This window comes from Glycomyces salinus (assembly GCF_016428645.1).
In the GTDB taxonomy this organism is placed as follows: domain Bacteria; phylum Actinomycetota; class Actinomycetes; order Mycobacteriales; family Micromonosporaceae; genus Glycomyces; species Glycomyces salinus.
Genome location: NZ_JAELXW010000029.1, coordinates 1 through 48491, shown reverse-complemented (window position 1 = coordinate 48491; position 48491 = coordinate 1). Strand labels below are relative to the sequence as shown.

General features: G+C 69.9%; 46 protein-coding genes, 2 tRNA genes and 1 pseudogene. 25 read left to right on the top strand and 24 right to left on the bottom strand.

Translation table 11 applies throughout. The annotated features are described in order from the left end of the window. Positions 1-133: 133 nt before the first annotated feature. The 5 genes from JFB92_RS10705 to JFB92_RS10685 all read right to left on the bottom strand — a co-directional run bounded on the left by JFB92_RS10705 (position 134) and on the right by JFB92_RS10685 (position 4993). The gene (locus JFB92_RS10705; protein WP_199037926.1) at positions 134-337 is read right to left on the bottom strand and encodes a hypothetical protein; all 204 of its coding nucleotides are present in this window, start codon (positions 335-337) and stop codon (positions 134-136) included. A gap of 506 nt (positions 338-843) precedes the next feature. After that, a complete protein-coding gene (locus JFB92_RS10700) occupies positions 844-1227 on the bottom strand; it encodes a hypothetical protein (RefSeq protein ID WP_199037924.1) in 384 nt (127 codons plus the stop codon). 337 nt (positions 1228-1564) lie between these two features. Beyond that, entirely contained in the window at positions 1565-3529 is a 1965-nt protein-coding gene (locus tag JFB92_RS10695) for an FtsX-like permease family protein (RefSeq protein ID WP_199037922.1), read from the bottom strand. Then, complete coding sequence (locus JFB92_RS10690) at positions 3526-4215, bottom strand: ABC transporter ATP-binding protein (RefSeq protein ID WP_199037920.1); 690 nt, start codon at positions 4213-4215, stop codon at positions 3526-3528. The genes JFB92_RS10695 and JFB92_RS10690 overlap by 4 nt, the downstream gene beginning before the upstream one ends. A gap of 106 nt (positions 4216-4321) precedes the next feature. Beyond that, entirely contained in the window at positions 4322-4993 is a 672-nt protein-coding gene (locus JFB92_RS10685; RefSeq protein ID WP_199037918.1) for a DedA family protein, read from the bottom strand. A gap of 113 nt (positions 4994-5106) precedes the next feature. On the opposite strand from JFB92_RS10685, the gene JFB92_RS10680 reads away from it, so the two are divergent. Both JFB92_RS10680 and JFB92_RS10675 read left to right on the top strand, forming a co-directional pair. After that, on the top strand, positions 5107-6282 hold the full coding sequence (locus JFB92_RS10680) for a sensor histidine kinase (RefSeq protein ID WP_199037916.1): 1176 nt from the start codon (positions 5107-5109) through the stop codon (positions 6280-6282). 54 nt (positions 6283-6336) lie between these two features. Then, the gene (locus tag JFB92_RS10675) at positions 6337-6819 is read left to right on the top strand and encodes an anthrone oxygenase family protein (RefSeq protein ID WP_199037914.1); all 483 of its coding nucleotides are present in this window, start codon (positions 6337-6339) and stop codon (positions 6817-6819) included. Between the two features lie 50 nt (positions 6820-6869). Here JFB92_RS10675 and JFB92_RS10670 read toward each other — a convergent pair. Beyond that, a tRNA-Tyr gene (locus JFB92_RS10670) sits at positions 6870-6954 on the bottom strand. Between the two features lie 143 nt (positions 6955-7097). Here JFB92_RS10670 and JFB92_RS10665 point away from each other — a divergent pair. Further along, a complete protein-coding gene (locus JFB92_RS10665; protein WP_199037912.1) occupies positions 7098-7589 on the top strand; it encodes a YajQ family cyclic di-GMP-binding protein in 492 nt (163 codons plus the stop codon). A 5-nt stretch (positions 7590-7594) separates the two neighbouring features. Here the strand turns inward: JFB92_RS10665 and recD2 are convergent, their stop codons facing one another. Both recD2 and JFB92_RS10655 read right to left on the bottom strand, forming a co-directional pair. Further along, positions 7595-9802, bottom strand: a complete 2208-nt coding sequence (gene recD2 / locus JFB92_RS10660; RefSeq protein WP_199037910.1) for an SF1B family DNA helicase RecD2 — start codon at positions 9800-9802, stop codon at positions 7595-7597. Between the two features lie 9 nt (positions 9803-9811). Beyond that, positions 9812-11338, bottom strand: coding sequence for an alanine/glycine:cation symporter family protein (locus JFB92_RS10655; protein WP_372451619.1), 1527 nt, complete (start codon positions 11336-11338; stop codon positions 9812-9814). 135 nt (positions 11339-11473) lie between these two features. On the opposite strand from JFB92_RS10655, the gene JFB92_RS10650 reads away from it, so the two are divergent. Further along, positions 11474-12169 (top strand): exonuclease domain-containing protein, encoded by a 696-nt coding sequence (locus tag JFB92_RS10650; RefSeq protein ID WP_199037906.1) that lies wholly within the window; start codon positions 11474-11476, stop codon positions 12167-12169. 3 nt (positions 12170-12172) lie between these two features. On the opposite strand, the gene JFB92_RS10645 is transcribed toward JFB92_RS10650, so the two are convergent. After that, complete coding sequence (locus JFB92_RS10645) at positions 12173-12982, bottom strand: copper chaperone PCu(A)C domain-containing protein (RefSeq protein ID WP_199037904.1); 810 nt, start codon at positions 12980-12982, stop codon at positions 12173-12175. A gap of 294 nt (positions 12983-13276) precedes the next feature. Between JFB92_RS10645 and JFB92_RS10640 the strand changes: the two genes are divergently transcribed. From JFB92_RS10640 to JFB92_RS10625, 4 genes are read left to right on the top strand one after another with little or no spacing between them, the layout of a single operon-like run. After that, positions 13277-13774, top strand: a complete 498-nt coding sequence (locus JFB92_RS10640; protein WP_199037902.1) for a CarD family transcriptional regulator — start codon at positions 13277-13279, stop codon at positions 13772-13774. 29 nt (positions 13775-13803) lie between these two features. Then, positions 13804-14289 (top strand): 2-C-methyl-D-erythritol 2,4-cyclodiphosphate synthase, encoded by a 486-nt coding sequence (gene ispF, locus JFB92_RS10635; RefSeq protein ID WP_307789106.1) that lies wholly within the window; start codon positions 13804-13806, stop codon positions 14287-14289. Between the two features lie 25 nt (positions 14290-14314). After that, positions 14315-15139: a tetratricopeptide repeat protein gene (locus JFB92_RS10630; RefSeq protein ID WP_199037901.1), complete on the top strand. Its 825-nt coding sequence runs from the start codon at positions 14315-14317 to the stop codon at positions 15137-15139. 60 nt (positions 15140-15199) lie between these two features. Beyond that, positions 15200-16291 (top strand): fumarylacetoacetate hydrolase family protein, encoded by a 1092-nt coding sequence (locus JFB92_RS10625; protein ID WP_199037899.1) that lies wholly within the window; start codon positions 15200-15202, stop codon positions 16289-16291. Here the strand turns inward: JFB92_RS10625 and JFB92_RS10620 are convergent, their stop codons facing one another. Together JFB92_RS10620 and sp36 are read right to left on the bottom strand one after the other, a co-directional pair. Then, entirely contained in the window at positions 16292-16744 is a 453-nt protein-coding gene (locus JFB92_RS10620) for a RidA family protein (protein WP_199037934.1), read from the bottom strand. Positions 16745-16775: 31 nt separating this feature from the next. After that, positions 16776-16934, bottom strand: a complete 159-nt coding sequence (gene sp36, locus JFB92_RS10615; RefSeq protein ID WP_199037891.1) for a Sp36 family protein — start codon at positions 16932-16934, stop codon at positions 16776-16778. A 97-nt stretch (positions 16935-17031) separates the two neighbouring features. On the opposite strand from sp36, the gene JFB92_RS10610 reads away from it, so the two are divergent. After that, a complete protein-coding gene (locus JFB92_RS10610; RefSeq protein ID WP_199037889.1) occupies positions 17032-17529 on the top strand; it encodes an Rv0361 family membrane protein in 498 nt (165 codons plus the stop codon). A 131-nt stretch (positions 17530-17660) separates the two neighbouring features. Here JFB92_RS10610 and JFB92_RS10605 read toward each other — a convergent pair whose 3' ends face one another. Beyond that, on the bottom strand, positions 17661-18815 hold the full coding sequence (locus JFB92_RS10605) for an RNA-guided endonuclease InsQ/TnpB family protein (protein ID WP_199037887.1): 1155 nt from the start codon (positions 18813-18815) through the stop codon (positions 17661-17663). Between the two features lie 149 nt (positions 18816-18964). On the opposite strand from JFB92_RS10605, the gene JFB92_RS10600 reads away from it, so the two are divergent. Both JFB92_RS10600 and JFB92_RS10595 read left to right on the top strand, forming a co-directional pair. Further along, positions 18965-19936 carry an ArsA-related P-loop ATPase gene (locus JFB92_RS10600; RefSeq protein WP_199037885.1) on the top strand — a complete coding sequence of 324 codons (972 nt, stop codon included), beginning with the start codon at positions 18965-18967 and terminating at the stop codon, positions 19934-19936. Beyond that, complete coding sequence (locus tag JFB92_RS10595) at positions 19926-21044, top strand: ArsA family ATPase (protein WP_199037883.1); 1119 nt, start codon at positions 19926-19928, stop codon at positions 21042-21044. The genes JFB92_RS10600 and JFB92_RS10595 overlap by 11 nt, the downstream gene beginning before the upstream one ends. 79 nt (positions 21045-21123) lie before the next feature. Here JFB92_RS10595 and JFB92_RS26935 read toward each other — a convergent pair. Next, positions 21124-21429 (bottom strand): annotated as a pseudogene (locus JFB92_RS26935) (WhiB family transcriptional regulator); the annotation flags it as partial. Positions 21430-21734: 305 nt separating this feature from the next. Between JFB92_RS26935 and JFB92_RS10585 the strand changes: the two are divergent. Continuing rightward, positions 21735-24200, top strand: a complete 2466-nt coding sequence (locus JFB92_RS10585; protein ID WP_199037881.1) for a transglycosylase domain-containing protein — start codon at positions 21735-21737, stop codon at positions 24198-24200. Positions 24201-24231: 31 nt separating this feature from the next. On the opposite strand, the gene JFB92_RS10580 is transcribed toward JFB92_RS10585, so the two are convergent. The 3 genes from JFB92_RS10580 to JFB92_RS10570 form a co-directional block, all read right to left on the bottom strand. Next, complete coding sequence (locus JFB92_RS10580; RefSeq protein WP_199037932.1) at positions 24232-24882, bottom strand: ABC transporter ATP-binding protein; 651 nt, start codon at positions 24880-24882, stop codon at positions 24232-24234. 135 nt (positions 24883-25017) lie between these two features. After that, the gene (locus JFB92_RS10575) at positions 25018-25953 is read right to left on the bottom strand and encodes an endonuclease/exonuclease/phosphatase family protein (protein ID WP_199037879.1); all 936 of its coding nucleotides are present in this window, start codon (positions 25951-25953) and stop codon (positions 25018-25020) included. 109 nt (positions 25954-26062) lie between these two features. Beyond that, positions 26063-26152, bottom strand: a tRNA-Ser gene (locus tag JFB92_RS10570). Between the two features lie 109 nt (positions 26153-26261). On the opposite strand from JFB92_RS10570, the gene deoD reads away from it, so the two are divergent. Then, positions 26262-26969: a purine-nucleoside phosphorylase gene (deoD, locus tag JFB92_RS10565; RefSeq protein WP_199037876.1), complete on the top strand. Its 708-nt coding sequence runs from the start codon at positions 26262-26264 to the stop codon at positions 26967-26969. A gap of 61 nt (positions 26970-27030) precedes the next feature. On the opposite strand, the gene JFB92_RS10560 is transcribed toward deoD, so the two are convergent. Together JFB92_RS10560 and JFB92_RS10555 are read right to left on the bottom strand one after the other, a co-directional pair. Next, positions 27031-28461, bottom strand: coding sequence for an Hsp70 family protein (locus JFB92_RS10560; RefSeq protein ID WP_199037874.1), 1431 nt, complete (start codon positions 28459-28461; stop codon positions 27031-27033). 90 nt (positions 28462-28551) lie between these two features. Next, on the bottom strand, positions 28552-30621 hold the full coding sequence (locus tag JFB92_RS10555) for an acyltransferase family protein (RefSeq protein ID WP_199037872.1): 2070 nt from the start codon (positions 30619-30621) through the stop codon (positions 28552-28554). 125 nt (positions 30622-30746) lie between these two features. Here JFB92_RS10555 and JFB92_RS10550 point away from each other — a divergent pair, with 125 nt between their 5' ends. The 4 genes from JFB92_RS10550 (at position 30747) to JFB92_RS10535 (ending at position 34661) form a co-directional block, all read left to right on the top strand. Continuing rightward, a complete protein-coding gene (locus tag JFB92_RS10550) occupies positions 30747-32228 on the top strand; it encodes an acyl-CoA carboxylase subunit beta (protein WP_199037930.1) in 1482 nt (493 codons plus the stop codon). Between the two features lie 9 nt (positions 32229-32237). Next, positions 32238-33365 (top strand): acyl-CoA dehydrogenase family protein, encoded by a 1128-nt coding sequence (locus JFB92_RS10545; RefSeq protein ID WP_199037870.1) that lies wholly within the window; start codon positions 32238-32240, stop codon positions 33363-33365. An 82-nt stretch (positions 33366-33447) separates the two neighbouring features. Further along, positions 33448-33927: a Rieske (2Fe-2S) protein gene (locus JFB92_RS10540; protein ID WP_199037869.1), complete on the top strand. Its 480-nt coding sequence runs from the start codon at positions 33448-33450 to the stop codon at positions 33925-33927. Between the two features lie 128 nt (positions 33928-34055). Beyond that, positions 34056-34661, top strand: a complete 606-nt coding sequence (locus tag JFB92_RS10535) for a Uma2 family endonuclease (RefSeq protein WP_199037862.1) — start codon at positions 34056-34058, stop codon at positions 34659-34661. A gap of 58 nt (positions 34662-34719) precedes the next feature. Here the strand turns inward: JFB92_RS10535 and JFB92_RS10530 are convergent, their stop codons facing one another. The 4 genes from JFB92_RS10530 to JFB92_RS10515 all read right to left on the bottom strand — a co-directional run bounded on the left by JFB92_RS10530 (position 34720) and on the right by JFB92_RS10515 (position 38744). Then, positions 34720-35109, bottom strand: coding sequence for a DUF3151 domain-containing protein (locus JFB92_RS10530; RefSeq protein WP_199037928.1), 390 nt, complete (start codon positions 35107-35109; stop codon positions 34720-34722). Between the two features lie 86 nt (positions 35110-35195). Beyond that, complete coding sequence (gene nhaA / locus JFB92_RS10525) at positions 35196-36575, bottom strand: Na+/H+ antiporter NhaA (protein WP_199037860.1); 1380 nt, start codon at positions 36573-36575, stop codon at positions 35196-35198. Between the two features lie 87 nt (positions 36576-36662). Beyond that, the gene (locus JFB92_RS10520) at positions 36663-38120 is read right to left on the bottom strand and encodes an alanine/glycine:cation symporter family protein (RefSeq protein ID WP_199037858.1); all 1458 of its coding nucleotides are present in this window, start codon (positions 38118-38120) and stop codon (positions 36663-36665) included. A 192-nt stretch (positions 38121-38312) separates the two neighbouring features. Beyond that, on the bottom strand, positions 38313-38744 hold the full coding sequence (locus JFB92_RS10515; protein ID WP_199037856.1) for a Fur family transcriptional regulator: 432 nt from the start codon (positions 38742-38744) through the stop codon (positions 38313-38315). 182 nt (positions 38745-38926) lie between these two features. On the opposite strand from JFB92_RS10515, the gene JFB92_RS10510 reads away from it, so the two are divergent. Beyond that, a complete protein-coding gene (locus JFB92_RS10510) occupies positions 38927-40396 on the top strand; it encodes a catalase (RefSeq protein ID WP_199037854.1) in 1470 nt (489 codons plus the stop codon). Between the two features lie 169 nt (positions 40397-40565). On the opposite strand, the gene JFB92_RS10505 is transcribed toward JFB92_RS10510, so the two are convergent. Next, positions 40566-41147: a helix-turn-helix domain-containing protein gene (locus JFB92_RS10505; protein WP_199037852.1), complete on the bottom strand. Its 582-nt coding sequence runs from the start codon at positions 41145-41147 to the stop codon at positions 40566-40568. A gap of 107 nt (positions 41148-41254) precedes the next feature. Between JFB92_RS10505 and JFB92_RS10500 the strand changes: the two genes are divergently transcribed. From JFB92_RS10500 to JFB92_RS10485, 4 genes are read left to right on the top strand one after another with little or no spacing between them, the layout of a single operon-like run. Then, positions 41255-42046 (top strand): TSUP family transporter, encoded by a 792-nt coding sequence (locus tag JFB92_RS10500; protein WP_199037850.1) that lies wholly within the window; start codon positions 41255-41257, stop codon positions 42044-42046. A 9-nt stretch (positions 42047-42055) separates the two neighbouring features. Next, positions 42056-43042, top strand: a complete 987-nt coding sequence (locus tag JFB92_RS10495) for a GlxA family transcriptional regulator (protein ID WP_199037848.1) — start codon at positions 42056-42058, stop codon at positions 43040-43042. Positions 43043-43074: 32 nt separating this feature from the next. After that, positions 43075-43686, top strand: a complete 612-nt coding sequence (locus JFB92_RS10490) for an isochorismatase family protein (protein WP_199037846.1) — start codon at positions 43075-43077, stop codon at positions 43684-43686. Positions 43687-43709: 23 nt separating this feature from the next. Further along, the gene (locus JFB92_RS10485) at positions 43710-45089 is read left to right on the top strand and encodes an aldehyde dehydrogenase family protein (protein WP_199037844.1); all 1380 of its coding nucleotides are present in this window, start codon (positions 43710-43712) and stop codon (positions 45087-45089) included. On the opposite strand, the gene JFB92_RS10480 is transcribed toward JFB92_RS10485, so the two are convergent. Continuing rightward, positions 45090-45572 carry a MarR family winged helix-turn-helix transcriptional regulator gene (locus tag JFB92_RS10480; protein WP_199037842.1) on the bottom strand — a complete coding sequence of 161 codons (483 nt, stop codon included), beginning with the start codon at positions 45570-45572 and terminating at the stop codon, positions 45090-45092. A gap of 92 nt (positions 45573-45664) precedes the next feature. On the opposite strand from JFB92_RS10480, the gene JFB92_RS10475 reads away from it, so the two are divergent. From JFB92_RS10475 to JFB92_RS10465, 3 genes are all read left to right on the top strand, one after another. Continuing rightward, complete coding sequence (locus JFB92_RS10475; protein ID WP_199037840.1) at positions 45665-46486, top strand: nuclear transport factor 2 family protein; 822 nt, start codon at positions 45665-45667, stop codon at positions 46484-46486. A 22-nt stretch (positions 46487-46508) separates the two neighbouring features. After that, the gene (locus JFB92_RS10470) at positions 46509-47360 is read left to right on the top strand and encodes a haloalkane dehalogenase (RefSeq protein ID WP_199037838.1); all 852 of its coding nucleotides are present in this window, start codon (positions 46509-46511) and stop codon (positions 47358-47360) included. Between the two features lie 352 nt (positions 47361-47712). Next, the gene (locus JFB92_RS10465; protein ID WP_199037836.1) at positions 47713-48129 is read left to right on the top strand and encodes a hemerythrin domain-containing protein; all 417 of its coding nucleotides are present in this window, start codon (positions 47713-47715) and stop codon (positions 48127-48129) included. Positions 48130-48491 lie beyond the last annotated feature (362 nt).

Here is a 48491-nt window from a genome sequence, read left to right as displayed (position 1 = left end):
GCTGTGGATCGGGACACACCCGGGTTCAAGGAGAACGTCCCACTCGTATCCGCACGATCACTCGCACGCCCCGGGCCCAAGGAGGCCCCCGGCTGCGGGAAAGCGGCTCCGCCGCTTGGCACGCCAACGAACCTCACACGCTCCACGGCGCGCGAGACCGATTCACGCCCAGCTTCGCCTCCCGCTCCAGCCTGCGCCGCATCGCGATGAAGTCGATTCGCTTGGAGACGCGCTCCAGCCTCGCCGCCGAGGGCCGCCATCCGGACGACCGCAGCTCGTGCACCAACGTCCGCAGCATCTGTTCGGGGTCGGCGATGACACGACCGGAACCGAACACGACCAACCGCCATCGGGTCGCGCGGCCACGGGAACCGACGGTCCTCGGGCGCCGGCCAGTACGGCGGAAGATCACTCATCGTTCGATCATGAACCCGGCCGGTGACATTCAGAATGGTCGGCCGACTCGACGTCCGTCGGCGTGCCAAGCGGCGGAGCCGCTTTCCCGCAGCCGGGGGTCCCCTTTTGCCACGGGCGCCGTCAAAGCCCTCGCCGGCGAGCGCGGCCGAGGTTGCGCGGACGGCGCGTTCGGCGGTGTCGGATTCAGGCCTGCTGCCGGTTTCGGTTTCGACACCGGAGCCCCGTGCTTCACAATCAGGGGGCTCCGGCGTCCTCGATGCGGAGGGACCGACGGCCGATTCGCCAGTTCACACGGAAAGGCTCAATACTCGTCGGTCCGATCCCTGCGTTCCACCACAGCCGGCAAAAGCTACTCGGGTTCAGAATCCGTTGAGGCGCAACACATTCAACCGGAGGCCCTCGCATTGGCCGAGGCGACCTCGAACCCTATGCGGAAAGATTCCTGGTAGTACACTTTGTAGTGGGTCCGTTCCAACATAGCGACATCCAGTAGTCATGCTGACTCCCGCCATACAGCCTTGTGATTGTGTAGCTGCATCCCCCACCACTGCCATCGGAAACTGATGCAATGACGTCGGTGCCGTCATAGACTTTGCCCACCATTATGTACTTGTCATTATAAGTATCGCAAACCGTGATCCTGTCGTATATCCCTTCGTCTTGTTGAACCATGTATCCGAGGCGCGTGTGGTCGAGGTCGTACAGGTGGAGAGAGGTGCTGGCGGCTTGGGCCTGTCCGGAGGTTGCGATGACGAGCGCGGCCATGGCGGCGACAACGATCACCGCCCGTTTCACGAGCTTTGCGAACATATAATTCTCCCGTACGATTTTGGGCGTAAATGGACGGGCTCGATTGTTCACGACGGCCGCACGGATGTTGCATGGGTTCCGCACGGACGGGCCGCCGGCGGTCAGCGATCCACGGCGAGCCGCTCGGCCGGTCCGGCGTGCCCGAGCTGCGGTGATGATTCGGTTATGAACCGATGATGATCGTCCCGCATAGGGTCGTCGGGACGCTGTCGACAGACGCGATTTGATTCCGACCACAACTCAATAGGTCCTAGGAGGAGGCCGGTTCGGCGATGATGAACTCTCCCTCATCGTCGAACCGGCAATCCCTCGTTCCTCTTCGGGCCCAGCGGGGGTGTCAGTCGGGGCGGGGACTCACGTCCTCCATTGTGGCCTTGAGCAGCGGGCGGGACAGCGCCCCCGCTCCGATCACCGCCGCCGTCCCGATCGCCAGGGTCGCGGCCAGGATCGCCACCCCGGTCGCGTCGAGTCCCATCACCCCGATCAGCGGCGCGGTAAGCAGCATCCCGGTCAGCACCGAGCCGCCTCCCAGGATCGCCATGGGCAGGATCGTCTCCTGGCGGCGGGCGCGGTCGAGCACCTCCCGCGGCGTGCCGGACAGGTGCAGCAGCCGGTAGGTCTTGCGGCGGTCCAGCACCGAGCCGAGTCCGTTGACCGCCGCCGACATCGCCGCGGTCATGAAGACCACGCCGAGGACCACCGTCACCCCGACTCGGACGCTCGCGACGATGCCGTTGGACATGATCCCCTCGTCGACCTCCTCCCGTTCGGGCGAGGCGCCGTCGAGGGCGACCGTCAGGAGGGACCTGACCCGCTCCAGGTCGGCGCCGGTGGTGGCCGCGGAGACGACCGCGGTCCCCTCGGCGCCGAAGTCCGGGTCGGGCTCGGCCACTTCGATCTCGGCCAGGCCGTCGACGGCCTCGGCGGCGTTCGCGGCCAGCGCCTCGGCCTCGTCGGCCTCGACGGTGGCGGTCAGGGTCTCGCTCTCGCGCGCGTCGGTGTCGGTCTCGATCATCGGGATCAGCGCCACCGACCCGGCCACGAAGCCCGCCAACGCGACGCCCGCGACGGTTCGCCACGCGGCCTTCGGGTCGTCGACCAGACGGCGGGCCGCCAGCATCCTCGCGGGCGTCCGGGCGGTCCTGGCGAGGATCCTCCCGATCTTCTGGACCACCCACGGGCCCACCAGGTTCACCGCCGCGATCACTCCGGCGAACAGGCCCATGAGGACCGCGACGACCACCATGTCACCGCCGCCCACCATCTGGCTGGCGACCAGGAACGCGACCGAGACCGCCGCGAAGACCACCAAGCGGATCGCCCTGAGCCCTTTGGGCCGCACTCGCCGGGCGACGCCCAGCGGGCTGATCACCACGCTCCGCAGTCCGATCACCGCCGAGACGGCCACCAGCACCGGCACCGCGAGCACGACCGCCGCCATCCACGGCGCCCCCGCCCACAGGTCGCCCACGAACCACGGTCCGCCGTCGATCGGGATCCGCGCGACCAGCGGCGTCAGGACCATCCAAGCGCCAGTGCCCGCCACCGCCCCGGCGAGGGCGGCCAGGGTCGTCTCGATGAGCGTCAGGCGCACCACCTGCCCCGGGGTCGCGCCGACCAGCCGCAGCGCCGCGAGCCGCTCGTCGCGCCTGGCCACGGTCAGCCGCGCGGCGGCGGCCCCGAAGATCGCGACCGGGACGACCATCAGCACGGTCGCCAGGACCATCAGCACCCGGTAGAAGCCGTACAGGAACGACGCGTCGCCGCTGTCGAAGCCGTCGACGACGCGCGGGGAGATCATGTCCTGGTCGAACCGCTCGGCGGTCATCACCGGACTGCCGGCGTCGCGCCCGACGACGGCGACCAGCTCGTTCGGGTGCGCCAGCGCCTCCTCGCCCAGTTCGCCGGCCGCCTCGCCGCCGTAGCGGGCCAGGAAGTCCTCCTCGGGTACGCCTTCGAGCAGGTCGGCCAGCGCCGGGGACAGCCAGACCTGTCCGGGCTCGGGGAAGGAATCCATGCCGGGCGGGGCGGGCGCGGACCCGTCCAGTTCGGCCAGGTCGACCCGGGTGACCGCGTCGGCGCCGAAGAAGTCGGTCGCCGTGGCGATGACCGCCGCGCCGTCGTCGACTTCGTCGGGGGCCCGCCACTCGGTGCGGTCGGCGCGTTCGGCGAACGCGAAGTTCCCGGCCACGGCGAACTGGAGGAGCAGGGTCGCCACGGCCACGGCCAGGGCGGTCAGGCCGGTGCTCAGCAGCGCGCCGCGGCCGCCGAGGCGCGTCAGCCTCCAGGCCAGTGAGGTCATCGACGCGCTCCCGCCATGGGGTGGTCGAACAGCCGGCCGTCGCGGATCTCCACGGTGCGGTCGCAGCGCGCGGCGACCAGCGGGTCGTGGGTGACGACCACGAGCGCCGCGTTCAGTTCGGCGACGGTCTGGAGCAGGACGCCCATCACCTGGTCGCCGGTGGCGCGGTCGAGCGCGCCGGTCGGCTCGTCGGCGAAGACGACCGCGGGGCGGATCACGAGCGCGCGGGCCAGGGCCACGCGCTGGGCCTCGCCGCCGGAGAGCTCGCCGGGGCGGCGGTCCTCCTTGCCGGCCAGGCCGAGCCGGCCGAGCCATTCGCGGGCCGGTTCGAGCGCCTTGGGGCGGCTGTCGCCGCCGAGCATCAGCGGCAGCGCCACGTTCTCGTCGGCCGGCAGCTCGGGAAGGAGCTGCCCGAACTGGAACAGGAACGCGAAGCGGCTGCGCCGCAAGTGGCTGCGTTGGCGCTCGGACAGGGAGTCGACGCGCTCGTCGAACAGGCGCACCTCCCCGGCGTCGGGCTTGATGATCCCTGCCAGGCAGTGCAGGAGGGTCGACTTGCCCGAGCCGCTGGGCCCGGTGACGGCCACCGACTCGCCCGGCGCGGCCGAGAAGTCCACGCCGCCGAGGGCCACGGCGCTCCCGAAGCGCTTGTGCAGTCCGAGCCCGGTGATCATGGGCGGGGTCATCGGCGTTCCCTCCGCTGGTCGTCGATGAGGGGCAGGACCGCTCCGGTCAGGAGGAAGGTGATGGTGACGGCGAGAATGACGATCACGCCGACATCGAGGAATCCGTTCATGACTCCAGCTTCGCGGCCAGCGGCGGCGGCGACTTCGGTTCGATTGCCGGTTTCTCCGCCGGCGTCTCGGCCGTTCGGCCGAGAGCCCCCGGTCCCCCACTCGAGCCCTGGAACCACCAGCCGAGCACGGCCGAGGCCGCCGCCACAGAGGTGATCGTCGTGGCCGCCGAATACAGGCCCGGCCCCAGCAGCCAGCCGATGAACAGGCCCAGCCCGACCATGTACGAGGCCCACAGGACGCCCGCGAACGCCGCCATGCGCCCGTGCCGGTAGGCCGGGGCCGACACCGCCGCCCACGCCAGCGCGGTCCTCCCGGCGGGCAGGAACCTCGCGATCAGGGTCGTGCGGACCGGGTTCCGCTCCAGGGTCGCGAGGATGCGCCCTTCGACCCGGGCGGCCCGCCGCGAGGCGGCCAGCGGCCGCGCGAAGCGGGCCCGCGCGCCGCGCATGGCCCGGTGGCCCAGCACGTCGCCCAGCCAGGAGGCGGCGGCCGCGCAGGCGATCAGCCCGGCGACCAGCGCCGGCTCGTCGACCAGGAACCCCGAGAGCGTGGCGATCGTGGTGGCGCTCGGCAGCATCGGGACGAAGAAGTCGCCCACCACGAGGGCGGCCAGGAGCAGTGCGATCACCGGAAGTCCGAGACCCGGTTCGAGGTTGAGAACGTCCACTCTCCCAGACTCGCCTCGCGAAGGCGCTTCGCCTTCGGCCTGAGGGATGGTTTCGGGCACGGCGTCTCGGCCGTTCGGCGGAGGACGGCGAATACGCGGCTACCGTCGACGGCATGACTGCCCGCAGGAACTGGAGCGAACGCGCGAACCGGATCGGGATGCGGCTGCTCAAGATCGGCGTCGTCTCCACGCTGACGCTGATCCTGGCGGCCGAGTGCTTCTCCGCCATACCGGGGGAATCGCCGCCGTTCTTCCGCCTGCAGGGCTGGTTCCAAGCCGCGCTGGCGGTGTTCGCGATCCTGACGTACACGCTCTACCGGCCGGGCCGCAAGCGCTGGATCGGCTATGTGGCCGTCCTGTCGATCACGCTGTCGCTGCTGGAGATCCCGAGCGACGAGCGGGGGATCGGCGTCACGGAACTGTTCGCGATGGGCATCCTGATGCTGTATGCGGTACGGCAATGGGACGCGCCGCCGGGACGGTGGGTGGCGCCGGCACTGGGCACGGCGATCCTGCTGATCGGGTTCCGGCTGTTCAAGTACACCGATTCGGCGGTCGGCGGCACGATGATGATCCTCTTCGCCCTCGGCTCCGTGGTCGGCTTCGGCGCCTACCTGCGCGGTCTGGACAAGCTGCGGCGCGAGACCCAGGAGGAGGTGCGGCGCGCCGAGCGTCTGGAGCTGGCCCGGGAGATGCACGACTTCGTGGCCCACCACGTGACCGGGATGGTGGTGCTCGCCCAGGCCGCCCAGGTGACCGACTCGAACCCGCAGAAGTGGTTCGCCGACATCGAGGAGGCCGGTCTGGCCGCGCTGGCCTCGATGCGGCGGATGGTGAAGATGCTGCGCGCCGAGGACGCCGGGACCGGCGTCAACCCGCTGGGCGACCTGTCGCAGATCGACGACCTGGTGGAGCGGTTCAGCCGCGAGGGCACCGACGCGTCCTGCTTCATCTCCCCCGACCTGGTCGGGCGGATCGACCCCGAGATCGCCGCGACCGCCCACCGGGTGGTGCGGGAGGCGCTGACAAACATCCGCAAGCACGCCCGGGGCGCGGGGCAGGTCCGGGTCGTGGTGGCCCCGGCCGGGTCGCAGGGCCTGGAGGTCGCCGTCCGCGACGACGGCCGCGCCGCCCGCAAGAAGCTCGCCGACACCGGCGGCGGCATGGGCCTGGTCGGCCTGAACGAGCGCGTCCAGACCGTCGGCGGCAGTCTGCGGGCCGAGCCCCGCCCCGAGGGCGGCTGGGAGGTCACGGCCTGGCTGCCGGTGGCGGCGGCCGTGCCCGAATGACGGGCGCGTGATCTCCGGTTCCTCTAGAACGCTCGACCGGTGTATGAAGTAGGCATGGAACTCATCCGCTGGATCGCCCTGTTCGGGGCGACCGCCGCCGTCGGCCTGATGGCGGGCGTCTTCTTCGCCTACTCCATGTCGGTCATGCCCGGCCTCGCCCGCACCGACGACCGCACCTTCGTCGCCGCGTTCCAAGCGATCGACAGGGCCATCATCAACCCGGTGTTCCTGCTGACCTTCCTCGGCGCGCTGGTGTTCCCGGCGGCGGCCACCGTGCTGCTGATCGGCCAGGGGCCCGCGTTCTGGTGGGCGCTGGCGGCGTTCGCGCTCTATCTGGCGGTGGTGATGATCACTGGCCGCGTCCACGTGCCGCGCAACAACGCGCTCAAGGCCGCCGGGGCCCCCGAACGGATCGACACGGCCGCCGCGCGCGAGCGCTTCGGGGAGGCGGAGTGGAGCCGCTGGAACGCGGTGCGGGTCTTTCTCAACCTCGCCTCGCTGGGCTGCCTGGCGGCGGCGCTGGCCGCCTTCGTGTGAGAACGGACGCGGCCCGCGACCGGGGGACCGGTCGCGGGCCGCGTTTCCGCTGGTGGCAGGTGTAGGATTCGAACCTACGTAGGCAATGCCGGCTGATTTACAGTCAGCTCCCTTTGGCCGCTCGGGCAACCTGCCGTGCTGTGTAGCGGAAGCAAGAATAGCGTCTCCCTCCCCGCTTGGTGCAACTGGGTTCCAGAGGGGTGGGACCCAGGTCTCATGGCCGGCGGCGACTAGGCTGGGCAGCCGTCTCCCTTACCGAGCGGAAGGACTGGTTCAACATGGCTGACGCCTCGTTCGACATCGTTTCCGAGATCGATCTGGCCGAGCTCGACAACGCCGTCAATCAGGCCCAGCGCGAGCTGTCGACCCGGTTCGACTTCCGCGGCACCGGCGCGAGCGTCGAGCGCAGCGGCGACGAGGCGGCGGTCCTGTCGGCCGAGACCGAGGACCGGGTGCGCGCCGCCCTGGACGTGCTCAAGGACAAGCTGGTCAAGCGCGGCATCTCGCTGAAGGCGATGGACGCCTCCGAGCCGCGGCAGTCCGGCAAGGAGTCCAAGATCGACGTCGCGTTCCAGCAGGGGATCTCCCAGGACAACGCCAAGAAGATCGGCAAGATCATCCGCGACGAGGGCCCCAAGGGCGTCAAGCCCCAGATCCAGGGCGACAAACTGCGCGTCACCGGCAAGAAGCGCGACGACCTCCAGCAGGTCATCAAGCTCCTCAAGGGCAAGGACCTCGACGTGGCCCTCCAGTTCACCAACTACCGTTAGCGCGCTCAGCCGGTCAGCCGGTGGGCCAGGCCCGTGTGGCGTTTGCCGGTGCCCGCCGTGCGGACGGCCACCGCCAGGGCCTTCTTCGATCCGACCAGCACCACCAGGCGCTTGGCGCGGGTGATCGCGGTGTAGAGCAGGTTCCGCTGCAGCATCGTCCAGGCGCTGGTGGTCACCGGCACGACCACCGCCGGGTACTCGCTGCCCTGCGAGCGGTGCACGGTGATCGCGTACGCGTGCACGAGCTCGTCGAGCTCGGAGAACTCGTAGTCGACGTCCTCGTCCTCGTCGGTGCGGACGGCCAGCGTCTGCGCCTCGGGGTCGAGTGCCGTCACCGTGCCGACGGTGCCGTTGAAGACCCCGGCCGCGCCCTTGGAGTAGTTGTTGCGGATCTGGATGACCTTGTCGCCGACACGGTAGACGCGGCCGCCGTACCGCCGCTCGGGCAGGCCCTCCCGGGCCGGGGTGAGCGCCTCCTGGAGCTTGAGGTTGAGGTTCCCGGCGCCGGGGCCGCCTCGGTGCATCGGCGTCAGCACCTGGACGTCGCGGACCGGGTCGAGCCCGAACCTGGCCGGGATCCGGTTGGCGACGATGTCGACGACCTGGTCGGCGACGGCCTCGTTGTCCTCGGAGGCGAAGTGGAAGAAGTCCTTGTAGCCCTCCAGGACCGGGCTCTGGCCGCGGTTGACCCGGTGGGCGTTGGCCACCACGCCGGACTCGGCGGCCTGCCGGAAGATCTTGGTCAGCCGCACCCTCGGGATCGCCTCGGCGGCCAGGACGTCGCGCAGGACCTCCCCGGCGCCGACGCTCGGCAGCTGGTCGACGTCGCCCACCAGCAGCAGGTGCGCCCCCGGCGGGACGGCCTTGACGAGCTTGTTCGCCAGGATCGTGTCCAGCATGGATGACTCGTCGACGACCAGCAGGTCGACGTCCAGGGGGTTGTCGCGGTCGTAGGCGGCGTCGCCGCCGGGCCGCAGCTCCAGCAGGCGGTGCAGGGTGGTCGCCTCGTGCCCGGTGAGCTCGGACAGGCGCTTGGCCGCGCGACCGGTCGGGGCCGCCAGCATCACCTTGCCGCCCTTGGCGCGGGCCAGGTCGACGATCGAGGAGACGGTGAAGCTCTTGCCGCAGCCGGGCCCGCCGGTCAGGACCGCGACCCGTTCGGTGAGCGCGAGCCTGACCGCCTCGGCCTGCTCGGGCGCCAGGGAGGCGCTGCGGCGCCGCTCGACCCAGGCGAAGGCCCGGTCCCAGTCGACCGCGGCGAAGGCCGCCAGGCGGTCGCCCTCGGCTCGCAGCAGCGCCAGCAGGCCCGCGGCCAGGCCGCGTTCGGCGTGGTAGAACGGCGCGAGGTACCGGGCCGGCACGGTGGAGTCGCCCGCGGGCACCTGGTCGGCGATGACGTGCTCGGCGGCCTCGGCGAGCTCGTCCAGCGCTCTGGCGACCGGTTCGGCCTCGAGTCCGAGCAGTTCGACGGTGTCGGCGATCAGGTTCGGGGCGGGCAGGAAGCAGTGCCCGCCGTCGCCGGCCTCGGAGAGGGTGTACTGGAGGGCGGCCTTGACGCGCTCGGGCGAGTCGTGCGGGATGCCGACGGCGCGGGCGACGGCGTCGGCGGTCTTGAACCCGATGCCCCACACCTCGTTGGCGAGCCGGTAGGGCTCGTTCTTGACCACGCCGATCGAGGCGTCGCCGTACTTCTTGTAGACGCGCACCGCCAGGGAGGTCGAGACGTCAACCGACTGGAGGAACACCATCACCTCCTTGATGGCGCGCTGCTCCTCCCAGGCCGCGGCGATGGACTTGGTGCGCTTGGGCCCCAGGCCGGGGACCTCGATGAGCCGGGCGGGGTCGGCGTCGATGACGTCGAGGGTCTCGACGCCGAAGTGGGCGACGATCTTCTCGGCGGTCTTGGGGCCGATCCCCTTGATCAGGCCCGAGCCGAGGTAGCGCTCGATGCCCTGGACGGTGGCCGGCAGGACCGTCCGGTAGGACCGGACCTCGAACTGGCGGCCGTACTTGGGGTGGCTGGTCCACCGCCCGGTCAGGTCGAGGCTCTCCCCGACCTGGGCTCCGAGCAGTGGACCGACGATCGTGATCAGGTCGGCTCCCGACCTGGCGCTGGAGGCGCGGGCGACGGTGTATCCGGTCTCCTCGTTGGCGTACGTGACGCGTTCGAGGACCGCTTCCAGATTCGCCTCGCCGGGCCGGGAGCCGTTCATGACTCGATGCTATTGGGCGGGTGTGTCAGCCGTCTTGGCCGGCTCACCGCCCTCGTCGGGGCCGTTTCCGGCCTTGACCGCGTCGGACGGGAGCATTCTCCAGTCCGGGTTGGCGAAGAACTTCTTGGTCTCCCGGTAGACCACCGGCGAGAGGATGACCAGGCCGATGAGGTTCGGCAGCGCCATCAGGCCGTTGGCGATGTCCGAGAAGCCCCACACCAGGTCGAGGCTGGTGACCGCGCCCAGGTAGGCGACCAGGACGAACACGATGCGGTAGGGCAGGATCAGTGCCCGGCCGGTGAAGCGCTCCAGGCACTTCTCGCCGTAGTAGGACCAGCCGATGAGGGTCGAGAACGCGAACGTGGCGATCGCGATCGCGACGATCAGGCCGCCGATGGTGCCGCCGGTGGTGTCGGCGCCGCCCATGCCGGTCTCGAACGCCAATCGGGTGAGCGCCGAGTCGACGACCAGCACTTCCTCGCCGTCGACGACCTCGGTGGTGCCGAGCACGCCGGTGACGACGATGACCAGGCCGGTCATGGTGACCACGATGAGCGTGTCGATGAACGTCTGCGTCATCGACACCATCGCCTGCCGCACGGGCTGGTCGGTCTTGGCCGCGGCGGCGGCGATGCCGCCGGTGCCCAGACCGGACTCGTTGGAGAAGATGCCGCGGGCCACGCCGTAGCGGATCACGGTCATGATCGCCGCTCCGGTGAACCCGCCGACCGCCGAGGCGCCGGTGAACGCCTGCTCGAAGATCATGCCGAACGCGGTGCCGAGCACGTCGATGTTGAGCACGATGACCGCCAGGGCCCCGGCGAGGTAGAAGATGACCATGAACGGCACCAGGGCGCTGGCCACGCGGCCGAGCCACTTGATGCCGCCGAGGATGACCAGGCCGACCGACACGAGGATGACCACGCCGGTCCACGACGGGGTCCAGAACGTGTCCTCGGGAAGCTGGCCCTGGATGGCGGTGGCGACCTGCCCGGCCTGCACGGCGTTGCCGATGCCGAAGCTGGCGATGACGCCGAAGATCGCGAAGGCCATCGCCAGGATCTTGCCGAGCGGGCCCTTGATGCCCTCGGAGAGGTACACCTGGGGTCCGCCGGACTTCTGGCCCTTGGCGTTGGTCTTGCGGTACTTGACGCCCAGGAGGGCCTCGGAGTACTTGGTGGCCATGCCGACCAGGCCGGTCACCCACATCCAGAACAGGGCGCCGGGCCCGCCCATGGCGATGGCGGCGCCGACGCCGCCGATGTTGCCGACGCCGACGGTCGCGGCGAGCGCGACCGAGAGCGCCTGGTAGTGGGTGATGTCGCCGTCGGTGCCCTCCTTCTCGTGGCGCCTGAACAGCGCCAGCCACAGGCCGTAGCCGAGGCGGCGGACCTGGATGCCGCTGAGCAGCGCGGTCAGGTAGACGCCGACCGCGAGCAGGAGCGGGATGAGGAGCCAAGGGCCCCACACGAATGAGCTGACCTCGCCTACCGCGTCGCCGAAGTCGGCGTTGAGATTGTCTGCCCATTCCTGAATCGCGTCAGTAATGGGGGAGAGAAAGTCCAATGTTCCTCCAGGGGACGAATACGGGCACATTGAGAGGGTGCGCACTGATGCGCTCGGGCATGAGCATATCGGTGGATTGTCGGCGGCGGTCGCTATGGTGGCGCCATGGACGAGAGATGGTTCGAGGGCCCGCTACTGGGCTTCGACACGGAGACGACCGGCGTGATCGTGGCCAATGACCGGATCGTGCAGGCGGCGCTGGTGACAGTGGAGCCGGACGGCGGCAGGCGGGATCGGGTGTGGCTGATCGACCCGGGCGTGCCGATCCCACCGGGGGCCTCACGGGTCCACGGGATCACCGACGCGCAGGTCCGGGAGTCGGGGGCGGCGCCCGAGGGGGCGCTGCGGGAGATCACGGCCGAGCTGTCGGCGGCGATCGAGGCCGAGGTGCCGCTGGTGCTGTTCCGGGCCGGCTTCGACCTGACGATGCTGTCCCACGAGCTCGACCGGCACGGGATCGAGCAGCCCGACTGGGGCAAGGCCGCGGTGGTCGACCCGGCGGTGCTGGACAAGCGGGTCGACCGGTACCGGAAGGGCAAGCGGACCCTGGGGGTCACCGCCCGGCACTACGGGGTGCCGCTGGAGGACGCGCACTCGGCGGCCGGTGACGCCGCGGCCACGGTCGCGCTGGCCCGCGCGATCGGCGGGCGGTATCCGGAGGTCGGTTCGCTGGGCGTGAGGGGGCTGCACGAGTCGCAGGTGCGCTGGCACGCCGAGGACGCGGCGAGCCTGGAGGCGTACTTCAAGCGTTCGGGCCGGGCCGAGCGGGTGGAGCGGCGCTGGCCGCTGGCTCGCGACTGACCGTCAGTGGCCGCCGAAGCCGGGGTTCTCCTGGTATGAGGGGGAGGCCTGCTCCATCGGCTGGCCGACCGGGACGTTCGCGGTGACGAGCTCGCCGTTGGAGAACTCGAAGGTGACGGTGACGGCCTGGCCGGGGATGAGGGGCTCGGTCAGGCCCTCGATGACGAGGACGTCGCCGTCGGCCTGGTGGAGGCTGACGTAGTCGTGCGCGGCGATGTCGACGTCGATGTCGTCGGACCCGAGCAGGGCCGACTCCTCGGCCTCGCCCTCGTCGGGGCCGTCTGCTTCCTCGGAGGCGTCCTCCTCGGCGGTCTCCTCGCCGGCATCGGCGTCGGATTCGCCGTCCTCGGACTCCTCGGCGTCGTCGCCCTCAGTGTCCTCGGTGGTCTCGGGTTCGGCGGGGGTCTCCTCGGCGGCCGGGGGCTCGCCGATGCTCTCGACGTCCTCGGCGGCCACGAGCGTGACGGCCGGGCCCTCGGCGCGGGCGCCCTCCGCGGGCTTGTCCCCTTCGCCGCCGATCCACGCGTCGGTGAGGCTGATCTCCTCCGAGCTCTCGTTGGAGATCCACACCCGCAGCGGCGCGGAGTCGCCGATCTCGTAGCCCTCGGCGGACTTGAACTCGACCTGGAGGTCGCGCAGGACGATCTCACCTGACTCGGAGTCGATGTTGACCCCGGCGATCGCGCTCTGCTTCTGGTCGGTGCTGGTCACCTGGCCCGCGCCGCACGCCGCCAGCCCGGCGGCAGCGGCCGCGGCGATGGCGATCGTCGCGGTGCGTCGGGCGATGAACGCCGTGCTCGTTCCCCTGGCCACTGCTGGTCCTCCCTGATTCCCGAGAGCTTGCAGACGACAGCCTAGACGACCGTGCCGGACCGGTACCTCAGGCCCGTCGCGGGCGGAGTAGTGGCTCTCATCCGCACTCGACGGGAATCGCCGATCGGAAGCGACGAGCCTCTCATTTGGGGGCGCTCTGTCCGACCGGGAACGCCAAGGTGCCGTAGAGTAGTCGATCACATACCAATTGACCAGGGAATTCATGGCACTCCGCTGTCGGGTATCAACCCGGTGACGTGTTAGGCTAGACACAGCGAAAGGGGTTTCGATCCTATGGGTTTTAGTGTCGGCGAGACCGTTGTCTACCCCCACCACGGGGCCGCACTCGTTGAAGCTGTGGAAACTCGCGTCATCGGCGGTATCGAACAGGAATACCTCGTGCTGCGAGTCGAGCAGGGCGACCTGACAGTAAAGGTTCCAGCCAAGAACGTCGAACTCGTCGGCGTCCGCGAGGTGGTCGGCGCCGAGGGACTCGAAGAGGTCTTCGACGTGCTGCGCGCCCCTCACACGGAGGAACCCACCAACTGGTCGCGGCGTTACAAGGCCAACGTGGAGAAGTTGGCCTCCGGTTCCCCGCTCAAGATCGCCGAGGTCGTTCGAGACCTGTGGCGGCGCGACCGGGAACGCGGTCTGTCGGCCGGGGAGAAGCGAATGCTCTCCAAGGCCCGCGAGATCCTCGTCGGCGAGATCGCCCTCGCCGAGGACTGCGTCAAAGACGAGGCCGAGAACATCCTCGACAAGGTGCTGCTCTCGGAGGCCCCGGTCAACTAGCCTCCGTTCCCATCAGCGTTTTCACCCGAGTGCGTTCCGATATTCCACCGGTCGTCGTCGGGCACGGCAGCGACGTGCACCGCTTCGACCCCGAGCGTCCATGCCGTCTGGCGTGCCTGGACTGGCCCGGCGAGCCCGGGCTGGCCGGGCACTCGGACGGCGACGTGGCCGCCCACGCGGCCTGCGACGCCCTGCTCTCGGCGGCCGCCCTCGGCGACCTCGGGAGCAATTTCGGCACCTCCCGGCCCGAGTGGTCCGGCGCCTCCGGCCGCGCGCTGCTGGCCGAGACCGCCCGCCTCGTCGGCGAGGCCGGGTGGGGAGTCTGCAACGTCAGCGTCCAGGTCATCGGCGCCCGGCCCAAGATCGGCCCCAGGCGCGAAGAGGCCGAGCGGGCCCTCTCCGAGGCCGCCGCAGCTCCCGTGCGGCTGTCGGCCACGACCACCGACGGCCTCGGCTTCACCGGACGAGGCGAGGGTCTGGCCGCGACCGCGGTAGCGTTGCTCTACAGGCTTTGATTCCCATTCGGGAGATTTAGATTCAATGGACGCAGACCCCACGCGGCGCACGGTCGCCGAGCACCTCGAGCGCGCCGAGCTCATGTACGACCTCGACCGCCTCCCAGACGCCCGCTCCGAGGTCGACGCGGCCCTGCGGATAGACCCGTTCTCGCCCGAGGCGAACGCGATGGCCGGAGTCGTCGCCCTCGCCGAGGGCGACCCCGACGAGGCCCTGGTGTTCGCCGGGGCCTCCCTCGCGCACGACCCGCAGCACCGCCGCGCCCTGATCGTGCGCGGCTACGCCCTGGCCGACGCCGAACGCCGCGACGAGGCCCTCCAGGCCGCCAACAGCCTCCTGGAGCTGGACCGCCGCAGCTGGATCCACCAAGTCCACTACGCGCTCATCACGCGCCGGGCCGGGGCCGGGCAGCCGGCCCTGGACGCGGCCTGGAACGCGGTCAACCTCGCCCCCGACCAGCCGCGCACGCACCTGGCGCTCGCGGCGGTCGCCGAGAGCCTCGACATGGACGACCTGGCCAGGCGCAGCCGCGAGGCCGCCGCCGACCTGGAGCCCGGCGGCGGGGGCGCCCCCGCGCATCCGCTGCCGCCCGAGGCCAGGCGCACCCGGCGCGACCACGTCGACGCCGATCCCGAGGACCCGCAGTGGCGGTCCAAGCTCTACGGGCCGGGCCTGTTCCGCGGCGCGCTGGGCCGGTCGATCCTGCTGGGCCTGGCGGTCGTCTTCGCGCTTCCGGCGCTGCTGGGCGGTCAGATCGCCTTCGGCGCCCGGGTGTTCTTCGCCCTCGTCGCCGTCGGATGCTGGGTGGCCTGGTTCACAGTTGTCCGTCGGCACCGTCGCGCCGAGTGACCGGGAGCCCTCCCGCTCGTTAATCCTTCGTAATCGTTTCGCGACGACGGAGGAGACCACGTGACCACCTGCTGGGTGCCGGGCGCCGAGGACAGCCCCTACAACATCCACAACCTGCCCTTCGGGGTGTTCTCGACCGAGGCCGAGCCGCTGCCGCGCATCGGAGTCCGCATCGGCGACCACATCCTCGACCTGCACAAGGCCGTGCTGTCGGGGGACTGCCAGACCTGCGCCTCCTGCACCGCGCTCCGCGACCCCGCGCTCAACCGCCTCATCGGCCTGGGCCGGGACGTGTGGCGCCAGGTCCGCACGCAGGTCGTGCAGGCGCTGACGGAACCGGACCTGGAGGGCCCGGCCCAGAACTGGGTCACCCCGCTGGCCGAGGCGCGGATGCACGCGCCGCTGCTGGTGACCGACTACGTGGACTTCACCGAGCGGGTCCCGGACTCGCGCCGGTGGCAGCCGATGGCCTCCAACGGGCGGGCCTCGACCGTGGTCCCCTCCGGCATGGACCTGGTGCGCCCGGCCGGGCACCGCCGCGAGAGCGACGGCCAGGTCGTGTTCGGCCCAACCGGCGCGCTCGACATCGAGGCCGAGGTCGGCTTCATCGTCGGCGCCGAGTCCGAACTGGGGCGTCCGGTCGGACCGGACGCCTTCGAGGACTACGTGTTCGGCGCGGTCCTGCTCAACGACTGGACCGCCCGCGACTTCGCCTCGTTCGACGGCGGCCTGGGCCCGTTCTCCTCCAAGTCGTTCGCGACCTCGATGAGCGCGTGGGTGACCCCCCTGGAGTCGCTGGGCGCGGCCCGCACCGCCGCCCCCGAGCAGGGCTTCGAGACGCCCGCCTACCTCAAGGAGTCCGACCGGTACGGCTTCGATGTGGACCTGAGCATCTCGGTCAACGGCGTGGCCGTGGCCGGGGCCCAGTTCGGGACGCAGTACTGGACGCCGGCGCAGCAGTTGGCGCAGATCACCGCCGGCGGCGGCGTGCTGCGCCCGGGCCTGCTGTTCGGCTCCGGCGAGTGCGTCGGCGGGCAGTGGCAGCTGCGCGACGGCGACGTCGTCCGGATCTCGGCGACCGCGCCGGGGCCGCGCGGGACGACCGTCGCGCTCGGCGAGGTCGAGACCCGCGTGGCCCCCGCGATCGGCTGATCAGACCGGGACGACCTTCGCGGTGGGGGCGGTCTCGGCGATGAGCTCGACCTCCACCGGGGCGTTCAGGGGCAGCTCCGAGACGCCGACGGCGCTGCGGGCGTGCTCGCCGGCGCCTCCGAGGACCTCGCCGAGGAACTCGCTGGCGCCGTTGACGACCCCCGGCTGGCCGCTGAAGCCAGGGGCCGAGGCGACGAACCCGACGACCTTGACGATTCGGGAGATCCCGTGCTTCGGCGCAACCGACAGCGCCGCGGCCAGGCCGTTGAGCGCGCAGGTCCGCGCCAGCTCGTAGGCCCGCTCGGGAGAGACCTCGGCGCCGACCTTGCCGGTCTCGACCAGTTCGCCCTCGACGATCGGCAGCTGGCCCGAGACGTACACATAGGTGCCCGAGACCACGGCCGGGCGGTATGCGGCCACCGGCGGCACGACCTGAGGCAGCGTCAGTCCCATGCGTTCGAGCGATGCGGTGATGTCGACCAACTCACGACTCCTTCTTGCGCTTGAAGTAGGCCACCAGCTGCTCCGAGTTCTGCCCCGGCAGCACCGTGACCAGTTCCCAGCCGTCCTCCCCGAACGTGTCGAGGATCTGCTTGGTGTTGTGGATCAGCAGCGGTGCGGTGAAGTACTCCCATTTCTCCATGGGCACACGGTACGCCGTCTTGCTTCGCGTTGGCGTCACCGCTAGGCTCGGAGTGCGTCGCCTCCCCATAGTGCCTTCTTGAACACAGGGAGTTCCCGTGTCGCCAGACACCGCCGCGCCGAAGCGGCAGCCCGACACCGATCCGACGCCCGAACCCGAGACCAAGTCACGGCCGCGCCCGGGCCGGTTCTGGACCTATCTCACGCTCATCGCCGCGGCGGCGTTCGCCGGGGCGCTGTTCCTGATCGCGGCGAAGCTGTTCGCCGGGGTCGAGGAGATCGACGACAGTCCCGAGCGCACGGTCGAGGGATTCCTGGCCGCGCTGCTCGACGAGCGCGACCCCGAGGCCGCCTCGGGGTGGCTGTGCTCGGAAAAGTCCGACCGCGACCTGACGGCGGCCACCGAGGCGCTGGCCGAGGCCGGAGCCGAGCACGGCCTGGAGTGGACGGCGGTCACCGAGACCGACCGCACGGTGGGACAGGCCACCGTCACCGTGGAGCTGAGCACCGAAGCCGAGTCCACCACCTGGACGTTCGCCCTCGTCGCCGAGGACGGCGACCCGCAGTGGCTGGTGTGCGACATCGACTCCCGTTGACATCCTCCATCCGCCTGCAGGCGGGGGATTCCCGGCTTGCGGCCCGCGTAGTGCGTTCCGGCTACGGGTGGGTTCCTGTTTCAACGGGCCGTGCCGGGTCTCCCCGGTCTTACCGGCCCTCCGCAGCCGTTTCAGGTGTCCGCCTGCCCAGCGGCCACCAGGCGCTGTCCTTCGCGCCTGATATTGATCTCAGCGTTGCCGTCCCGGTCGTGGACCGCGCCGCACCCGCACGCCCAGTCCCGGACCGACAGGCCTGCCAGCCCCTGCGGTCCGGTCAGCGCACCGCAGACCGAACACAGCCGGGTGGAGGGAAAGAACCGGTCCACGCGCGCGAACGTCCGGCCCGCACGGGCGGCCTTCGACTCCAACAACCTCAAGAACCGCCCGAGCGCGGCATCGTGGAGGCTCTTGGCTCCCCGACCACGCGCGAGACCCTTCACGTTCAGGTCCTCGACGTACACGGCTTGATTCTCGCCGATGATCGTCGCCACCTGCTTGTGAAGGAAATCGTCTCGCCGGTTGCGGATGTCTTCGTGGGCCTTCGCGACCTTGAGCCGGGCCTTGGCCCGGTTGCTGCTGCCCCGCTGCTTGCGCGACAAGGCCCGCTGCGCCTTCTTCAGCTTCCGTTCCAGGCGGCGGAAGAACTTGGGGTTGTCGATGGTCTTGCCCCCGCGCAGCACCGCGAACGCCTTCAGGCCGAGATCGATACCCGTCTCGGCATCGGGGTCGTCGATCGGTTCGGCAAGATCGGCGCCATCATCGACCGCGACGACGAAGCTCGCGTAGTAATTGCCGGTGGGAGTCTTGACGATCGTCACCGAGGACGGCTCGGCCGGGAGGTCGCGGGACCACGCCACGCGCAGGTCCCCGACCTTGGCCAAATACAGGCGGCCGTTGGGTTTGAGGCCGAACCCACGCCGCGTGTACCGGGCGCTCTGCGTGTTCGAACGGCGTTTGAACCGGGGCGGCCCGACCCTGGCACCGGAGCGTTTGCCCGACAGCGAGTCGAAGAAGTTCCGCCAGGCGGCGTGGCAGTCCCGCAGTGCCTGCTGCAACGGCACGGTGGACACCTCGGCCAGCCAGGAGCGTTCGGGGGTCCGCTTCGCCACCGTGATCAGCGCCTTGTCCAATACCGCCGTCGAAGGGTAAGGGAGCCCCGCACGGTGCGCGGCCCTGCGCGCCGCGACCGCGTCGTTGTAGACGGTGCGCACACACCCGAACGTCCGCGCCAGCGCAGCGCGCTGCGGACGCGTCGGATAGACACGATAGGAGTATCTGAGGTGCACACGAAGATTATACAAATATCTGGCTGTTCGTCCCTTTCTGGGTATCCAGTCCCGCGCGGCAGGACCGCGAATAGGCGAACACCCCGATCCCTCCCCGTCCTGAAGGACAGGCCTCCTCGAGGGGGGATCAGGTGATTAGACTCCGATGAATGAGTGCCACGGCTCCGGCGATCCCGCGACTGCACATCGTCACCGGAAAGGGCGGTACGGGGAAGACGACCGTGGCCGCGGCGCTGGCGCTGGCGCTTTCCGGCACCGGTAGGCGGGTGCTGCTGGCCGAGGTCGAGGACCGCCAGGGCATAGCGCCGCTGTTCGACGCTCCCCCGCTGCCGTACGCCGACCGGCACCTGGCGGCCGGCCTCGACGGCGGCGAGGTGTTCGCCCAGGCCCTCGACGCCGACGAGGCGCTCCTGGACTACCTGGACATGTTCTACCGGCTCGGTTCGGCCGGGCGGGCGCTGCGCAAGTTCGGGGCGATCGACTTCGCGACCACGATCGCGCCGGGCCTGCGCGATATCCTGCTGACCGGCAAGCTCAAGGAGGCGGTGGGGCGGAGCGAGTCGGGCCGGATGGCCTACGACGCGGTGGTCCTGGACGGGCCGCCGACCGGGCGGATCGTCAAGTTCCTGAACGTGACCGTCGAGTCCGGGCGCCTGGCCAAGACCGGCCCGATCGGCAAGCACTCCCGTTCGGTCGCCCGGCTCCTGCACTCTTCGCAGACGGCGGTGCACCTGGTGACGACGCCGGCGGCGATGCCGGTGCAGGAGACCGTCGACGCCTGCCGGGACCTGGACGCGGCCGACCTGCCGGTGGGCCACGTCGTGCTGAACAAGGTCGTGGGCGCCAAGACGGTGGACGTGACCGGCGAGCAGATCGCCGCCGGGCTGGAGAGGACCGGGCTGCCTGCCGGGGAGGCGACCGTGGCGGCGCTGCTGGAGGAGTACCGGGGCCGCCAGGCCGAGATCGGCGCGATCGACGCCTGGAGGGACCGGCTCGAAGAGCTGGGCCGCCCGGTCGAAGAGCTGCCGCTGCTGACCGACGGCGTGGACCTGTCGGGGCTTTACGAGTTGGCTCGCGCGCTGCGGGCCTCGCTGGGGAGAGGGGGCCGCGATGCGGTCTGACCTGGACGTCGACGCGCTGCTGGCCGACGAGGGCAAGCACGTGATCGCCTGCTGCGGTTCCGGCGGGGTCGGCAAGACCACCACCGCGGCGGCGTTCGCGCTGCGCGCGGCCGAGCGGCACGGGCGGCGCACGGTGGTGCTGACGATCGACCCGGCGCGGCGCCTGGCGCAGTCGCTGGGCATGGAGGCCCTCGACAACACCCCGCGACCGGTCGAGGGGGTCTGGGGCGGTTCGCTGGACGCGATGATGCTGGACATGAAGCGCACGTTCGACGAGGTGGTCGTCTCGCACACCACGCCCGAGCGGGCGGCCGAGGTCTTCGCGAACCCGTTCTACCAGGCGGTGTCGTCGACGTTCTCCGGCACGCAGGAGTACATGGCGATGGAGAAGCTCTCGCAGCTGCGCGACACCGGGCGCTGGGACCTGATCGTGCTGGACACCCCGCCCTCGCGTTCGGCCCTGGACTTCCTGGACGCCCCGGCCCGGCTGGCGCGGTTCCTCGACGGGCGGGTGATCCGGCTGCTGGCGGCCTCGACCCCGGGTTCGCGGCGGTCGATGCTGTCGATGATGGGCGCCAGCGCGGCGGTGTTCACGCGGGTGTTCAACAAGATCCTCGGCGGTCACCTGCTGACCGACGTCGCCGAGTTCACCGCGAGCCTGGAGGACACGTTCGGGGGCTTCAGGAAGCGGGCCGAGGCGACCTTCCGGGCCCTGCAGGGCGACCAGACCTCGTTCCTGGTGGTGGCCACGCCCGAGCCGGCCGCGATCAACGAGGCGATGTACTTCTCGCGGCGGCTGACCGACGAGCGGATGCCGCTGGACGGGATCGTGGTCAACCAGCTGACGCCGGTCCTCTCGGAGCTGTCGGCGGAGCGGTGCCTGGGCGCGGCGGCGTCGCTGGAGGAGGAGGACTCCGAGCATCCGGTGGCGGCGGTGCTGCGCACCCACGCGGACCTGGCGCGGCGGCGGGCGGCCGAGGAGCGGGTCGCGGCCCGCTACGCGGCGGCCTGCCCGGACGTTCCGCAGGTGCGGCTGCCGGTGTTCGGTACCGAGGTGGTGGACCTGGAGGGGCTCCGGGGCTTCGGGGACCTGGCCGGGAGGGCATGAGAAAGCGCCCGGGCGGAGTTCCGTTCCGGGCGCGATGCTCACCGCAGAGGCGGCGTCTTAAAATATTCAGGTTCACGGGAATGCGGCGCCTTCCCGATTTGCGGGCGTTGCGCTGCTCCTCTTCGAGCGCCACTTCGAAGACCGACCGCCAGGAGCGGACGTCCGCGTGCTTGCGCAATAGTGCTCGCCTCTCACGTTCGGTCATGCCGCCCCACACGCCGAATTCGATTCTGTTGTCGAGCGCGTCGGCGAGACATTCGAGCCGGACCGGACAGCCGCGGCAGACCTTCTTGGCATTGTTCTGTTCGGCGCCCTGGACGAATAGCGCGTCCGGGTCGCCCTCTTGGCAAATAGCCCTGGTTGTCCAGTCGATCAGCAGACCCATCTGCATGACCTCCCCGTAGTTTTCCCTTCATACCCCCCGACGGCGTAACACTTGTAATCTTGCGACTACTCCGTGTTGCCGTCAAGAACGGACCCTACACCTCTTGTAATTGTTTGACTACCCTCCGAGACGAAAATCGGACGTTGGGGGAAAGCTTCACCCTTGAGATAACATCGCGACGACGCTTCGCGATAATAACGATTCGAATGCGATGGCATCTCGTCTCAGCGGTTGCGGCGTATCTAGGCAGGGCACCGAGGACATATCGCCTCGGCACATGCCCACACTCGTTCTAATCTGAGGCGGTGGAGACGTTGAAGCGCGACCGAAGTCCATTGGGAGACGGCCTGGCCCTGCTCGTGTGCGGTGCCCTCGCGGGCGTCCTGACGGCCGCGGCCGCCTTTCCGCTCTTCGCGACCGGCGGCATCTTCGCCGGCGACAGCATCGAGGCCTTCGAGTCGCTGCCGACCGAGCTCACCCAGTCGGCCCTCCCGCAGACCAGCTACGTCTACGCCTCCGACGGCGAAACACTCATCACCTCCTTCTACGAAGAGAACCGGCGCGAGGTCTCCCTCGACGACGTCGACCCGGTCATGATCGACGCCCTCCTGGCCGCTGAAGACTCGAAGTTCTACGAGCACAACGGAGTCGACTGGGCCGGTATCGCCCGAGCCGCCCTCGCCAATCAAAGCGGCGGCGACTCCCAAGGGGCCTCAACGCTCACCATGCAGTTCGTGCGTAATACCCTCATCTACTCGGCTTCAACCATCGACGAGGTCATCGAAGCCAGCGAGGACACCTACGACCGCAAACTGCGCGAAGCCCGCTTCGCCATGGCCGTCGAGGACACGATGTCCAAAGAGGATATCCTTCAGGGGTACCTGAACGTGATCTACCTGGGCAACCAGGCATACGGCATCCACGCCGGCGCCTACACCTACTTCAACAAGCCGCCGAGCGACCTCGAACTGCACGAGGCGGCCACACTCGCCGCGCTCCCCAAGTTCCCCTCCTACGCGGACGGACTCCTCGACGGCGAGGGCGACGACGCCAACATCATCGAGCGGCGCAACTGGGTCCTGGGCCGCATGGCCGAACTCGGCACGATCAGCGAGTCCGAGGCCGACGAGGCCGCCGACCAGCCCCTCGGATTCGACCCCCGGCCCGAACGCAACGAGTGCGTCGACGTTACCAAGAACTCCTGGGGCTTCTTCTGCGACTACTTCAAATCGTGGTGGGGCGACCAGGAGGCGTTCGGCGAGACCGAGCGCGACCGCCTCAGCCTGCTCAAGCGCGGCGGCTTCCGCATCGTCACCAGCCTCGACCCCGACCTCCAGAACGCGGCCACCGAGGAGATCCAGGACCGCATCGACAACGACGACGAGCGCGCGCTCGGATCGGTGACCATCACCCCCGGGACCGGGCACATCCGCGCCATGGCCGTCAACCGCGTCTTCAGCCTCGACCAGAGCGACAACGGCCCCCGATCCGACGGCGAGGACGGGCTCTCGAACTATCCGAACACGACCATCCCGCTCCTGAGCGGGAACAACCAGGTCCACGGATTCCCTTCGGGCTCGACCATGAAGATGTTCACCATGCTCGCCGCGCTCGAGGAGGGCTGGCCGCTGCGGACCACGCTGCCCTCACCGCAGCGGTACACCTCCAGTTACCCGGCCGACTCCAGCCTGGACTCCGCATGCGGGTCTCAGATCGAGCCCGGGGTCAGTCACTGGTGCCCGAGCAACGACGGCGGCTACGCCTCCGGTTCCCCCCTCGACATGTGGGGCATGTTCGGCAAGTCCTCCAACACCGGGTTCGTGCAGCTGCAGGAGATGATCGGGACCGAGAAGGCCGTCGAGATGGCCGAGCGGCTCGGCCTGACGTTCTACAACGACAGCGGCGTCGACGCCAACCGCGACAACCTCGATCGGTACGGCGTGTTCACCCTCGGCATGGGCGACACGACCACGCCGCTGGACATGGCCGAGGCCTACGCGACCGTGGCCGCCGGCGGCAACCACTGCGAACCGCTGCCGGTGACGCAGATCATCGGAGCCGACGGCACCGAGTGGGCCGAGGCGGCCGCTCCCGACTGCGAGCAGGTCATCGACGAGGACATCGCGCTCGCCGCGGCCAGCGCCGCCCACTGCCCGGTCTACTATGGCGCCGACGGCACCCGATGCGTGGGCGGCACCGCCCGCGAGGCCGACGGTTTCGACCACCCGATCATCGGCAAGACCGGGACGGCCGACTCGGACCGCTCCTACTGGTTCATCGGCTCGACCAGCGCCGCCACGACGGCCACGTTCGTCGGCGACCCCGACAACTCCGCCAACGACAACCTCGCCTCCGGCTTCCACGATCAGGTGCGGAGCACCGGTGTGGACATCCTGGAGCGGGCGGCCGAAGGCCTGGACAACCACGGGTGGGACTCCCCGCCCGGTTCGGTGGTCAACGGCGAGAACCTGGTCTCGATCCCCGGTATCGGCTGCGAGGACCCCGACTCCGCGCGGTCCAAGATCGCCGGGGCCGGCTTCGACGCGACCATCGCGTCGGGCCGCTACGACTCCGACTGCCCCGAGGGGCAGGCGTTCTCGACGTCGGTGACCGGATCGGCCCCCTCGGGCGCACCGATCCAGATCCTGGTCTCCAACGGCTCGGACTACGAGGAACCGGACGAGGACGACGACGAAGATGATGAGGACGATGACGGGGGCGGCGGCCCGGGCAACACGGTGCCCCCGTCGCCGGGATCGAGGGACGACTAGGGCGGCCTCGCCGGGGGTCCTCAAACACCGCCTAGTGGGCGTGGTTGCCCTCTGAGAGCCGTCCGTCCCTGATGGTGACCGCGCGTTCGGCGCGCTCGGCGACGTCGTGGTCGTGGGTGATCATCAGGATCGTCAGGCCGCGGCCGTGGAGTTCGTCGATGGTGGCCAGGACCGCGTCGGCCGTGGCCGAGTCGAGGTTGCCGGTCGGCTCGTCGCACAGCAGCAGGCTCGGGTCGGTCGCCAGCGCGCGGGCGATGGCCACCCGCTGGCGCTCGCCGCCCGAGAGCGTGGTGGGGACCGCGTCCAGGCGGTGGCCGAGCCCGACCAGTTCGAGCTTGGCGCGCGCGATCTGCTTGCGGCGGCGCCGGGGCACGCCCCGGTAGACCAGGGCCATGGCCACGTTCTCGGTCGCGGTGCGGTGGGCCATGAGGTGGAAGGACTGGAAGATGAACCCGATCTTGGCCGCCCGCAGCCCGGTGCGCTTGGACTCGGAGAGCTTCGAGGTGTCGTGGCCGTCGAGGAAGTAGGTGCCGGTCGTGGGCGCGTCCAGGAGCCCCAGCAGGTTGAGCAGGGTCGACTTGCCCGAACCGGAGGGCCCGACGATCGCCACGTACTCCCCGGTCTCGACCCGCAGTTCGACCGGTCTGAGCGCCTCGACCGGCGGCGGACCCGGGTAGGTCATGCCCACCCCGTCCAGCTCGATCAGCGCCTCGTGCTGCTCGGCCTCCGCCGTCTCGGACTCGACGCGCGGCAGGATGATGGTGTCGTCTCGGCTCACACTGGCTAGACGCCGCTCCGCACGCCGCCGGTTGCACCGTCACAGGTCGAAGTCGGCCTCCACCGGCCGGTGGTCGGAGGCGGTCGGGTCCAGGACCGTCGAGCCGGTCGCCTCCAGGCCCCGGTAGAGCACCTGGTCGATGCGGGCGAGCGGGTTGGAGGCCGGCCAGGTGAACCCGAAACCCTGCCCGGCCGCGGCATGGGCCGACTCCAGCTGGTAGGTGATGGGCGCCAGGGCCCGGTCCTGCATGGTGCCGTTGAGGTCGCCGAGGAGGACGACCCGCTCGAGCTGCTCATCGGCGACGGCTTCGCCGAGCAGTTCGGCCGAGAGGTTGCGCTGGTCGGAGGTGAAGCCCTCGGCGTTGACCCTGACCGAGGGCAGATGGGCGACGTAGACGGCCACCGGTAGGCCCTCGACGTCGATCACGGCGCGGAAGGCCCGCTCCCAGCCCAGCTCGAGGTCGATCTCCCCGGAGCCGGCGATCGGGTGGTGCGACCAGAGGGCGACCGTGCCGTAGGCGACCGAGTACTCGTAGCTCCCGGCCAGGGCCCGCTCGTACTCGCCCATCTGCTCGGAGCTGAGCTCGACCAGGGCGAGTACGTCGGCGCCCTCGGCCACCAGGGCCTCGGCGGTGGCCTCGATCTCCACGTTGTCGGCGTTGACGTTGTGGGCCAGCACCCGGAACTCCCCCGGGCCCTCGGACTTGTCGGGCAGGAGCCCGCCGTAGAGCTTGATCCACACCAGCGCCGGCAGGAGGGCGACGATGATCGCGATCGGCTTGCGGCGGATCGCGGCGAGGACGACCAGGACCGGGATGGCCAGGCCGAACCAGGGCAGGAAGGTCTCGATGAGGCTGCCGAGGTTGTACCAGCGGTTGGGGATGAACCGGTGGCCGAGCATCATCGCCGCCAGCAGTGCCGAGACCACGATGATCGTGGCGCTGAAGACCTTTGCACCCCAAGAGGATCGGCTCACACCCCACCCGCCTTTCCGTGAGTCGCCCGCTCGGACAGCCTAGCCGCACCGCTCCAGAAACGACCGAACCCCGGAAGGCTCGGCGATACCGGACCTCCCGGGGTTCCTCTGGCGGTGGCGGTGGGATTTGAACCCACGAAGGGCGTGAACCCTTACTCGCTTTCGAGGCGAGCTCCTTCGGCCGCTCGGACACGCCACCGCCGAAAAGGCTACCTGAACGCCGTATCGGGACGACACGTGGGTGCGGCGGGATCTGACTCACAGGCACCGTCCGAGAATTCATAGGATGTTTATGGCATGCTGGCGCCATGACCGCACACATCTCGGCCCAGGTCGGCGACATCGCCGACACCGTCCTGCTGCCCGGCGACCCGCTCCGCGCGAGGTGGATCGCCGAGAACTTCCTGACCGACGCGGAGTGCTACACCGAGGTGAGGAACATGTTCGGATTCACCGGCACCTACAAGGGCCGGCGCGTCTCGGTGCAGGGAACGGGCATGGGCCAGCCCTCGGCCTCGATATACACCCACGAGCTGCTGGACGTCTACGGGGTCGAGACGGTCGTGCGGGTCGGCTCGGCCGGGGCGATCCACGACGACATCGAACTGCGCGACGTCGTGGCCGGGATCGGCGCCTCCACCAACTCCAGCATGAACCGCATCCGCTTCAACGGCGTGGTCGACTACGCGCCGGTGGCCGACTTCGGCCTCCTGCGAGCCGCCTCTGACGCCGCCGCCTCGCGCGGCATCGACCTGCGGGTCGGCCAGCTCTACAGCTCCGACACCTTCTACACCGACGCCCCCGAGGTCGAGAAGCGCCTCGCCGACTACGGCGTGCTGGCCATCGAGATGGAGGCCGCGGCCATCTACACCCTCGCCGCCAAGTTCGGCGCCCGCGCGCTGGCGGTGTGCACGATCTCCGACCACGTCCTCAAGGGCACCGCCCTCCCGGCCGAGGAGCGCCAGGAGTCCTTCTCCGAAATGGTAGAGATAGCCCTCGACGCGGTCACCGCCTGAACCGAGCGGGGCGGGACGGCGCCCGCGAACGCCGCGGGTCCGATACTTCCCCGCCCGGGAATCAGTAGTTCTCCACCACGATGATCGCGACGATGCCCATCAGGATCAGCCAGAGGAACGCCAGCACCTTCCGCTGGCGTTGATACCATTGAGGACTGGGAGGCCCCGGCGCCAGGAGGCCCGCCTCGAGTCGCTCCCATTCCTCTTCCGACCGCTGCTCGGGAGGCGACTCCTCAGGGGCCCGCGGCTGCTCCGCCGCCTCTTCGAGATCGTTCTCGATATCCGGCTCGGACGCTCGGCCCCGGGGCGCCTCCGGTTCGCGGTACTCCTCGTCGGGCACCGCCGATTCGAGCCGCTCCCAGTTCTCAGGCGGTTCGGGCCGGTACCGGAAGTGCGGCCGGGGCCGATCCTGGACGCTTCCGGGCCCGTCGTCCGGCGGGGCGTCGAAGGCTCCGGTCGCCACCGCCAGTTCCGGTTGCTCCAGGCCGGTCGGGGCGACGCCCAACGCCGTGTGCAGCGCCCTGCCGATCGGCGGCATCCGGCTCGCCCCGCCCACCAGGAACAGACCGCCCAGCTCCCGGGGCGCGCAGCGGGCCGCGGCGAGCACACGCTCGGTCTCGGCCACCGCCCGCGCCACGGCGGGCCCGGCGACCCGCTCCAGCTCCCCCAGCGTCAAGTGCAGCGCCTGGTCGACACCCGGCAGCGCGAGAGGCGCCATCGCGCTTCGCGACAGCATCTCCTTGGCGTGGCGGACCTCCTCCCACAGGCGCGCCCGGTCGCGACGCTCGGCCACCGAGCCCGGCGACTCCAGCCGCCCCCAGATCTCCGCGTACCGCTCGGCGACGATCCCGCCCAGATGCTCGACCAGCGCGTGATCGAAGTACAGACCGCCGATCCCGGACGAGCCTCCTTGAGCGGCCACGGCCCAGCCGTCCCCGTCCGGCCGCAGCACGGCCACGTCGAGCGTGCCCGCTCCCAGGTCGAACACGCACACCGGCTTCCCGGCCTCGACATCGGCGATGGCGCTCAGTCGGTGCGCGGCCGCCACCGGCTCGGCCACCAGGCCCGAGGCGACGAGCCCGGCTTCCCGGGCCGCGTCGGTCAGGATCCCCAGTCGGCGCGGCCCCCACTGCACCGGGTGGGTCAGGATCGCCGGCGGTGCGGTCCCGTTCGCCTCGACCGCGGCCTCGCGCACCCTGGCCAAGACGGCGGCGATCAGTTCGACCACCGGCACCTCGCGCTCGCCCAGCAGCGCCGAGTCATCGTCGACGCGCTGCTTGGGATGCGCTTCGAGCCTGGCCGGGTCGAACTGCGCCATGCGATGCGCGTCCAGCCCGGTGCAGAATCCGCCCTCCGCGTCGGCGTACACCGCCGACGAGAGCACCGGCGCACCCGAGAACAGCAGCGGCCGGTCGGCCTCACCGGGACGGCGCAGGACCGCGACCGTGTTCGACGTTCCGAAGTCGACTGCCAGAGAAGAATCGGACTGCATGCGCCTGGCTCCCGGGGGTCGAGGAGGTCGGCATCCAGCGTAGTCGATTCCAGCCAAGCCCGCGCGGTCGCGGATCCGGCTCGGCCGCCGTCACCCGATACCGGCCCTCCGGAACTCCGCTTCGAGGTAGGGGGCCAGGGTGGCCGCGTAGGTGTTGGTCAGGTGGGCGTCGTCGCGGTAGACCAGGACGTTGCCCACCACCGGCGGGCAGCTCTCGGCGGCGCAGATGTAGTCGGTCAGGTCGACCTTGTGGACCCCGCCGGGGACCTCGAGGTCGGCGAAGCCGTCCGCGTCGGGGTAGTAGGCGGCGCGGTCGACGGTGCAGTCGGATGAGTCGCTGCCGCTCAGGTCCACGCAGGTGGGAATGTCGAACCGCGGGCTCGGGGTGTCGCGGACGACGACGACCTCGGCGCCCGATTCAAGGAGCTGCCCGTAGCGCTCGTTGTACTCCGGGAACGTCTCGACGGCCTCGTAGCCGACCCTGGAACCGTAGGTGAAGACCGCGTCCGGGGCGATCTCGGCGATCTCGGCGACCACGTCGTCGTTCCAGGCCGCGCACGAGCGGTATCGCTCCTCGTCCGTGTTCGGCTGCTCGGTGGCGATGATGCAGGCGTTCTTGATGAAGGTGACCAGGTGCCAGCCGTTGGCCTCGGCCACGGCCTCGACCGCCGGGAACCAGTGCCAGATCTTGGACCCGCCGTACATCACCACCGTCGTCTCGGCCCGGTCCCGGGGCACCCCGAAGTCGCAGCGGATCGGCTCGAAGCCCTCCATGGACTGGTTGCACTCCTCGGACAGTTCCGGGTCGCGGTCGTCGGCCGCGTCCAGGGTCGAGGGGATGAAGTCGGTCTCGGCCGGCGCGATCTGCTCGGCCAGGGCGGCCGCGCCCGGGTAGAGGGCGGGGTCGGCCCCGGCCGGGTCGAGTCGGTCGCGTTCGTAGGCGATGTAGGCGCTCAGGGCCGCCGTCGCGGCCAGGACCAGGGCCAGGCAGGCGGCACCGAGCGCGTACGCTCCGCGCGCGGTCTTCTGGCCGAGCCCGAGCTCGGGGAGCCGCTGCTCGACCGCCCAGCGGGTGGCGACCGCCAGCACGAGCGAGACCGCGACGACGCCCAGGCCGCCGAGGAGGCTCGCCGTGTCCCGGCCGGTAGCGGCCAGATAGCAGATGAGGACCGGCCAGTGCCACAGGTAGAGGGCGTAGGACAGGCGGCCTAGCGCCTGGAGCGGGCGGGTGTTGAGCAGGCGTCCGGCGCCGGCCCCCGGCTGGACGGTGGCGACGGCGACAATAGCGGCGGCCGCGGCGACCGGCCACAGGGCGGCCATGCCGGGGAAATCGGTGCTGGTCAGCAGCATGCCGCCGGTCAGGAGCGCGGCCAGGGCGAGCCAGGACACCGCGGCCGCGGCGCGGCGGCCGAGTCTGAGCGGCGCGAACCTGCCGCCCGCGAGCTTCGCCGAGGCCGGCAGCCCCAGGACCAGGAGCGCGCCGAGGGCGAACTGCCACATGCGGGCGCGCGTGTCGAAGTAGGCGTAGGCCTGGTTGGCCCCGGTCTCCCAGAGCGCGAAGGCGAAGGATCCGGCGAACACGGCGGTGAAGGCGACCGCGAGCACCGTCCGCGGCCGCGCACCGAGGCGGGAGGCGATGAAGGCGCAGGCCGCGATGAGGACCGGCCACATGAGGTAGAACTGGGCCTGGATGCCCAGGGACCAGTAGTGCTGGACGATGCTGGCGCCGTTGTTCGAGGACAGGTAGTCCACCGAGTTCTCCGCCAGGCGCCAGTTGCCGATGTACAGCGCCGAGGCGAGGATGTCGCCGATCTGCTGGTTCCAGGTGGCGCGCGGCAGCCAGATCCAGGTCATCAGGACCGTGAAGGCGGCCACCACGAGGGCCGGCGGGAAGATGCGCCGCACGATCCTGGCCGAGTACCGGACCGGGGCGATCCCGCGCCCGGATTCGATGCCCCGCAGCAGGCTGCCGGTGATGAAGAACCCCGAGAGCAGCAGGAACACGTCGACGCCGCCGGAGACGCGGTTGAACCAGACGTGGTAGACGGCGATGACGACGATGGCGACCCCGCGCAGCCCGTCGATCTCGTGCAGGTACTGCCGCCGGGGCCCGTCGGCGCGCTCGGCGTCCGGGGCGGCCTCGCGGGTCTGTGCGCTCATGGGTCTCCGGGTGGTGCGGGGTTTGACAGCGGGGTGATCCCAGGACACAATGTAAGCACCTTAACGATCGTTAAGGAACCTTGGAAGGGGTCGACGTGGAATACCGGGCCGAACGCGAAGCCGTCATGCGCGGTGGCGCCGAGAAGTACCACCAGGCCGCCGCCGCGGCCGGGAAGTACCACGCCCGCGAGCGCATCAGACTGCTGACCGACACCGACTCGTTCACCGAGGACGGCCTGTGGGCCAACCCCGATCCGGCGCTCCCGGCCGACGGCGTGGTGTGCGGCTCGGCCACGGTCCAGGGCCGCCCGGTGCGCGTGATCGCCAACGACTCCACGGTCAAGGCGGGGTCGTGGGGGGCGCGCACGGTCGAGAAGATCATCCGCACCATCGAGGCCGCCCAGGTCGAGCAGCGCCCGATCGTCTACCTCGTCGACTCGGCCGGCGCCCGCATCACCGACCAGGTCCAGCTCTTCCCCGGCCGTCGGGGGGCCGGCCGGATCTTCTACGAGCAGGTCCGAGCCTCCGGCCAGGTACCGCAGGCCTGCGCCCTGTTCGGGCCCAGCGCCGCCGGCGGGGCCTACATCCCGGCGTTCTGCGACATCGTGGCGATGGTCGACGGGAACGCCTCGATGTACCTGGGCAGCCCGCGCATGGTCGAGATGGTCACCGGCGAGCAGACCACGCTCGAGGCCATGGGCGGGGCGCGCGTCCACTGCGAGGAGTCCGGCGTGGGGCACTTCCTGTGCCGCAACGAGGACGAGGCGATCGCGGCGGTCCGCCGGTGGCTGTCCTACCTGCCGTCGAACTGGACGCAGGCGCCCCCGGTGCGGGCGGCCAGGCCCCCGAAGGACGTGTCGCTGCGGGAGGTCGTCCCGCCCGGCGAGTCGACGCCGTTCGACATGCACGACTTCCTGGAGGGCCTGGTCGACCGCGATTCGGTCCTGGAGGTGCAGGCCCGCTGGGCCGGGGAGCTCGTGTGCGCCTTCGCGCGCCTCGACGGCCGCCCGATCGGCGTGGTCGCCTCCAACCCGGGCGTGCGGGGCGGCGTCCTGTTCTCCGACTCGGCCGACAAGGCCGCGCGCTTCGTCAGCACCTGCGACGCCTTCAACGTCCCGCTGCTGTTCCTGGCCGACGTGCCGGGGTTCATGGTCGGCACCGAGTTCGAGAAGGGCGGCATCATCCGCCACGGCGCCAAGATGATCGCCGCCGTCTCCGAGGCGACGGTCCCGAAGGTCTGCGTGGTCGTCCGCAAGGCCTACGGCGCCGGGCTGTACGCCATGTCGGGCCCGGCCTTCGGCTCCGACGCCGTGGTGGCGCTGCCGACGGGCAAGATCGCGGTCATGGGGGCCGAGGCGGCGGTGAACGCGGTGTACGCCAACAAGATCGCCGCCATCGACGACCCCGCGGAGCGCGAGCGGTTCATCGCCGACCGGCGCGAGGAGTACGAGGCCGACGTCGACCTGCGCCGACTGGCCGGCGAGCTGGTCGTCGACGACATCGTCGAGCCGGAAGACCTGCGGGCGGACCTGATCGCCCGCTACCGTCGGCTGTCCCAAAAGGACCGCCGGTTCGGATCCCGCAGACACCCGATCACACCGGTGTAGGAGAAGCACATGAGACTCACACCCGAGCAGGCCGAGTTCGCCTCCGCTGTAAGGGAATTCGCCGAGACCGAGATCAAGCCCGTCATCGGCGACTACTACGAGCGAGGCACTTTCCCGGTCGACCTGGTCCGCGAGCTGGGCAAGCTCGGCGTCTTCGGCGTCACGCTGCCTGAGGAGTACGGCGGCGCCGACGCCGGACTGCTCATGCTGTGCCTCGCGCTCGAGGAGATCGGGCGCGTCGACTCCTCGGTGGCGGTCACCGTCGAGGCTGCCGTGACCCTGGGCGCCGAGGCCCTGTCGCGGTTCGGCACCGACGAGCAGCGGCGGCGCTGGCTGCCGCGGCTGGCCGCCGGGGAGGGCCTGTGCGCGTTCGCGCTGACCGAGCCCAGCGGCGGCACCGACGCCGGGCACACCGACACCAGGGCCCGTCTCGAGGACGGCCAGTGGGTGATCGACGGCGCCAAGTGCTTCATCACCAACGCCGGCACCGAGATGACCGACCTCATCGTCGCCACCGCCACGACCGGTCCCGGCGAGGTCTCGACCATCGCCGTCGAGCCGGGCACGCCGGGCCTGGAGATCGGCCCTGAGTACTCCAAGGTCGGCTGGCGGGCCTCGGACACGCGTCCGATCTACTTCGACGGCTGCCGGGTCCCCGAGGAGAACCTCATCGGCGAGCGCGGCAAGGGCTTCGCCCAGTTCCTGGACCTGCTGGACCACGGGCGGGTGGCCCTGGCGGCCCTGTCGACCGGGATGGCGCAGGGCTGCCTGGACGAGGCGCTGGCGCACTCCAAGGAGCGCGAGGCGTTCGGCAAGCCGATCGCGGAGAACCAGTCGATCGCGTTCATGCTGGCCGACATGCGGCTGCGGGCCCACACCGCGCGCCTGGCGTATCTGGACGCGGCCGAGGCGGCCGACCGGGGCGAGCCGTTCGGCACCGAGGCGGCGATCGCGAAACTGCACGCCTCGCAGGCGGCGGTGGAGAACGCGCGGGAGGCCACCCAGATCTTCGGCGGCTACGGGTTCATGAACGAGACGCCCGTGGCCAGGGCCTGGCGCGACTGCAAGGTCCTGGAGATCGGTGAGGGGACCAACGAGGTCCAGCGGATGCTCATTGCGCGTTCCCTGGGAGTTTGATTAAAACTTCAACTGAATCGTTGATCGGATCGGCCGCACCTGGCAAGCTCGTAACACCAAGCGAGCTTCAAAAGGAGCGCAAATGACCGATATCGACTCCGGCCGAGACCTGGCGAGACGGGTCCTGGCCTCCCGCCGGGGGCTGCTGTGCGGGGCAGCGGCCCTCGGCGCGGCCGGCACGCTGGCCGCGTGCGGCACGGCCGAACCCCAGTCGTCGGGCTCTGACGACTCCGACACCGAAGAGACCGGCGGCAGCGAGGAGAACAACGACGGAGGCACTGCGCAGGCGCTGGCGACCACAGAGGACGTCCCAGTCGGCGGCGGCATCGTGGCCGGCGAGACCGTGATCGTGCAGCCGTCCGCCGACGAGTTCCTGGCCTTCTCGGCCCTCTGCCCCCACCAGGGCACCGTCGTCAACGCCCCGGACGAGGCGGGGACCATCGTCTGCCCCAACCACGGATCCGAGTTCGACCTGGAGGGCGAACTCCTCCAGGGCCCGGCCGAGACCGGCCTGACCGAGGTGGACATCACCGTAGAAGAAGGCCAGATCCTCCCGGCCTGACCCGGCGCGGCCGGGGGCCGCTCAGGCCCCTGGCCCGCCCTGAAATCACTGTTCAAGCCTCGGTGACGACCCATCTGCCATACTGGGATTCGTATATACGAGACGTCATCCCCACCGAGGAGGCGACGATGGCCATGACCCTCGAACGATCCCAGCCGGCCACGCACGACTATGATGACCCAGATCTTTCATTCCGTCACCTTGTGCGGACTGCGGGTGATCTCGATCTGCCTGACGGACTCAACGCTGAGGTCTTTGGAGGAACCATCGTCGTGTCGCCCTGGTCGAAGGGTCTCTACTCGAAACCGATGCTGGCGCTCCTCAAGCAGCTGAACGCGCACGCCCCGGAAGGCCACGCCGCTCGGGAAGCGCCGTTCCTGTTCGAGTTCGCAAATTCCAGTGGCGCGGCTGGACCCGATGTCTACGTCGTCGACCTGGACATGATCGACTTGGATTCGAACGTCCTGCCCGGCCAGGCGTTGTCCCTGGTTGCGGAACTGACTTCGAATGCCACGCGCGAGAATGACCTGGGGTGGAAACTCGACATCTACGGGACTTCAGGGGTCCCCGTCTACCTGCTGTTCGATATGAAGGAGAAGCAGGTGACCGTTTACTCCAAGCCGTCCGCCAAGGGATACCGGGAGCACTCCACAGTGGAATTCGGCAAGCCGGTCCACGTTCCCGCCCCGTTCGAGTTCGGGCTCGACACCTCGGCGTTCAAGCGCGAAGACTGACATCGACCATGGTGAAGAGGGCCCCGAGGCTTCGCCTCGGGGCCCTCTTCACCATTGCTCAGGTCAGGGCGTCGGCGGCGGCCGGGTCGGCGTCTCGGAGGAACTGGGCGCAGCGGGCGGCCTCGTCGGCCTCGCCGATCGCGGCGGCGGCCCGGGAGAGCTGGTAGAGCGACTTGAGGAAGCCGCGGTTGGGCTTGTGCTCCCAGGGGATCGGGCCGTGGCCCCTCCAGCCCGAGCGGCGCAGCTGGTCCAGGCCGCGGTGGTACCCGGTGCGGGCGAAGGCGTAGGCGGCGATCTCGTCGCCGTTCTCCATGGCGTTCTTGGCCAGCCTGGCCCAGGCCGCGCAGAACCACGGGTAGGACCGGACGGTGTCCTCAGGGGAGTGTTCGTCGAGGTACTTCCTGGCCTCGGTGTCCTCCGGCAGGAGGCACTCCGGGGGCTGGGCCATGAGATTCTGCGGAGCCAATGCGGCGTCCTTTCAAAGATAGAGTCTCACTCTGGTTCGGGTCACTGGTGAAAACCGGTGAGCCAAGCCTAACTCCCGTCCTCGTCGTCCTCCACGCCAGCGGCCCGCTTCGGTGCTCCCCACGCCAGCAGGGCCCCGCCCAGGCACGCGGCGATCAGGGAGCCGCCGAGCACGCCGATCTTGGCCTCGTCGGTGAGCAGGGCGGCGTCGCCGCCGCGGAAGGCCAGCTCGGTGATGAACAGGGCGACGGTGAACCCGACACCGGCCACGGCCGCCAGGCCGGACATGAGCTTCCAGCCGGTCCCGTCGGGCAGGCGTCCCAGCCCGGACTTGACGGCGAGCCAGGTCGCCAGCAGCACCCCGCCGAACTTGCCGACGACCAGGCCGACGGCGATGCCGAGCGTGGCCGCCGAGGTCAACGCCGTCCCCAGGAGGTCGCCCGAGAGCGGGACCCCGGCGTTGGCCAGAGCGAACAGGGGCAGGACCACGAACGAGGAGAAGGGGTGGAACTGGACCTGGAGACGGTCGGTCGGCGACGCGGAGTCCTTGACGAGTTTGGCGATCTGCCGGTTCTCCTCGACCGTCAGACCGCCCTCGGCGAGCTTCTGGGCCTTGGAGTGGGCCACCTGCGGGTCCAGCAGCGGCCGCGAGGAGATGATCAGGCCCATGATCACCCCGGCGATGGTGGCGTGGACGCCCGATTCGAGCATGGCCAACCACATCAGCATGCCGATGACCAGGTAGACCGGGCCATACCAGACGTTGAGCACGCGAAGCACGACCGCGATGGCGACCAGGAGGCCGGCCAGGGCGAGCCACTCCATCGACATGTCCTCGGTGTAGAAGATCGCGATCACCGCGATCGCACCGAGGTCGTCGACGATCGCGAGGGTGAGCAGGAAGATCCTGGCCGGGGAGGGGATGCGGTCGCCGAAGAGCGCGACGATCCCGACCGCGAAGGCGATGTCGGTGGCCATCGGGATGCCCCAGCCGTGGGCGGCCTCGCCGCCGGCGTTGAAGGCGACGAAGATCAGCGCGGGCACGACCATGCCGCCCAGGGCCCCGGCGATGGGGGCGACGGCGTTGCGCACGTTCCGCAGGTGCCCTGAGGCGATCTCGCTCTTGATCTCCATGCCGACCACGAAGAAGAAGATCGCCATCAGCCCGTCGTTGATCCAGTCCTTGAGGCTGTGATGGAGCTCGAAGTCTCCGAAGTGGAGGCTGATGTCCAGGCCCCAGACGGTCTCGTACGAGGCCGCCCAGGGCGAGTTGGCCCAGATCAGGGCGATCGCCGCGCACACCAGGAGCACGATGCCGCCGGCCGGCTCGATCTTGAGGAACTCGGCGGCGGGGCGCCCGATGTACCGGGCGATAGAGCGGTCGGAATGCAGGAAGCTCGGCCTGGAGTTCCAGATGGCCGATTTCCAGGGCTCCTTGGTGATCCTCATGCGAGGAAGCCTAGCGAGGCCGGGTGCGGCACGCCATACTGTCGCGCGTATTCGTGTGACCGCGCCACACCCGGCGGGGCCTGGGCCTCAGGCGCGCTCGGCGGCATTCTCCGGTTCGGGCTCGGGTTCCCAGACCTGGACGCCGCGGATGCCGGAGACGCGGTCGCGGGTGAACACCGGGTCGGCTCCGGCCCGGCGCTGGGCGTCGTAGTCGGCCAGCACCTTGAGCACCACTCCGAACAGGGCGATGAGCGCGATGAGGTTGATGACCGCCATCAGTCCCATGGTGATGTTGGCCAGGCCCCACACGGTGTCGAAGGCGGCGATGCCGCCGACGAAGGCGCCGACGATGACCAGGATCCGCATCGCGTGGGTGGCGGCCGGCTTCTCGGTGACGAACTTGATGTTCGCCTCGCCGTAGTAGTAGTTGCCCAGGCACGAGGTGAACGTGAACAGCAGCAGGATCAGCGCCACGACCTGGAGCGCCCAGCTGCCGAGGGTGTCGCCGACGCCGGTGGCGACCATGTTGTCGGGCGCGGCGTCGCCGAAGGCCGGGTTGGTGGTCAGGATGATCATGGCCGAGATCGTGCACAGCAGCAGCGTGTCGAAGTAGACGCCGAACGCCTGGGTCAGGCCCTGCTTGACCGGGTGGGTGACCGAGGCGGTGGCGCCGGCGTTCGGGGCCGAGCCCATGCCGGCCTCGTTGGAGAACATGCCGCGCTGCGCGCCGACGATGAACGCGGTGCCGAGCGTGGCGCCGCCGATCTCCCGCCAGCCGAAGGCCGAGCCGACGATGTCGGCCAGGGCGCCGGGGATGCTGGCGAAGTTCATGGCGACCACGATGGTGCCGATGACGAAGTAGATGGCGGCCATGACCGGGACCAGGAGTCCGGCGGTGTGGGCGATGCGGCGCAGGCCGCCGTAGACGACCACGCCGACCAGCGCGGCCAGGCCGAGCGCGACGGCGACGGAGACCGGGGTGGACAGGCCCTCGCCGCCGGCGTCCCGGGCGGAGGTGTCGACGGCGCCGACGAAGGTGTTGGCCTGCACCATGTTGAAGGTGAGCGGGTAGGTCAGGATGAGGACGATCGCGAACAGGCCGCCCATCCATGCCTTGTTCATGCCGAATTTCATGTAGTAGGCCGGGCCGCCCTTGAAGCCCTGCGGGTGGCGGGTCTTGTAGACCTGGGCGAGGGTGGACTCGGCGAAGGCCGAGGCGGCGACCACGACCGACAGGATCCACATCCAGAAGACCGCGCCGGGGCCGCCGGCGGCGATGGCGCCGGAGACGCCGACGATGTTGCCGGTGCCGACACGGGCGGCCGAGGAGACGGCGAACGCGCCGAATGCCGAGGTGGCCCTGCGGCCGTCCATGGCCTGGCCGGGGTCTTCGCGCAGGCCGCGGAACATGGGACCGAGCAGTCGGAACTGCACGCCCTTGGTGGCGAACAGGTAGGCGAGGCTGGTGAGCGCCAGAAGGGGGATGACGATGTAGAGCCAGAAGACATCGTTGACGGCGTTGATCTGATCGAGCAAGTCGACCACTGCTCCTTACGGGGGGCGGGCTGATGGCCCGGTTCGCGGCGCGGCGGGGTGGTCGCGCCTGTCTCGGTATTCGGACAGCCCGACGAAGGTAGCGGAGGTCACCGACACTGGTCAAGTGGATCGCCTGGGTTTGACCGTTTCGTCATATCCGGGATACGCGGACGCGACGGCGCCGGCGGCGGTGAGGCGGGTCTAGGACCGGCGGTGTTCGCCGCGGCGGCACTCCGGGCACAGGCCGCGGAAGGTGATCGAGGCCTCGGTGACGGCGAAGCCGTGCCGCTCGTCGCCGGGGAGCCAGTCGAGCGGGTCGGCGACGGTGTGGACGTCCTTGGTGATCCCGCAGCCCTCGCAGATGAGGTGGTGGTGGTCGTGCTCGACGTTGGGGTCGTAGCGCTTGGAGCGGCCGTCGAAGTTCAGCTCGAGGACCTCGCCGAGGGCGACCATCTCGTTGAGCGTGTTGTAGACGGTGGCGCGGCTGATCTCGGGCATGCGCGCGCAGGCTCGGTCGAGGATCTCGTCGGCGGTGTAGTGGACGTGGGCACCGTCGAGCGTCTCGGCGATGACCCGTCGCTGCGGGGTCATGCGCCAGCGGTGCTTGCGCAGCCGTTCTACCAGGTCGCTCATGGCCGTCTTTCGAAGTCTCGTCGGAGGTGATCCCACTTTAGCAGCGGCGACGCTTGTGGCACCACTTACACCGGACTGGATCTTTGTTTAGACAGAGTCTAAGCTAAGATCGTGTCGATGGAAGGACCCGGACGCCCCAGCGGCCGGGACCCGGTCACCACCAAAGCGAGAGAGGGCGCTCCATGAGCGATCAGTTCGACAACACCGCGGGCCCGCTGACCACCGAGTCCGGCGCACCGGTGGCGAACAACAACCAGAGCGAGGCCGCCGGCGTTGGCGGACCCCTGCTCATCCAGGACCAGGTGCTCCTGGAGAAACTGGCGCACTTCAACCGCGAGCGCATCCCCGAGCGGGTCGTGCACGCCCGCGGCGCCGGGGCCTACGGCACTTTCACCGTGACCGCCGACGTCACGAAGTACACCAAGGCCGCCTTCCTCTCGGAGGTCGGCAAGGAGACCGAGACGTTCCTGCGGTTCTCGACCGTGGCCGGCAACCTCGGCGCGGCCGACGCCGTCCGCGACCCGCGCGGCTTCGCCCTGAAGTTCTACACCGAGCAGGGCAACTACGACCTGGTCGGCAACAACACTCCCGTGTTCTTCATCCGGGACGCGATCAAGTTCCCCGACTTCATCCACACCCAGAAGCGCGACCCGTACACCGGCTCGCAGGAGGCCGACAACGTCTGGGACTTCTGGGGCCTGAGCCCCGAGTCGACCCACCAGGTCACCTGGCTGTTCGGCGACCGGGGCATCCCGGCCTCCTACCGCCACATGAACGGCTACGGCTCCCACACCTACCAGTGGGTGAACGAGGCCGGCGAGCAGTTCTGGGTCAAGTACCACTTCAAGACCGACCAGGGCATCAAGAACCTCTCCCAGGCCGAGGCCGACGAACTGGCCGGCGCCGACCCCGACTCGCACCAGCGGGACCTGCGCGAGTCCATCGAGCGCGGCGAGTACCCGTCCTGGACGGTGCAGGTCCAGATCATGCCCGCCGCCGAGGCCGCGAACTACCGGTTCAACCCGTTCGACCTGACCAAGGTCTGGCCGCACGAGGACTACCCGCCGATCGAGATCGGCAGGCTGGAGCTGAACCGCAACCCGGACAACATCTTCGCCGAGGTCGAGCAGTCGATCTTCTCCCCGGCGCACTTCGTGCCGGGCATCGGGCCGAGCCCGGACAAGATGCTGCAGGGCCGCCTGTTCGCCTACGGCGACGCCCACCGCTACCGCGTCGGCGCCAACGCCGACCACCTGCCGGTCAACCGCCCCCACGCCACCGAGTCGCGCAACGGCAACCGCGACGGGTTCTACTACGACGGCCGCCACGGCGGCCAGAAGAATTACGAGCCGAACTCCTTCGGCGGCCCCGACCAGACCGGGCAGGCCCTGTGGGCGCCGGTCCAGGTCAACGGCGCCACCGGCGAGTGGGAGACCCCCTCGCACGCCGAGGACGACGACTTCGTCCAGGCGGGGAACCTCTACCGGCTCATGAGCGAGGACGAGAGGGACCGCCTGATCGCGAACCTCTCGGGCTTCATCGCCGAGGTCAGCCGCGACGACATCGCCGAGCGCGCCGTCGCGAACTTCGCCAAGGCCGACGAGGAGTTCGGCAAGCGGCTCACCGAGGCCGTCGCCGCACTGCGCAAGTAGACACAGACGCCGAGAGCGCGCGGCGGGCCCGTGAACAAGCCGCCAGGGTCCGCCGACGCTACCTCGACAAGGACCGACGGGAGCGACTCCCTGTCACTGCAAGCCGCCGGTCCTCCCGCCCGGCCGGGGGTTTCGAAGGGTTTCTCCCCCGGCCGGGCTTCTCCGTCCCCTACGCCTCTTCGAGGGCCCGGCCGCACTCGCCGCATTCGGGCGGCTTCTGCCGCGGGACCTCCACGAACTCCTCGGCCACGATCCACAGCCGCCACGACCCCGGCTGGTGGGTGACGGTAATCGAGGTGATGTCCTCCCGGTTGGGGCGCTCCAGGCCCCAGTCGATATCGAGGGGCTCGCGGTGCTTGGCGAGCTTGACCTCCCGGCCCTTGAGGTAGTAGCCGGCCCGCGAGTACACCAGCTCGGTCTGCTCCCCGTGCTCCTTGGGGCGCGGCTCGGGCCGCCGCTCTCCCATGAACGCGTGGTACTCGGTGTGCACCTGCCGCGCGATCTGCTGGAGCGGCACCGAGGAGTAGGACTTGACCCACCGGTTCGGCTGCTCGTTCTTCCACCTGGTCAGCCGCGAGGAGATCTCGGCGTAGGAGAGCTTCGTCCCGTTCCGGCGCCATTCGGCGGCGAACACCGACAACGACCAGTTGTAAACGGCCCGAACCGCTTCGAGCGTCTCCTCCAGATTCCGGCGCTGCTGCTCGTCGGGCCGGAACGTATACTCGTATCCGCGTTTCACCAAGTGGGTCATGGGTCTCGTCAGGTCCACCACCTGTTGATAGCAGACGATTACGGTCCGACACGTGTTCCTCACCTCATCGGCGTGTCGGCTAGCCGGGTGGCAAGTAGCCTCGTGCCGTGCCCCTGGAATTCGACGCCTCGCTCATAGGATTGCTGGTCGCGGCCGCGCTCTTCGCCGGCTGGGTCGACGCGATCGTCGGCGGCGGCGGCCTGGTCTCCCTCCCAGCGCTCATGGTCGCGTTCCCGAACGCCCCGGTCGCCACCCTTCTGGGCACCAACAAGCTCGCCAGCGTCTTCGGTACCACCACCTCGGCGATCACCTACGGGCGCAAGATCAAACTCGACCACAGGCTGATCTGGCCGACCACCGGACTGGCGCTGGCCGCCTCCGGGGCGGGGGCCGCGGCCGCGGCGGCGGTCTCCTCGAACGCGCTGCGGCCGATCATCATCGCGGTCCTGCTGGCCGTGCTCGTGCTGGTGGTCTCCAACCCGAGGCTGGGCGTCGAGCCGCAACCGAAACTGCGCACGCACTGGCGGGCGGCGGGGGTCATGCTCGTGTGCGGGGTCGCGATCGCCTTCTACGACGGCATCATCGGCCCGGGCACCGGCATCTTCCTGGCCGTGGCCTTCACGAGCCTCCTCGGATTCGACTACGTCACCGCCGCGGCGCACACCAAGGTCGTCAACGCCGCCACCAACTTCGGGGCCCTGGCCGTCTTCGCCGTGCAGGGCAACGTGAACTGGATGCTGGGGCTGTCCATGGGCGCGGCGACCATCACCGGCGCCTGGGCCGGGGCCCGGATGGCGATGGCGATCGGCTCGAGGTTCGTGCGGATCGTCCTGGTGGTCGTCGTGACCGCTCTGGTCCTCAGACTCGGCTGGGACGTGTACACCTCCTGGGGCGGCTAGGCTCGCCGCATGAGCGCACGATTCGAGTCCGTCGCGGTGCTCCTGTTCGACGGCGCGCCCCTGTTCGAATCGTCGGTGCCGATCTCGGTGTTCGGAGTCCGGCGTCCGGGCCTGCCCCGGTTCGACCTGCGCGTGTGCTCGGAGACCGGGCCGGTGTCGACGACGGCCGGGATCACCCTCGAAGTCCCGTACGGCCTCGATGCGCTCGAGGACGCCGACGTGGTCATCGTCCCGACCTTCCGCGAGGAGCTCGACGAGCCGTCCGCGAAGGTCCTCGAAGCGTTGCGCCGCTCGAAAGAGCGCGGCGCGACCGTCGTCGGGCTCTGCTTGGGCGCGTTCGTGCTCGCCGCCGCCGGGCTGCTCGACGGGCGCCCCGCCACCACCCACTGGCACCGGGCCCCGGAGCTGGCCCGCCGCCACCGGCTCGTACGGGTGCGGGAGGCGGAGCTCTACATCGACGACGGCGACATCCTCACCTCGGCCGGGAGCGCGGCCGGGATCGACCTGTGCCTGCACCTGCTGCGGCGCTCGTTCGGGGCCGAGGCCGCCGCGGGCGTGGCCAGGTCGATGGTGGTGCCGCCGCAGCGTTCGGGCGGCCAGGCCCAGTACATCGACCGGCCGCTGCCCGAACCGGACCGCGCCGATCCGGTCGCCGAGGTCCTCGAGTGGGCCGAAGGCCGGCTCGACCGGCCGCCGGCCGTGGACGAGATGGCCCACCGCGCGGCCATGAGCCGCCGCTCCTTCGACCGGCACTTCAAGGCCGCCACCGGGGCCACGCCCGCGCAGTGGTTCCTGCACCGCAGGCTGACGCTCGCCCAGCGGCTGCTGGAGGCGACCGACCTGCCGGTCGAGCAGGTGGCCCGCCGCAGCGGCTTCGCCTCCGCCGCGGCGCTACGCCCGCACTTCCGGGAGCGGTTCGGTACCTCCCCGGCCGCCTACCGGGCCTCCTTCGGCGCTGGCGCGAACCCGTCGGTCTCTGGCCGGGAACGCCGCTGACGGGGCCCCGAAGCCGGGGAAGACTTGGAGCCATGACAAACCGAGCACTCGTCGTCATCGACGTCCAGCAGGAGTACTTCACCGGCGGTCTCCCGATCGCCCACCCGCCGACCGAGGAGAGCCTGCCGAACATCACCGCCGCGATGGACGCGGCGGCCGCCGCGGACGTACCGGTGGTGGTCGTGCGGCACACCTCCCCGGCAGGGGCCCCGCTGTTCGACCGCGGCACCGCGGCCTGGGAGCTGCACCCCGAGATCGCGAAGCGACACCGCGACCTGCTAGTCGAGAAGCACACGCCGTCGGCGTTCGCCGGAACCGGTCTGGCCGACTGGCTCGGTGAGCGAGGCGTCGACACCGTCACCGTCGTCGGCTACATGACCCAGAACTGCGACGCCTCGACCGCCTACGAGGCCGTCGGACTCGGCATCGCCGTCGAGCTGCTTTCCGACGCCACCGGGACGCTGCCGATCTCCAACGGCGCCGGAAGCCTGACCGCCCGGCAGTTGCACCAGGCGATGCTGGTGGTCATGGCGTCCAACTTCGCCTCGGTCGCCGCCACCGGCGATTGGATCGCGGCCGTCGAGCGCGGCGAAGACCTTCCGGCGCCGGACATCTGGGCCAGCACCGAGGTCGCCCGCGCCTGAACCGGAGCGGTTACGCTCAGAAGATGCCGAATGCGAACCTCCCCGCCACCGTCGCGCGACTGCGCGCCCACTACGAGATCGGCGCGACCAAGCCCGTTCCTTGGCGCCTGTCCCAGCTCAAGGCGCTCGGCAACCTCTTGCGGGAGGGCGGCGACGAGCTGGCCGAGGCGCTGCGGGCCGACCTGGGCAAGGCCGCGGCCGAGTCGTTCCTGACCGAGATCGACTTCGTCGGCGCCGAGGTCAGGTCGCTGCGCAAGCACCTGCGCTCCTGGCTGCGCCCCAAGCGGACCCACACCCCGCCGTACCTCCAGCCGGGCAAGTCGTACGTGCTGCGGGAGCCGCTCGGGGTGGTGCTGGTCATCGGCCCGTTCAACTACCCGGTGCAGCTCACACTCGCGCCGCTGGCCGGGGCGCTGGCGTGCGGGAACGCCGTGGTCGTCAAGCCCAGCGAGACCACCTCGCGCACCTCGGCGACCCTCGCCCGGCTGATGCGCGAGTTCCTCGACCCCGACGCGGTCGCGGTCGTCGAGGGCGGGCCCGAGGCCGCCGCCGAGCTGCTCGAGCAGCGCTTCGACCACGTCTTCTTCACCGGGTCGAGCCGCGTGGGGCGCATCGTGGCCTCGGCTGCGGCCGAGCACCTCACGCCGGTCACCCTCGAACTGGGCGGCAAGTCCCCGGCGATCGTGGAGCCGGGCGTCGACCTGGCCGCGGCCGCCAGGCGGATCGCCTGGGGCAAGTTCATGAACGCCGGGCAGACGTGCGTCGCCCCCGACTACGTGATCGCCGTCGACGGAACCGGCCCCGAACTGGAGCACCACCTTTCCGAGGCGGTGCGCGAGATGTACGGCCACGCCCCGGCCGACAGCCCCGACTACGCGCGCATCGTCGACGAGCGGGCCTTCGACCGGCTCGCCGGGTTCCTCGACGAGGGACGCCTGGTCTGCGGCGGCGGGCACAACCGCGAGGAGCGCTACATCGCCCCGACCGTACTGGCCGATGTGGACCCCAAGAGCCCGGTGATGGCCGAGGAGATCTTCGGCCCCATCCTGCCGATCCTGTCCGTCGGCACGCTCGACGAGGCGATCGAGCAGGTACTCAGCCACGAGAAGCCGCTGGCGCTGTACGCGTTCACCGCCGCCGACTCGACCCGGCGGCGGCTGCTGACGCGCACCTCATCGGGCGCGGTCGGCTTCAACATCCCGGTGGCGCACCTGGACGTGCCGGGGCTCCCCTTCGGCGGGGTCGGGCACTCGGGGATGGGCGCCTACCACGGGAAGCAGTCGATCGAGACCTTCAGCCACGCCAAAGCCGTGTTCGACAAGCCGCTCATGCCCGACACGATGCAGGTGGTCTATCCGCCGTTCACGGCGGTCAAGGAGAAGATCATGCGCAAGTTGCGCTGATCACCACTTCCCGCGCGGGGCCAGGTGGTCGTTGAGGCGGTGCAGCAGGGCCGCGAACTGCTCGCGCTCGGCGGGATCGAACGGGGCCAGGATCGCGTCGTTGGTGCGGGCGAGGACCTCGGCGATCTGCCGGCGGCGCTCGTCTCCGGCGGGCGTCATCGAGACGACGTTGCGGCGGCGGTCGGCCGGATCGGCTTCGCGTCGGACATGGCCGTCGCCGGCCAGCTCGTTCACGGTGGCCACCAGGTCCGAGCGGTAGATCCCGGTCCGGTCGCTGAGCTGGGCCTGGCTCGAAGGCCCGAACTCGTCGAGCGAGGCCAGGACCGCGAAGTGGTACTTGCGGGCGCCGATCTCGGCCAGCGCTTCGCCGAGGGTGCGGCTCGAGTGGGTGGCGGCCATGCCGAGCAGCCGCCCGAACTGGGCGCGCAGCTGCCGAGGCGTGGCATCGCCGCGCCCGTACCCCAGGTCGTCGGGTGTCTCCATGCCGTCGATCATAGCCTGTTGCATTAGTGTCACTAATGATCTATATTCGTTAGCGCAACAAACATTAGTAGCCCTAACATATGGAGCCTTCAGTGAACGACCGCCTCAATGAGCACGTCGACCGAACCGAACTCGCCGAACTGGTCGCCCGCGAGGCGGCCTGGCTCGACGAGCACCGCTACGAGGACGCCCACCGCTTCTTCACCGAGGACGTGCGCGCCCGCACCCCGGGCGGCGAGGCCCGGGGCCGCCGGGCCCTGGTCGAGCTCGCGGCCGCCGAGCACGAGCGGTACGAGCAGACCCACCACCAGCCGACCGGCATCGTCGTCGACCTCGACGGCGACACCGCCCAGGTGCGTTTCTCCGCGCACATCGCCCTCGTAGAGAACGGCGGGACCACCACCGCCACCGCCCGCTACCGCCTCCGGGCCCGGCGCACCGAGGCCGGGTGGCGCTTCTCCGAACTGGAAATCGACCCGGTCACCGAGGCTCGGCCGCCGGGCCGCGCGCTCGACGACCGCGCCGAGCTGGCCGAACTCGTCTCCCTCCACAGCCTGTGGATAGACGAGGAGCGCTGGGACGAGACCGACCGGCTGTTCACCGCCGACGTCGTCGTCAAATCCATTCGCGGGGAGGCCAGCGGCATCGAAGAACTGGTGGAACTCGCACGCAAGGGCCACGACAGGTTCGACCGGACCATGCACAACAAGTCCAACTTCGTCATCGACCTCGACGGCGACACTGCAACGGTGCGGGCCCACGACATCGCCGTCTTCGCCATCGACGACGACACGGCATCCGTCGCGGCCGGAATCCACCACTACGGAGCGCGCCGCACCGAAGCGGGCTGGCGCTTCGACCGACTCGAGGTCACCCCGATCGCGCTTACCGAGGCCATCGGGCGAGCCCTGTAGGAACATCGGAGAGGAGACCATCGTGCACACCATCGAAGTCCTGGAATCTGAGATGTCGTACAAGGAGGAAGGCGGCGGCCCGGAAACGGTCGTCCTCCTGCACGGCAACCCGACCTCTTCCCATATCTGGAGGAAGGTGACGCCGCGCCTGTCCGGCTCGGCCCGCGTCGTCGCCCCCGACCTGATCGGCATGGGCGACTCCGGCAAGCCCGACATCGCCTACTCCTTCGCCGAGCACGCCGAATACCTGGAGGCGTTCCTCGACGCCGTCGGGATCGACCGCCCGGTCCTGGTCGGCTACGACTGGGGCGGGTCGCTCGCCATGGACTGGGCCGCACGGCATCCGGGCCGGGCTCGCGGACTGGTCGTGATGGAGACGTTCCTGCGGCCGATGACCTGGGCCGAGTACCCGGCCGGGGCGGTGGAGTTCTTCAAGACCCTCCGCACCCCCGGCGCGGGAGAGCGGATGGCCTTGGAGGAGAACTGGTTCATCGAACAGGCCCTCCGCGCGACGAACCCGGGCATCACCGAGGCCGACCTGGACGTCTACCGGAGCCCGTACCCGACCCCCGGGTCCCGCCGCCCGCTGCTGGCCTGGCCGCGACAGATCCCCCTTGACGGCACTCCGGCCGAGGTCGCCGAGCGCTTCGAGGTGTACGTCAAGTGGCTGGTGTCGACACCGGAGATCCCGAAGACCCTGCTGACGGCCTCGCCGCACGGCCTCGGATCCCCGGAGATGATCGCATGGGCGCGCGAGAACATCGCCGGCTTGGAGATCGCGAGCCTGGGCGAAGAAGTGGGCCACCACGCACCGGAGGACGCGCCCGAGGCGATCGCCGAGGCCGTCGCGAAACTGATCGGCCGCATCGGCTGAGACGGAAAAGGCCCTGACCGGCGTGACCGCCGGTCAGGGCCATACCCCTCGAAGACAAGCTCTGCGGCCCTTGCGGGCCCAGCGGTCAGGACCGGAATCGAACCGGCAGGCGCTCCCCGACCGAGCACCCGACCCGGACCGCCTGAGGCGATCCGCACCAGACTCTACCAAAGGACTCGCGCGCTCTACACCTGAGCCCCCTCCTGGATCCCCAACGGTCCCAACAGGATTCGGGAACGACCCGAAAAGCGGCTAGACTGGGTCCGCCGCCTCGCACGCGGCGACGAGAGAGGAACCGGACATCAGCTCAGAGACCGACCGACTGGTCGCCTTCAGCGGCCAGCTCCGAGCCGTGCACGAGCGCCTACGCGAGTCGATGGCGCTCGCCCGCAAGTCGATCGACGGAGAAGTCGAAGCGCCGGAGGGTATGGACCTCCTGGTGTTCTGCCGCGGCTTCTGCTCCGCCCTCAGCGGTCACCACAGCAGCGAGGACGCCGGACTGTTCCCGCAGATCCTCGCCGAGCGCCCGGATCTGAAGCCCGTGCTCGACAAACTGATGCAGGACCACAGCATGCTCGAATACCTCATCGGAGACCTCGCGGCCGCCCTGGACTCCGGGGCCGACCCGGCGGAGCTGCACCGGCATCTCGACGGCATCGGCGCGATCATGGAATCGCACTTCGGCTACGAGGAGCGCCAGCTCCTGAGTGTCCTGGAGACGGTCTCACCGACCGGCACACCGACGGAACTCCTCGGCCCGCTCGCTTGAGCCCCTCCGACGAGGGACGAAGTTCACCGCCTCGAATATGGCCCCGCAGGCGCTGCCGGCGAAAGCGGGAGGCCGCCGCACCGGCGGCGAGGTCGAACTCATCTGGCGAGCCAGTGAATGAGGCACGGACCACAATCGGGAAATTGCTGCATTACGAGAGGAACTTACTTCTCTTACGAGCGAATAGCGAGACCGATTCCGACCATGAAGGACCGTGCAGATAGGTCCGGTGCGCGTGTCGCTGGTTGCCTGAACAGCGCAGGTGTGCTTCCGTAGAAAGAAGCGCATCCCGCGCTAGCGACAAAAGAATATGGCCGGTGGGCCGCCTCCAAGACGCCAATCAAAGCGGCGGCCCACCTCTC

What these genes read in the sequence shown, in the direction of transcription:
- JFB92_RS10700 (WP_199037924.1), bottom strand. Translation starts at nt 1,227, where the DNA reads ATGTTCGCAAAGCTCGTGAAACGGGCGGTGATCGTTGTCGCCGCCATG.
- JFB92_RS10695 (WP_199037922.1), bottom strand. Translation starts at nt 3,529, where the DNA reads ATGACCTCACTGGCCTGGAGGCTGACGCGCCTCGGCGGCCGCGGCGCG.
- JFB92_RS10690 (WP_199037920.1), bottom strand. Translation starts at nt 4,215, where the DNA reads ATGACCCCGCCCATGATCACCGGGCTCGGACTGCACAAGCGCTTCGGG.
- JFB92_RS10680 (WP_199037916.1), top strand. Translation starts at nt 5,107, where the DNA reads ATGACTGCCCGCAGGAACTGGAGCGAACGCGCGAACCGGATCGGGATG.
- JFB92_RS10675 (WP_199037914.1), top strand. Translation starts at nt 6,337, where the DNA reads ATGGAACTCATCCGCTGGATCGCCCTGTTCGGGGCGACCGCCGCCGTC.
- JFB92_RS10665 (WP_199037912.1), top strand. Translation starts at nt 7,098, where the DNA reads ATGGCTGACGCCTCGTTCGACATCGTTTCCGAGATCGATCTGGCCGAG.
- recD2 (WP_199037910.1), bottom strand. Translation starts at nt 9,802, where the DNA reads ATGAACGGCTCCCGGCCCGGCGAGGCGAATCTGGAAGCGGTCCTCGAA.
- JFB92_RS10650 (WP_199037906.1), top strand. Translation starts at nt 11,474, where the DNA reads ATGGACGAGAGATGGTTCGAGGGCCCGCTACTGGGCTTCGACACGGAG.
- JFB92_RS10640 (WP_199037902.1), top strand. Translation starts at nt 13,277, where the DNA reads ATGGGTTTTAGTGTCGGCGAGACCGTTGTCTACCCCCACCACGGGGCC.
- JFB92_RS10630 (WP_199037901.1), top strand. Translation starts at nt 14,315, where the DNA reads ATGGACGCAGACCCCACGCGGCGCACGGTCGCCGAGCACCTCGAGCGC.
- JFB92_RS10620 (WP_199037934.1), bottom strand. Translation starts at nt 16,744, where the DNA reads ATGGGACTGACGCTGCCTCAGGTCGTGCCGCCGGTGGCCGCATACCGC.
- sp36 (WP_199037891.1), bottom strand. Translation starts at nt 16,934, where the DNA reads ATGGAGAAATGGGAGTACTTCACCGCACCGCTGCTGATCCACAACACC.
- JFB92_RS10600 (WP_199037885.1), top strand. Translation starts at nt 18,965, where the DNA reads ATGAGTGCCACGGCTCCGGCGATCCCGCGACTGCACATCGTCACCGGA.
- JFB92_RS10595 (WP_199037883.1), top strand. Translation starts at nt 19,926, where the DNA reads ATGCGGTCTGACCTGGACGTCGACGCGCTGCTGGCCGACGAGGGCAAG.
- JFB92_RS10580 (WP_199037932.1), bottom strand. Translation starts at nt 24,882, where the DNA reads ATGACCTACCCGGGTCCGCCGCCGGTCGAGGCGCTCAGACCGGTCGAA.
- deoD (WP_199037876.1), top strand. Translation starts at nt 26,262, where the DNA reads ATGACCGCACACATCTCGGCCCAGGTCGGCGACATCGCCGACACCGTC.
- JFB92_RS10560 (WP_199037874.1), bottom strand. Translation starts at nt 28,461, where the DNA reads ATGCAGTCCGATTCTTCTCTGGCAGTCGACTTCGGAACGTCGAACACG.
- JFB92_RS10555 (WP_199037872.1), bottom strand. Translation starts at nt 30,621, where the DNA reads ATGAGCGCACAGACCCGCGAGGCCGCCCCGGACGCCGAGCGCGCCGAC.
- JFB92_RS10550 (WP_199037930.1), top strand. Translation starts at nt 30,747, where the DNA reads ATGCGCGGTGGCGCCGAGAAGTACCACCAGGCCGCCGCCGCGGCCGGG.
- JFB92_RS10545 (WP_199037870.1), top strand. Translation starts at nt 32,238, where the DNA reads ATGAGACTCACACCCGAGCAGGCCGAGTTCGCCTCCGCTGTAAGGGAA.
- JFB92_RS10540 (WP_199037869.1), top strand. Translation starts at nt 33,448, where the DNA reads ATGACCGATATCGACTCCGGCCGAGACCTGGCGAGACGGGTCCTGGCC.
- JFB92_RS10535 (WP_199037862.1), top strand. Translation starts at nt 34,056, where the DNA reads ATGGCCATGACCCTCGAACGATCCCAGCCGGCCACGCACGACTATGAT.
- JFB92_RS10530 (WP_199037928.1), bottom strand. Translation starts at nt 35,109, where the DNA reads ATGGCCCAGCCCCCGGAGTGCCTCCTGCCGGAGGACACCGAGGCCAGG.
- nhaA (WP_199037860.1), bottom strand. Translation starts at nt 36,575, where the DNA reads ATGAGGATCACCAAGGAGCCCTGGAAATCGGCCATCTGGAACTCCAGG.
- JFB92_RS10515 (WP_199037856.1), bottom strand. Translation starts at nt 38,744, where the DNA reads ATGAGCGACCTGGTAGAACGGCTGCGCAAGCACCGCTGGCGCATGACC.
- JFB92_RS10510 (WP_199037854.1), top strand. Translation starts at nt 38,927, where the DNA reads ATGAGCGATCAGTTCGACAACACCGCGGGCCCGCTGACCACCGAGTCC.
- JFB92_RS10505 (WP_199037852.1), bottom strand. Translation starts at nt 41,147, where the DNA reads ATGACCCACTTGGTGAAACGCGGATACGAGTATACGTTCCGGCCCGAC.
- JFB92_RS10495 (WP_199037848.1), top strand. Translation starts at nt 42,056, where the DNA reads ATGAGCGCACGATTCGAGTCCGTCGCGGTGCTCCTGTTCGACGGCGCG.
- JFB92_RS10490 (WP_199037846.1), top strand. Translation starts at nt 43,075, where the DNA reads ATGACAAACCGAGCACTCGTCGTCATCGACGTCCAGCAGGAGTACTTC.
- JFB92_RS10485 (WP_199037844.1), top strand. Translation starts at nt 43,710, where the DNA reads ATGCCGAATGCGAACCTCCCCGCCACCGTCGCGCGACTGCGCGCCCAC.
- JFB92_RS10480 (WP_199037842.1), bottom strand. Translation starts at nt 45,572, where the DNA reads ATGGAGACACCCGACGACCTGGGGTACGGGCGCGGCGATGCCACGCCT.